Below are 50,176 nucleotides of genomic sequence, written 5' to 3' on the forward strand. Positions count from 1 at the left end.
GGTTGTCGAAAAGCCAACGGACGTAATATGCGCAATCTTCCAGCGAGACATGGACGACTGCTCCCTGCCCAAGTGGCACCCTCCAGGTCACCACGCCATCCTCGATCCTCGGTGTCATTGGCGTAAAGGTCGAGAACGCCATCTCCATGTAGGGACCGGTGGTAAAAATCGCGGCGCCCATTTTGTCGGCATTGAACCTGTTTTGCGACAGGATCCATTCGGCGACGCGGCCCTTGCCATCATAGTGGCCGGTGCGGAAGCGGGAATCGTATCCTGACTTTTTCAGGACATAGTCCAGGTTCCCGTAGACGAAGTACTTTATCCCCTCCTCGACCGCGATCTCATACGTCCTCATTGCGAGGAAGGTTTCTGTCTTCTCACCAGTATTGAACCCGTCGATGTTCACAAATGCCCCATCGCACGTGCGAAAGGCGGCTCGAAGAAGCGCCTCGTCCGCGAATGACCCCTCAAGCAGGGTTACGTTGCCCAAGGCCTGTAGCTGTTGCGCCCGTTCCGACGCCTCATCTCGCGTGAGCGCAAAGACTTTATACCTCCCATCCGCAACCAGCCCACGCACGACAGACATGCCTTGCGCTCCCGTGGCACCGATAACAAAAATTCTCTTGATGTCAGATGACATGGATAGCTCCTCCAAATGGTCGATGGAAAAAGGCGATAGACTTGCGCCGTATGCGGGTTCTGGCCGTCATGCCGAGCGCGAAAGGTTTGAAGACGCCATGAGTGCTCTTTGAAACGCCGGGCGCGCCTCCGCGCGTTCGATGTAGCGGTGAAGATTTGGGTTTTCCTCGAGCACGTCAGCCCCCCGCAGCCCCCGCAGTACCGTCACCATTAAGAGGTCGCCGGCACTGAACGCACCGTCGAGCCAATCTTTTTCACCAAGGAGCACCGACAGTTCATGGAGCCGCTGTTGCAAATACCCGATGCTGCCGGAGGAGACAGAAGGCTCAATTGTGTTCAGCGCCGCGAACATCCACATGGCCGCTCGCGACCGGCCGTTGCGATCCAACGGAAGGAGGCCGGGATATTCCTGGGCGATGTGATGAACGATTGCACCTGACTCGAACAGCACCAGATCCCCGTCCTCATAGGTCGGCATTTGTCCAAAGGGATGAAGCGCGCGATATTCAGGCCGCCGCATTTCGGAGAACGTCAGCAATCGCAATTGATAAGATTGCCCAACCTCCTCAAGTGCCCATCGCACGCGGATATCGCGATGCAAACCGCGCCCGCCGTCCGGCGGATTTTTGAAGACTGATACGATCGGTGACATGTCGCTCCTGGCATTGCCCTGGTTTGATCAATAAAAACGTTCGCCACGGCATTGCCGGGGTGGAGGCGGGCTCCTGTTCCATTGCAAAAGCCCGCGATCACTGGCCAACTCTGCGCATCACTCCGCCGCGAGATGGATGTTGGGTTCCAAGTCACTCCCCACCTGGGAGGGGGCTTGCTCCTGGTGCTTCGCGTTGTCCTCGGTCGGTTTGATCCGGAACCATGCCGCATAGAGCGCCGGCAGGAACAGCAGGATCATCAGTGTGCCGACGGCTGTACCGCCGATCAGCGTGTAGGCCATCGACCCCCAGAAGACCGAGTGGGTCAGCGGGATGAACGCGAGGACTGCGGCAAGTGCAGTCAAGATGACCGGACGCGTTCTTTGCACCGTGGCTTCGATGACCGCGTGATAGTCGTCGAGACCAGCTGCCTTGTTCTCCTTGATCTGCTCGGTCAGGATCAAAGTATTGCGCATAAGGATTCCCGCCAGCCCGATCAATCCGAGAATGGCGTTGAAGCCGAACGGCTGATGGAAGAGGAGCAGCACCGGAACCACGCCCGCAAGGCCCAGCGGTCCCGTCAGCATGACCATGGTCATGGTCGACAGGCTGCGGACCTGCAGGACAATGACGATCAGCATAGCGGCAATCATCGCCGGGAAGATCTGGACGAGGGCGACGTTAGCCTTCAAGGACTCCTCGATGTTTCCTCCCATCTCGATACGGTAGCCGGCTGGAAGCGACGCGATCAGCGGCTGAAGCGCCTTCAGAATCTGCTGCGAAACTTCCGGAGGCTGCGTTGCCTCGTTGATGTCGGAGCGGACGGTAATGACAGGCGTTCGATCGCGTCTTTTCAGGATTGGTTCTTCAAACCGAATTTCCGAGTGCCCGATCTGATCGAGCGGAACCTGCCGGCCACCGCGGCTCATCAGCGAGAAGTCTGCGAGTCTAGAAGGATCGAGGCGGCTTTCACCGGCGCTGCGGGCGATGACAGGCACGGTACGAATATTCTCGCGAACCTGCGTGATCGGAATTCCGCTCAGCAACAATTGCAACTGCTGGGCCGCCTCCGCCGACGAGAGACCGATCAGATTGAGCCGATCCTGGTCTGGGACGAAGCGCAGCACAGGTGTGCGGTTGCCCCAGTCGCGGTTTGCCTGGCGGACATCCGGTACAGTCTTCATGATTTCCAAAGCCTTTTCGGAAATCTGGTACAGTTGCTGAGGATCCGGACCCATAACACGGAATTCGACAGGAAACGGCGTGTAAGGGCCGAATACGAGCTGCGTGACGCGGACATAGGCTTCGGGAGCGAGGCCATCCGACACAGCGCTCCGGAGACGTTGCTTCAGGGCTTCGCGGGCTTCGGCATCAGGTGTCAGCACGACGATCTTGGCGAAGGAAGGATCCGGCAATTCCGGCGCCATGGCGAAGAAGAAGCGAGGAGCGCCCTGCCCCACATAGCTCGTGACAGTCTTTGCCTCCGGCTGCTTCTGCAGCCATCCCTCAAGCTTCTCAACCGTCGCCGTCGTCGTCTCAATGCTGGTGCCCTCGGGCAAGCGGACCTCGACCAGTACTTCGGGGCGGTCCGACGTCGGGAAGAACTGCTGCTTGACGGCGCCCATACCAACGACGGACACACCCATGGTGATGCCGACCACCGCACAGGTGACGAACTTGTGCCGCACGGCAAACTCGATCATTCCCCGAAGGCGGCGATAATTTGGCGTGTCGTAGATCGCGTGATGGCCACCGTCGACCGGCTTGATCGCCGGCAGCATCTTGACGCCAAGATAGGGCGTGAAGACCACGGCGACGATCCAGGAGACGATGAGGGCAAAACCCACGACCCAGAAGATGTTGCCGGCATATTCGCCGGCGGTCGAGCGCGCGAAGCCGACCGGCATCAGCCCGATGATCGTCACGAGCGTGCCGGACAGCATGGGCGCGGCCGTATGACTCCAGGCATAGGCGGCCGCCTTGATGCGATCCATCCCCTCTTCCATCTTCACAACCATCACCTCGATGGCGATGATGGCGTCGTCGACCAGAAGGCCGAGTGCGAGAATAAGGGCGCCAAGCGTGATGCGATCGAAGAACCGCCCAGTCTCCAGCATGATGAGGAAGACGACGGCAAGCGTCAGCGGAACGGCAAGGGCAACGACGATGCCGACGCGCCACCCGAGGCTGATAAGGCTCACGAACAGCACGACGCCAAGCGCCATGGCGAATTTCAGCATGAACTCGCCGACGGCTTCCTGGATGTTGACGGCCTGGTCACTGACCTTCGCGAGCGTCATGCCGAGCGGCAAGATCTGTGCGATCGCATCGGATCTTGCTTCCAGTGCCTTGCCGAGTTCCAGACCGTTCCAGCCCTGCTGCATCACCACTCCAAGCATAATGGCCGGTTCGCCATTGTGACGGATGAGATAGGTGGCCGGATCTTCATAGCCGCGGCGAATCTCTGCAAAATCCGAGAGCTTCAGCGTGCGCCCGCCTGCGACGATGGGCGTGTCGGCGATCGCCTGTATGCTGTCGTAAGCGCCATCGAAGCGGATGAAAACCTGTGGGCCGCGCGTGTCAATCGATCCCGCTGGCGTCACGGTATTCTGCCGCTGCAACGCGGCAGCTATGTCCTGCGCAGAAATGCCAAGGGTAGCCAGTTTGGCAAAGGAGAATTCAACGAAGATCTGCTCGGGGCGCTCTCCGAGAATGTTGATCTTCTTGACGCCGGGCACATGCAGAAGGTCCTGGCGGATCACCTCTGCCTGACGCACAAGGTCGCGCATCGGCATGCCCTTCGCCTTCAGCGCATAAAGACCGAAGCTGACATCGGAATACTCGTCATTGACAAAAGGACCAAGAACGCCTTGCGGCAGGTTTCGCGCCTCGTCTCCAAGCTTCTTTCGTGCCTGATAGAACTCCTCCTCCACCGCTGTGGGCGGTGTACTGTCCTTCAGCGTGACGGTCAGAAAAGCGTATCCCGGTCGCGTGGTCGTCTCGACGCGGTCATACCATGTCAGTTCCTGGAGGCGCTTCTCAAGAGGCTCGGCGACAAGATCCTGCATCTCGCGCGCTGTCGCGCCTGGCCACACGGCTGTCACGGTCAGCGTCTTGATGGTAAACGAGGGATCCTCCGCCCGTCCGAGCTTGGCGAAGGCATAGACGCCGGCGGCGGCAAGCAGAATGATGAAGAACAGCGTAACGGCTCTCTCGCGAACCGCAAGCGCGGATAGATTGAAGCTCATTGATTGGTCGCCTCTGCTTGTTCTGTCGTGGTCCGGACGCTGGCGCCGTCCTGCAGGAGATGCGCTCCGAGCGCGACGATCGGCTCGCCCGCCTTGAGGCTCGAAACCACCGCGACCTCCTCACCCATCTTCTCGATCTTTACTTGCCGGAAGTGGACAGTCGACGTTTTTTGGTCAAAGACCCACACTCCAGTTCGGCTGCCGTCGTCAAAGACAGCACCGACTGGCACCACCGCATGCGCCAGACCGGTATCGTTGGAGATTTTGATGGTGACTGTCGCGCCGAGTGGGGCCGAGGCTGCGGTGCCATCCAGAACCCAGCGTGCTTCATAGGTGCGGGTTTGCGGGTCGGCGGCATCCGAGATCTGCCGGAGCCGCGCCTTGTCTTGCCGGCTCTCGCTTCCATAGATGCTCGCCTCGGCCTCGTCCCCAATCTGCGGCCGAGTGGATTCCGGTAGCCAGACCAGTGCCTCACGAGGCCCGGCCTGGGCGAGCCGGATGACTGTCTGCCCAGCCGCGACAACTTGGCCCGGCTCCCCAAGTGTTTCGACGACAGTGCCATCGGTATCAGCCATCAGCAGTGAGTAAGTCGCCGCGTTTTCGGCGACCCTCGCATCGGCTTCCGCCGCCGCGAGTTGCGCGGTTGCCGTGTCCAACGCAGCCTTTGCTTGCTCGTAACGCTGCGGAGAAGCGGCCGCCAACCCGTTTTTCACCAAGGCGGCGTAGCGTCTCTCGTCAGCTTGCGCCTGGGTCCGGACGGCTTGAGCCGCCGCGACCGCGTTGCGTTTGGCGGCAAGCGCCAGATTAAGATCGGTCTCGTCAATGCGCATCAAGGGCTGACCCGCCTTGACCTGCTGGCCGACGTCAACGTAGCGCTCAATGATCTTGCCGGGCACCCGAAATCCCAGATTACTTTGCACGCGAGCGGCAATGGTACCGGTGAAGGTGCGCACAGTGGTATCCGGCCTCTTTGCATCCACCACACTGACGAGCGGCGGCACGACGCGGGGGTCTGCGGCTTGCGCTCTTCCTTCCGAAGATTCGGCAAGGAGAACGAATGCCGTGGCGCCAGCGGCCACCAATATGCCCACGGAGGCGAGGAGAATTTTGCGGTTCATGTCATTTGACCCTTGTTGACGGGTGCAGTGATTAATTTAGATTGCGATCTAACTCTAAATGTGTTATAGATGTCAAGTGAAATCTAAATGGAGATCGATATGAGAGTCAGTCGGGCTCAGGCAGAGGCAAATCGCGAAGCGGTGATCGACGCGGCAAGCCGGCTCTTCCGAGAGCATGGATTCGATGGGATCGGGCTGAAGGACCTAATGAAGGGCGCCGGCCTCACGCAGGGTGCGTTCTACAAGCAGTTCGCGTCGAAGGACGATCTTGCCGCGCTTGCATCAAGGCGCGCGCTGGAAAGCGCCACGAGACGATGGTCAACCGCAGCCGCAGACGCCTCCGATCCCCTGGAAGCTGTCATGGCATTCTATCTCTCCAAGGATCACAGAGGAGAGAAGGCGGAAGGTTGCCCCCTGGTGGCGCTCGGAGCGGATGCGGCTCGGCAAAGCGAAGACGTCAGGCGTCCATTTGAGGATGGTATTCGCGCTCACTTCGAGGTGCTGGATGAACTGATGGGTGACGCCAACAGCGCAAGTCCAAGCGACAAGGCGATGGCGATACTGTCTCTGATGGTGGGGTCCGTCATGCTATCCCGCATCATCGATGACGAGAGCCTGTCGCAAGGTGTGCTCGACGCAGCCAGTGGCGAAGTCAGGCGCATTGCGCATCGCGACGATGTTGCCTGAGAGCCATGTCGGGCTCCAGGCCCCCGACGCCGACATGGGCCGAGATGTGGCTGCCGCTTGATTAGGTCTTTGAGTAAGCTGCATGTTTGGAGAGCAGGCCCTGACCCATTGTCGGTCGGGACGCCGATTGCAAGCCAATTTTTAATGCGAAGACAGGTGGAAAGCAGATGCGTCGCATCGTTGTCACAGGTATGGGAGCTGTCAGCCCCCTTGGAGCAAATGTCGATATTTCCTGGTCGCGCCTTCTCGCGGGCCAAAGCGGTATTCGGCGACTGGATAACGATGTGGTCGGGGACCTGCCCGCGAAAGTAGGAGGCGTGGTCCCCTCACTGGACGAAGACCCTGAAGGAGGCTTCGATCCGGATACGATCATGCCGCCAAAGGATCAACGCAAGGTCGACCGGTTCATCATTTTCGCGCTGGCAGCCGCAGAAGAGGCGCTAACGCAAGCGAACTGGAAGCCGGCGTCGAATGAAGACAAGCTCAGAACAGCGACGATCATCGCGTCCGGCATCGGTGGCTTCCCTGCAATAACCGAGGCCGTCCGCACCGTCGATCAACGCGGGGTGCGCCGCCTCTCGCCCTTCACGATTCCGTCCTTCCTCGTCAATCTCGCAGCCGGGCAAGTCTCAATCCGCCATGGCTTCAAAGGCCCTCTCGGCGCCCCCGTGACGGCGTGCGCAGCTGGCGTTCAGGCCATCGGTGATGCGGCCCGGCTCATTCGATCCAATGAGGCCGACATTGCCATCTGCGGCGGAACCGAGGCCTGCATAAACATCGTCAGCCTTGGCGGCTTCGCCGCGGCAAGATCGCTGTCAACCGGCTTCAACGAAACGCCGAGCAAGGCGTCGCGTCCCTTCGACACCTCGCGCGACGGCTTCGTCATGGGCGAAGGAGCGGGCATACTCGTGATCGAAGCACTGAGCCACGCTCTTGCTCGCGGTGCCACCCCGATTGCCGAACTCGTCGGATACGGCACGACAGCCGACGCCCACCACATCACCTCCGGTCCCGAAGACGGAAGCGGAGCGCGCAGAGCAATGGAGCTTGCCATCGCGCAAGCCGGCGTCGCCCCTCATGACGTGCGTCATCTGAACGCGCACGCCACCTCGACACCGGTGGGAGATCTTGGAGAAATTAGAGCTATCAAGGGTCTATTTGGCGACGGAAAGTCTATCGCCGTCAGTGGAACGAAGTCGGCAACAGGACACCTGCTCGGCGCGGCCGGAGGGATGGAAGCCATCTTCACCATTTTGGCTCTCAAGGGCCAGGTGGCGCCACCGACCCTGAATTTGAGTATTCCAGACCCGGAGGCGGCCGGAATCGATTTCGTCGCAAATGAAGCACGCCGCATCGACGCCGAATACGCGATATCCAACGGCTTCGGTTTTGGCGGCGTTAACGCCAGCGCACTTTTTCGGCGCTGGCCGACGGAAGGTCGCCGGACGTCGTTCATTGGCTGATGGTTCATCACGACCTTAGCGGCATCATGAGACCATTATATTTGCCCCAAGAGCTGACCTTCCATGAAACCAACGGAGGTTACTATCCAGAACATAACGCACCTCAAGCCAAGGATCGCCATCGTTAGCGGCGGTGGCGGCGGAGGTAGTGCTGTCAACAATATGATCACACAGAATCTGGCGGGGGTCGAATTCATCGTTGCAAACACCGATGCCCAGGCTCTGTCGATGTCAAGGGCACGGCGGCTTGTCCAGCTTGGCCTGTCTCGTCTTGCCGGACAGCCGATCAACGATGACGGTGACCGTGTCGCCGGCGTAGTCGACGAACAGCTTGTCGCCGGCCGCATGATCCTGCCGCATCGTCACCGGCAGCTTCAGCGCCCAGCCGCGGTAAAGGTCACAGTATCGACTATAGCGATATCCATCGGGATGACGGCTGATGTATTCGTCCCAGAGGATCTGCAACGTCACATGCTTGCGCTTCAGCTCGCGATGGACGTGTGCCCAGTCCGGCTCAGGGGCGCGACGATGCCCCGTCTTCGTCCCGGCCGCTTTATAAAGCGCCGCCTCCAGCACTGAATCGCTGACGTCGTCACCCAGAGGCCACGACAGCCCGGCTACCGCCGCACGCCGTAGCGTCTCGCGCACCGTCGAGGGCGCAGTTCCAACCCGCACCGCAATCGACTTGTGCCCAAGTCCTTGCTCAAAGCGATATCTCAATATCTCGCGGACACGCCGCATCTCCAATCTCTCCGCAGGCATCCCGTTCGTTCCTCATCAAAGTCGAAGGAAGAAACTTCACACCAGCAGAACACCCACGCCAGATGCCGTCCAACGGGGGCGACATCATTTCGGAATCAGGGGGCGGATTACCTCGGAATTTGCAGACTGTTGCTTCGCGGCCCAGAAATCAAGGAACGCGCGTAGTTTAGGCAGGAGTGTGGCTTGCTTTGGGAAATACATGAAAAAGCCGGGAATTGTTGGCATGAACCGCTCGAGGCACGGTTCAAGCAATCCTTGCCTGACCAAGGGTTCGACGACCGAGGCGACAGTGTAGGTAAGCCCCACGCCGGAGGCTGCCGCCGACACGCATAGTAGTGCACCATTGACGGTCAGAGGCCCCTTTACAGCGATCTCAAACACTCGAGGCTTTTTATTGCGGCCGGGTTCCATGAAGGACCAGCGATAAAGCCCACCGCTGGTCTGCCGGATATTGATGCACGCATGTCCAGTCAAATCTTCCGGCCGTTGCGGTTTATTGCGGCGGGCGAAGTAGGAGGGCGCGCCGACAACAGTGAGAGCAACGGGCGGTGTTAGCCGCACGGCGACCATGTCCTGCTGGATCATCTCGCCGATGCGTATCCCGGCATCATATCTCTCTGCAACGATATCGACGAAACGATCCTCAACCGTTAGCTCCAGCTCGATCTCCGGATAAGTTTCCGCGAACTCCGCAAGGATTGGTTCCAGGAGAGGCTGGGCTACGAACGGAAGGTTCAAACGCAACAATCCCGTCGGACGTGACCCGGTGGTCTGCGCGGCTTCGAAAGCGGCGTCGACCTGCTCAACGCTGACGCGGGCATGTTCAAGAAACAGCATGCCTGCCTCCGTGAGACCGACCGCGCGGGTGGTGCGGGTAAACAAGGGGGTGCCGACACGCGCTTCGAGTTGCTTGATTGTCCATGAGATCCCAGCCGTTGTTATACCGAGCTCCTTGGCTGCTGCGGTGAAGCTTCGCCTCTCTGCCACGCGGGTAAAGGCAAGGATTCCGTCGAGAAGGTCAGCGTGCATTGTCAAGCCTGACTTGAAAGGCAGTGAAAATATGAGCGTATTGTCAATGAAACTATCGTGGTGGAAAATGAAAAACAAGATCAACGCTGGAGAGATCATTGGCACGCTTAGCAATAACCCGTCGAGACCTGGGCATTCTTGTGGGCGTTCTGGCGATGCTCTCCCCCATAGGAGTGGCTATGTCACAGACCCTGAACGCACCCAACGGCGCAAAACCCCTGACCGTGAGTTTCTCAAGCGGCGATGGCTACGTTGTCGGCCAACTATACCTCCCGGAAGGTTATGACTACACCAAGCGCTACCCCGCCGTGGCGATCGGTGGCTCGTTCAACTCCGTCAAGGAACAGATGGGTGGCATATACCGCGCAGAGATGGCCCGACGTGGCATCATGGCGCTCGCCATCGACTATCGCAACTACGGCCAGAGCAGCGGTATCATGCGCCAATATGAGGATGCCGACAGCAAGGCCGATGATCTTCTTGCCGCTCTCGCTTACCTGAAGAAACGCACCGACGTTTCGGGCACTGGTCTGCTTGGGATCTGCTCCTCGGCTGGCTCGGTACTTTATGCAGCATCCAAGGACCCGAGTGTTGGTGCGGTGGCAACGGTTGCAGGGTCCTTTTTCGAACCGTCCATCACATCGATGATCTATGGCGCCGATGACGGTGTCGCCAAGAAGAAGGAAGCTGGTCGCAAGGCCCGCGAGCGCTTCGAGAAGATCGGCGAACTCGAATTCATTCCGGCCTATCACTACACCGATCAAGCTGCCGCCAATGTTGGTCCCATGGACTATTACATGGACCCAAGCCGTGGCGGAGTGCCTGAATGGCGCAATGCGATGGCCGTAATGTCGTGGGCCAACGTTCTGGATTTCAACTCGGTCGAGAAAGCATCGAGTGTGAAGTCACCGACGCTCATCGTACACTCTGACGGTTCTGCGTTTCCGGATCAGGCGCGAAAAGTCTACGATCAACTGGCGGGACCGAAGGACTTATATTGGGCCACGGGAAATCATTTCGACTTCTACGATCAGGCTCCGCAGGTGACGGATGCGGCCGACCACGTGGCCGAGCACTTCATGGCAACCTTGAAGTAAATGCCATCTGCATTCGATGTCTGGCGCGCACGTCGCGCCGGACATTCTCTTCCTTTGGAAGGAGAGGCTTAACATGAAGGTGACGATCTTTGGCGCTACCGGATTGATCGGTCAGGGTGTTCTGCGAGAATGCCTCGGTGCCGGAGACGTCGAACAGATCCTGTCCGTAAGCCGGACGTCGACCGGAGAGATGAACCCTCGTTTGAGGGAATTGCTCTTATCCGACCTCTTCACGCTTGCCGAATATGAAGATCAACTCAGCGGGTACGATGCCTGCTTTTTCTCATTGGGGGTTTCGTCGGTCGGTATGGATGAAGCGACCTACACCCGTTTGACCTTCGACCTCACACTGTCCATCGCCACCCTGCTGGCATCCCTCAATCCGCAGATGACCTTCATCTACGTCTCCGGCGTGGGAACCGACGCCAGCGGGCGGAGCATGTGGGCGCGCGTCAAGGGGCGCACCGAAAACGCCCTTGCGAAACTGCCGTTCAAGACTATCCATCTGTTCAGACCGGCAGGCGTTCTTCCGGTCCACGGCGAGCGATCGAAGGTCGCGCATTATAACTGGCTGTATGATGCCACGGGCTGGTTCTTCCGGCCGTTGCGCGGCCTGATGAACGGCTACGTCGTGACAACTGAGGAAATCGGTACCGCGATGCTCAACGTCGCCCGCATGGGCTGGAAGACAACCGTCCTAGAACCCGCCGATATCCGCAAGTCCGCGCTGTCCTAAACTGCCTGACAGCCCATCATTCCCGGCTCATGCCGGCGTGCCGGCATCGTGTGCGGCACGGTTGGCTTCGATTTCGGGTAAATGCGCAATGACCCAGGTCGCCATCTGCATCATGGGCGCAGCGATCGAGTGCCCGAGGGGCGTCAGGCTGTATTCGACCTGCGGCGGAATCGTCGGGTAGACCTTACGGGTGATCAGACCGTCACGCTCCAGGAACCTGAGCGACCGCGTCAGCATCTGTTGGGAAATCCCGCCGATCATGCGTTTCAGCTCGTTGAAGCGGCGCGGCTTCTCCATCAGCATCGAAATCGCAAGGATCGTCCACTTGTCGCCGATGCGGCCCAGCATCTCGTTGACGCGGGCGCAGGCCGGGTGTGTTCCGGGTTTTTCGAGAGGGGGAGGCATATCCATATGACCAGGTCCTAAATTTATGCCTTCTTGCGAAGGTAGGGGTCACAATACCATACTTAGTCAGTGAAACATACCGGAAGGTACGAACTATGACTGACAAGAAAACCATTGCTATCTTTGGCGCTGGAAGTGGCCTCGGCGCTTCTCTGGCGGAAAAATTCGGTCGGGAAGGATACAAGGTCGCGCTCGTTGCAAGAAACGCGGCGACACTGGACGACCGGGTCGCTCAACTCGCGAAGTCCGGCATCGAGGCCGTGAGTTTCCCGGCGGACCTCACATCCATCGAAGCGCTTGCACCGCTGGTTCGATCCATCGAGCAGCGAATGGGATCTATCGACGTAGCCGTCTATGCACCCTTCTCGAGAGAGTCGAACTTTGTCCCGGCGGCGGATGTCGATGCCGCCAAGCTGCAGTCGCTGGTGACGCTGTTCACCTTCGCGCCGGTCGAACTGGTTCATGCCGTTCTGCCGAACATGGTGGCGCGCGGAGATGGCGCTGTGGTCGTCGTCGGAGGCCTGTCTGCCGTCGTCCCGATCCCGAACATGAGTGGTATGGGGCCGTTGATGGCGGCCACGCGGAACTACATGATGACCCTCAACGCGGAGGTTGCCGACAAGGGTGTCTATGCCGGAACCATGCATGTCGGCGCGCTGATCAATAACTCGACCGGAAAGCGGGCGATGGACGATGCGGGTATTCCGATTAGCGATAGCTATCCCATGATCGAACCCGAGGAACTCGCACAGGTCGTCTGGGACCTGATCACCAAGCGTGATCAGGTGGACATCGTGGTGCCGCCGCTTCAGCAGGCCTGACAGCCGCCACCCGGCAAACGCGCTGTTGCCAGAACCGCGTGGCAGCAGCGCCTCTCTTTTAAACCTCCGCTTCCATTGGACCCTATCATGACTCAAGACGATGTGACCGGTTACGCGGCCGCTCCTGCGCATCAGCCTCGGCATCATGTATCTCGCCCACGGCGTTCTCCTGAAGCTGCTGACCTTCGGGCTTCCTGGCGTCGTCGGATTTTTCGAAAGCCTCGGTCTCCCCGGCTGGCCGTTCAATGCGCCGAATGGTGGTTGGGAATACCCCGCCTACCTGATCGTCCTTTCGATCGCGCAATTCTTGCTTGGTGATGGTCGCTTCGCAATGCGTCCGTCTTCACTGACCATCGCGCATCGCTAGGTAGAAGGTAGCGCCCTTACTGGCGCGCCCAGGCAATACCATCACGCCGGGCTTGCCGGCAGTTGTCGCGGGAGCGCCTCTTTTGAAGACTGGCCAGCTCGTCGACGGTCCATGGCCTGGCTTTCAAAGCGGCTCCCTGCCCGCATGACCTCCATTTGGGATGGGGTGGTTACATACCGAAAACGACCTATTTCCAGACGACAAAAAAGTCAGACACATACTACCTAATCCGGGCGGCTCCTGTCTGGAGAAAATGTGCGAAAATCAAATGTCCGGAACTCGCTGTGACTTCGTGGCGGTTCTCGCCTTGATGTTCACCTTCGCGCCGGTCGAACTGGTTCATGCCGTTCTGCCGAACATGGTGGCGCGCGGAGATGGCGCTGTGGTCGTCGTCGGAGGCCTGTCTGCCGTCGTCCCGATCCCGAACATGAGTGGTATGGGGCCGTTGATGGCGGCCACGCGGAACTACATGATGACCCTCAACGCGGAGGTTGCCGACAAGGGTGTCTATGCCGGAACCATGCATGTCGGCGCGCTGATCAATAACTCGACCGGAAAGCGGGCGATGGACGATGCGGGTATTCCGATTAGCGATAGCTATCCCATGATCGAACCCGAGGAACTCGCACAGGTCGTCTGGGACCTGATCACCAAGCGTGATCAGGTGGACATCGTGGTGCCGCCGCTTCAGCAGGCCTGACAGCCGCCACCCGGCAAACGCGCTGTTGCCAGAACCGCGTGGCAGCAGCGCCTCTCTTTTAAACCTCCGCTTCCATTGGACCCTATCATGACTCAAGACGATGTGACCGGTTACGCGGCCGCTCCTGCGCATCAGCCTCGGCATCATGTATCTCGCCCACGGCGTTCTCCTGAAGCTGCTGACCTTCGGGCTTCCTGGCGTCGTCGGATTTTTCGAAAGCCTCGGTCTCCCCGGCTGGCCGTTCAATGCGCCGAATGGTGGTTGGGAATACCCCGCCTACCTGATCGTCCTTTCGATCGCGCAATTCTTGCTTGGTGATGGTCGCTTCGCAATGCGTCCGTCTTCACTGACCATCGCGCATCGCTAGGTAGAAGGTAGCGCCCTTACTGGCGCGCCCAGGCAATACCATCACGCCGGGCTTGCCGGCAGTTGTCGCGGGAGCGCCTCTTTTGAAGACTGGCCAGCTCGTCGACGGTCCATGGCCTGGCTTTCAAAGCGGCTCCCTGCCCGCATGACCTCCATTTGGGATGGGGTGGTTACATACCGAAAACGACCTATTTCCAGACGACAAAAAAGTCAGACACATACTACCTAATCCGGGCGGCTCCTGTCTGGAGAAAATGTGCGAAAATCAAATGTCCGGAACTCGCTGTGACTTCGTGGCGGTTCTCGCCTTGATGTTGGAGTGGACGGCCCCTGAACGGCATCGAAATGTGCCAGAATGAGCTGTTAAGATCTCAATCGAAGGGGCCGCCCATGGACAAGATTATTCGTATTGGCATGGATACGTCAAAACATGTTTTTCAGTTGCATGGCGTGAATGCTGGAGAGAAGCCGGTCTTGCGTAAGAAAATGCGACGAAAGGAGATGATCGATTTCTTCACGACCTGCCCGCCAACTTTGGTCGCGATCGAAGCCTGTGGTGGTTCGCATCATTGGGCACGGCTGCTCACCTCATTCGGGCATGAGGTAAAAATGATCGCGCCACAACTTGCTAAGCCCTACGTCAAACGGAACAAGAACGACGCGGCCGATGCCGAAGGGCTCTGCGAGGCACTGAGCCGCCCAACGATGCGGTTTGTTCCGGTTAAGACAGCTGATGAACAAGCGGCACTCATGCTGATCAGCGTCCGTACCCGCCTCATAGCCAACCGCACCCAACTCGCCAACGCAATCCGGGGCTACGCCAATGAGTTTGGTGTCTCCGCAGCCAAGGGGTTGGCACATATCCCTCTGCTGCTTGAAAGAATACAAGCCGACGGGACTGTGCCAGAGCTTGCACAGGAATTGTTCATGAGCCAGGCTGAGGAATATGCTCAACTGGAAATGAAGATTGCGGATGTGGAGGCCAAGGTAAAGGCATGGCAGCGTAACGACGAACGCAGCATACGTCTCAACACCATTCCCGGCATTGGCCCAATCGGTTCGGCTCTTTTGATAATGAAGACACCTGCTCCGGAACTCTTCAAATCTGGTCGCCAGTTCGCAGCCTGGATAGGGTTGACGCCAAAGGATCATTCGACCGGCGGCAAGCTGCGGCTCGGCGGTATCACGCGAGCCGGCGATGAAGCTCTGCGGGCTGTCTTGGTGGCTGGAGCAACCGCTGTCATTCATCACGCCCGGCGATCTGGCAAGGCTTCTCGATGGTTGGCGGAACTGCTCAGGCGCAAACCGCCTAAACTGGCAGCTGTCGCACTAGCTAACAAGATGGCGCGCATGGCCTGGAAGCTCATGGTCTCCGGAGAGACATACAGCGCACAATCAGGACCAGCCTTGACGGGATGCGCCGCATGAAGATTGGGAAGCAAGAACTCGAAACAACCTGATCTTCACCACGCGTTGGTGATATACAACTTGCAAGATAATAGCAGATGGTGTGATCGATCGATCCGGGACACAGGATACCCCGGGAATCCCATTGGCCTCTCAAGGCCGCCTTGATGTTTGGGACCTGTGTTGCGGAAACCATCTTGGCCAGCGTTCATGTGCGAACGCACCAACAGGCCGGACATATGGACGCAAGCGATCAGATCAAATTATCTCAAATATCTTGCGAGTCGGGGGCCGTCCACATATGGGATGCGAACCGTCGGCCCAGTAATTCAAACAACCCGTAAACTCGCTAAGCCTTCGAGAATATTACGCTTTAGATCAGGCTAGGTGATGGAACTCGGGCTGATCCGAGCACAGGAGCGATCGGATTTCAAAATCATGACGTTCGACAGCCTTGCCGAAGACCTCGAGCACAAGGACGAGTTGATGCTGGGCATTCGGCGAAACGAATACATCGACCTGATCAATGAGGTCTGCGACGACTTAGCGTTCCGGTGGCTGGAGTCCACTAAAATCCGCGTGACCGAGGCGCACCGCGAGAAGATAAGGGGCGTGACGCCTGCGTTCGCCAATAAGAACACGGGCTTTGCCGATCGTGTTCTGATCCGGAACGAATCCGAGAAAATCGAGTTGGCGGAGTAGTCTGTCGCAATACCCGACCCCGGGGCCTCCAATGTCGAACATTCTGCCGATGCCAGTGGCATTACTCATGGGGAACAGACGGCCAAAGGCTGCTGTCGGCCGATGCGGACCTCTATGGTCCACAAAAGTCAGGCGATGGGCAAATACATTCGGGGCTCGCTCGTCTTAAACCACGCTTTTGCGATCTTGCGGTCTTCGATCTCGTAGATGCAAACCACGTCGATCTCCCCCTTTCCTTGGGGAAAGGTTCGCGTGACCGTTTCGTGGTCGATCACTACATTTCCAACAACGATGCGTGTGAGCAAGTTACCGTACAAATCAGGCTCTTTAAACCGCTCAACGTGACGCGCCCTGATGTCCGCAGCGCCTCCCGCCAGCAGGGTGGATGGGAAAGCGTAATACTGGCAATCGTCTGCCCACCAAGGCATGAACGCATCAATGTCGCGTGCATTGTAAGCCTCAAGCTGTTTTTGAACCGGCAGGACAACGTCATCCAAAATTGTGATCCTCTACAAGGTTGCGAAATTCGCTCATCATGGCGATCTGTCGACAATTCCCCATTTACAGCTGTAGTGCCCCCCGAATATTGCGAATAGCCGATAGGCGTCCCGACATCTTAACTGTTTTCCGCTTTGTGCACCCCAAGAGCGCCAGACAAGCGCGCCGTGATGCTTTTCATTACGTTAGGGTGTGTTCTATCAACCCCGTAGACGAAGCCCGGAAAATCGAGAGGCTGCTGGAGTGACCAGATAGCTTCGTGCTGATCGGGTGGCAGAATTTGTGCTGGCTCGCCGACCGCAATCCAGCCGATTGGCACGGTCGAGCCCGGTTCGAGGCGCGTGCGTAAGTGAACGGTTCCATTAATGCGGACTTCCGAGCCCCGTCCGATTTCAGCACCGTGAAACACCGCAGCCCCCGTGGCGATGAAAACTTCATCACGGATCTGCGCGCCGACCACATGGCTATTGGGGCCAATTACGCAGTGATCGCCTAGCGTGCAGTCATGGCGTCCTGTCGCCCGGATTACCGCATTTTCGAGCACAATGCAGTACCGGCCGATGCGGATGGAAGCACCACCCTCAGCTACTAGGCGAGCCCCATGCATGATTCTGCTGCCCGCGCCGATGGCGACGTCACCGCACACCGTCGCGTCCTGTGCGATCCAGGCATCGGGATCGATCGATGGTGAATGGTCGTCGTAGGAGGTAATCATGGCGTGTTCTTTCCTGCCTCGATTGCGGCTGCTCGGCAGCCAATTGGACAAATTTCGGGACCACAAAGATTGTGTTCACAAAGACGGCATGTCGTTCGCGCAAAGGCGCGCGATGTCGTGGCGCCCGACAGCACCACATCCAACAGTGATGTGAAGGCCTGCCGCTCGTCCGGTTGCAATGAGCCCAGCAACCCGTCGAGCGCAGCAAGCCTACGCGCTTGCAGGGCTTTCGCTTCGGCCTGGCCTTCTTCCGTCAGTCTCAAGGGCGTGACCCGCCCCTCAGGCAAGCCACGCTCGATAAGCGCCTGTCGTTCCAATCCATCGATTAGTCGCACGGCGGTAGGCTGGCTGATGCCGATGATTGCGGCAAGCTTGCTTGTCGTCAGCCCCGGCTTGAAATGCAGCATCGACAGGACGGACGCAGCGCTGGGCGAGAACTCGCCGAGCGCTGCGTCCGTCCTGTCGCGGATTAGGGTGCCCAGCGCACCAAGCTTATTTGCGTTCAACAATTGCATAGGCTATGCATGTATCGAATCCGGCATCGGATTGTCAATACCGAATGAGGATCTCTGCAATCGACCTGCAGCCCGGAGCAACGATCCTTGCCGACAAGGCATATGATACAGATGCAATTCGTAGCTTTGCCAAACAACGCAAGTGCTGGGCGAACATCCCTGCAGAGGCCAACCGCAAAAAGACCTTCAGTTTCAGTCCGTGGGTCTACCGTCAGCGAAATCAGGTGGAGCGCTTCTTCAATCGCATCAAACAGATGCGGGGATTACCCGCCCGCATCGACGTTGCCGCGGTGCGCGGCTATGAACATGCCGACGGCTGAGCGGCAGTAGGATTCTATCTCGCTATCGTCCGATCCTTTAGCCTCATCGAAGCGTGCGATAATCGCGAGATCTGAGCCCTTGAACAGTGCTGCAAATAAGCGGGCGGACTGAAAAGGATCAGGCACGTTCAGGAGCGCCTTCGAATGCAACTGGCGCAACAATCCCTCGATTTGCGCAGTGATATGGGCGGGCCCTGCTTCGTAGTGGAGCTTGCTCAATGACTTCTGGTTTGGAGTGTCGGCCATGACCATGGCCTCAACATTGCGGACTTCCGGGCGCAGAAGCGTGCGAAGCAGTGACGATCCCGCCGCCATGAGCTGATCGTCGGCTGAGCCGGCGACGCCTTCAAAAAGTTTCTGCGGAATTAACTGCTGGCAGCGTGCTGCAAAGGCCGCGCCAAACAGCGCTTCCTTGTTTTCAAAGTGCTTGTAGATGCTAAGCTTGGATATCTTCGCGCGCTGGGCGACCATATCCAATGTCGCCGCATGAAATCCCAGCTCCTCAAACAGTTCGCACGCTGCATTGACGATTGTTTGGCCAAGCGCCTCGTTGGCGGGCCGACCGCGTCGGTTTTGGACATTTTCACTCATGGCAATTGCGATCCTTGACAGTATCGTTATTTGGCCTTACGATACCATTCAGTATCTAAAATATGCAAGTCAAAACGCTGACCCAAGCCACGAGGGCACGGTCCAACGAAGAACATCGCTCAAGTTGGCTGCGCTATCCGCCATCGGGGTCCCTAGTTCTCAGGCAGCGGTCGCGCCCAACTCAACGCTTTCGATCCGCAACTCGGAGTATATCACCATGAATGACGCCATCATCATCGGCGGCAGCTTTGCTGGCCTCGCCGCCGCCCTGCAGCTCGGCCGTGCGCGTCGCAAAGTCATCGTTCTCGACACCGGCCTTCAGCGCAACCGCTTCGCTGGGCGCTCGCACGGTGTGCTCGGCCACGATGACAAGCCACCGTCCGAAATCCTGGCTGCGGCGCGGCAGCAACTCACGCGCTATCCTGCGATCAAAATGGTCAATACCCGCGCCGACAGCATCTCCGGCACCATCGACAATTTCTCCGTCCTCACTGGCGACGGTGAAACCCTTAGCGCGCGCCGGCTGATCCTGAGCTATGGCGTTGTCGACCAAATGCCTGATGTTCCGGGTTTTGCCGAGAACTGGGGCACATCCGTCATCCCGTGCCCCTATTGCGACGGCTTCGAGGTTGCTGATCAGCATTGGGGCCTCGCCTGGTTCCGCCCGCAGTCGCACATTCAGGTCAAACTGTTTCAGCATTGGACCGACAGGTTGACTGTCTTCGCAGATGGTCACGACATTGCCCCCGATGTCCGGGCCGATCTCGCGCATCGCAATATACCGATCGTTGAGGGCCGGATCACCGGGATCGCACGCCATGGCGACCATGGCGCCACCGTCAAGCTCGATGCTGGCCCCGATGTCGCGGTCGACATCCTGTTCGCGCATCCGCCGATCAATCCGTCCGCACCCCTGCATGACGCACTGGGACTTGCCACGGTCCAAACGCCCCTCGGCAGCGTTCTCAAGGTCGACGAGCGCCGCGAGACCAGCATGCCCGGCATCTACGCCGCCGGCGATCTAGCCACCCCCGGGATGCCCTCGGTCACCAATGCTATATGGCAAGGCGCGACCGCGGGTATCTCCGCCCAGCAATCAATGCTGATTTGAGAGCAACTAGCATCGATCCCGCCGCTTCAATTTCACAATAGACAGGACCGCCACCATGGCCGCCGCAAAGCCATTCGAACCTTTGGACGAGAGATTTCCGTTTGGCCGCCAACTCGGTATCGAGGCCGCGCCCCTCGTGCTCATCAACCTCTTCACAGTCGTCGATCCCGCCGACGAAGCGGGCTTTCTGGACGCTTTCAAGGCGGCTGCCGAGGTCATAACGAAGGCGCCGGGCTTCATTTCCATGCAACTGCATCGAGCGATCGGCGATAGCCCGACTTATCTGAACTATGTGGTGTGGGAATCCACCGAGGCGGTCCGCACCGCCTTTACTGATCCCGAGTTCCTCGCGAAACTCCCAGCATATCCTTCATCCGTCGTCGCCAAGCCCCACCTTTTCCAAAAGGTCGCCGTTCCCGGCTTCTGCGTTGCCTGACTTGGGAGATACGGTAAGGCGCGGCGGCGGGTATGTCCGCCCAGCACAGTCGACGCTGGTTTGAGAGCGAAGATTGGAGGATAAGCATGGCCGTCGAGCCGGACAGCGTGGGTGTGCGCTTCCCTCCGCCCTTCGTCTACTCGGGAGCGCTGCTGTTGGGGCTGGTGGCGGAGCGGTTCGTCACCCTGCGCTCTTTCGGCATCGACTGGCGGTTGTTAGTCGCAACGGGTGCGCTGCTGTTCGTTGCCGGCGCGGCAATGATGCTTGCGGCGGCGGGGCTGTTCCGCCAGCTTGGCATCAACGCGCCACCCTCGCGGCCAACGACCCAGATCGCAACGACCGGTCCCTATCGGTGGAGCCGCAATCCCATGTATCTCGCCATGGCGCTTATCTATGCCGGCCTTGCGATCAGCCTCGACGGGCCAATTGCCCTCGCCATGCTACCTTTGGTGCTGATCACGATCCAGACGCAGGTGATCGCCCGCGAGGAACGCTATCTCGAAGCGAAATTCGGCGAAGAGTACCGAAGCTATAAGGCCAGGGTTCGCCGCTGGTTCTGACTATTCCCTGCTACGGCACCGAAGCCAGTGTTGGCATCCTCCATGCGGCCGCTCTTCGGGATGCATGGCATACATGAACTTGGCTAACGTCGGATTGACTTGCCAGACAGCGCCTTCACTCGCCGCAGGGCGGTGATCCCACCCGCGACACGCAACAAATCGTGGACAAGTTGGACTGTTTCCATGGATGGCATCGACGCCGTGATCGCTATTGGCGCGAAGCCGTCGAAGCCTTCGCCTTGATGTTGGAGTGGACGGCCCCTGAACGGCATCGAAATGTGCCAGAATGAGCTGTTAAGATCTCAATCGAAGGGGCCGCCCATGGACAAGATTATTCGTATTGGCATGGATACGTCAAAACATGTTTTTCAGTTGCATGGCGTGAATGCTGGAGAGAAGCCGGTCTTGCGTAAGAAAATGCGACGAAAGGAGATGATCGATTTCTTCACGACCTGCCCGCCAACTTTGGTCGCGATCGAAGCCTGTGGTGGTTCGCATCATTGGGCACGGCTGCTCACCTCATTCGGGCATGAGGTAAAAATGATCGCGCCACAACTTGCTAAGCCCTACGTCAAACGGAACAAGAACGACGCGGCCGATGCCGAAGGGCTCTGCGAGGCACTGAGCCGCCCAACGATGCGGTTTGTTCCGGTTAAGACAGCTGATGAACAAGCGGCACTCATGCTGATCAGCGTCCGTACCCGCCTCATAGCCAACCGCACCCAACTCGCCAACGCAATCCGGGGCTACGCCAATGAGTTTGGTGTCTCCGCAGCCAAGGGGTTGGCACATATCCCTCTGCTGCTTGAAAGAATACAAGCCGACGGGACTGTGCCAGAGCTTGCACAGGAATTGTTCATGAGCCAGGCTGAGGAATATGCTCAACTGGAAATGAAGATTGCGGATGTGGAGGCCAAGGTAAAGGCATGGCAGCGTAACGACGAACGCAGCATACGTCTCAACACCATTCCCGGCATTGGCCCAATCGGTTCGGCTCTTTTGATAATGAAGACACCTGCTCCGGAACTCTTCAAATCTGGTCGCCAGTTCGCAGCCTGGATAGGGTTGACGCCAAAGGATCATTCGACCGGCGGCAAGCTGCGGCTCGGCGGTATCACGCGAGCCGGCGATGAAGCTCTGCGGGCTGTCTTGGTGGCTGGAGCAACCGCTGTCATTCATCACGCCCGGCGATCTGGCAAGGCTTCTCGATGGTTGGCGGAACTGCTCAGGCGCAAACCGCCTAAACTGGCAGCTGTCGCACTAGCTAACAAGATGGCGCGCATGGCCTGGAAGCTCATGGTCTCCGGAGAGACATACAGCGCACAATCAGGACCAGCCTTGACGGGATGCGCCGCATGAAGATTGGGAAGCAAGAACTCGAAACAACCTGATCTTCACCACGCGTTGGTGATATACAACTTGCAAGATAATAGCAGATGGTGTGATCGATCGATCCGGGACACAGGATACCCCGGGAATCCCATTGGCCTCTCAAGGCCGCCTTGATGTTTGGGACCTGTGTTGCGGAAACCATCTTGGCCAGCGTTCATGTGCGAACGCACCAACAGGCCGGACATATGGACGCAAGCGATCAGATCAAATTATCTCAAATATCTTGCGAGTCGGGGGCCGTCCACATATGGGATATGAACCTATGGCCGGTGCTACAGAAAGCTAAGCGACTGAAAAATTGGATTTTGACCGAAAACGACAGTTCAAAATTCAGCGGCCGCGCACGGGCGTCTATTTCGTTCCATCAACGTCGCAAAATCATCCAGCTGGAGCAATAACTTGCATGGCATGTGCCATCTGTCGGATATAGATTCCATCTCAACGAACCCGATCATGCAGGCATTCAGTGGATCAGATACTCGCCATTCGAACGTTTGTCCGCGTCGCCGAAGCCGGCTCTTTCGCCAAGGCAGCGGATACGCTGAACCTGCCCCGATCCTCCGTCAGCAAACTCGTGCAGGATCTTGAGGCGCATCTCGGGACGAAGCTCGTGGAGCGCACCACGCGGTCGGTCACGATGACCAGCGAGGGTGTGGCCTATCACGAGCGCGCGCTGAAGCTGCTCGCCGATCTCGACGACATGGACGGCACTGTCGCCGGTTCCCGCAGTGCGCCCAAGGGAAAGCTGCGCGTCGACATTGGCTCGGTGCTGGCAAACCGGATCCTTATCCCGGCGCTCGCCGATTTTCAGCGTCAGTACCCTCATATCGACCTGCTGCTCGGCGTCAGCGATCGGCCCGCCGACGTCGTCAGTGAGGGGATCGATTGCGTCATTCGCGGCGGAGCGCTCAGTGACTCCTCGATGAAGGCGCGAAAGCTGTGCGAACTGGACTACGTCATTTGCGCGTCGCCCGCCTATCTGGATAACCTGAAGTTGCCCGAGCGGCCGGAGGATATCGAGGCGCATCGGATCGTCAGCTACTTCTCTGCATCGTCGGGAAAGAGGTTTCCGCTGAGGTTCCAGCGCGGCGATGAGCGCAGCGAATATCTCCCGACCTCTAGCGGCATCTCGGTCAACGAGAGCACCGCGCATTTGAACGCGCTGCTCGCTGGGCTCGGGATCGGCCAGAGCTTCGGCTTCCTGGCGCGACCTCATTTTGAGAGCGGCGCGCTTGTCGAACTCCTACCCGACTGGAAGCCGGACAATCATCCGCTGCACCTCGTCTACCCGGCCGATCGATTTCCAAACCCGCGGCTGCGCGCCTTCACGGAGTGGGCGGCGAAGATATTCGAAACCGTCGATGCCAGACGCGATGTGACGACGCAGACCATCCATCCACATGGATGATGTCTCCACCTTGAGCGGCTTCTCGCCGCCAAGCTGACGAACTAACTTCTCCCCATCGGACGGCGACGAGGCCAACAGCCAACGCCACCTCCCGAACAGTTTGAGAATTTCAACAGGCCGCGCGCATTCGGGCTGAACCCTTTCATGCGCCCAGCAACAGGAGAGTAAAATGACCAACAGACTCGAAAACAAGGTTGCCGTCGTCACCGGGGCAACCAGCGGGATCGGCCTTGCAACGGCCAAGCTTTTCGCCGCGGAAGGTGCACGTGTCTACATCACAGGCCGCCGCAAGGACGTCCTCGACAAGGCTATCGCCGAGATCGGTCACGGCGCGATCGGCGTGCAGGCGGACTCCGCGAAGAATGAAGATCTCGACAAGTTGTTCGCCCAGGTAACGGAAGAACAGGGCCGCCTCGACGCCCTCGTTGTCAATGCTGGTGGCGGTAGCATGCTTCCACTCGGCCAGATCACTCAGGAACAGGTCGAAGACACCTTCGGTCGCAACGTGAAGGCCGTCATCTTCACCGTCCAGAAAGCGCTTCCGCTGCTGGGCAAAGGCTCGTCGGTGGTGCTAACGGGCTCGACCGCCGGTACCGAAGGTACGGCTGCCTTCTCCGTTTACTCCGCTTCGAAGGCGGCGGTCCGCAATCTGGCCCGCTCCTGGGCGCTCGACCTGAAGGGCACCGGCATCCGCGTCAACGTCGTCTCGCCCGGCGCCACACGCACCCCTGGCCTAGTCGAACTCGCCGGTGACGACAAGGAACAGCAGCAGGGCCTGCTTGACTATCTCGCCTCTCGCATCCCGCTCGGCCGCGTCGGCGAATCCGAGGAAATCGCCAAGGCAACCCTATTCCTCGCTTCTGACGACGCAAGCTTCGTCAACGGCGCCGAGCTCTTCGCCGACGGCGGCCAGGCCCAGGTCTAACCCAATAACAGGAGCGGCTGACGGCCGCTCCGCTTCTCATTCTCAAGGAGAGCCCGCGATGCGTGCCGCAGTCTATTTCAAGCATGGGAAGCCTGAGGACGTTCTTCAGGCAGTCGAAGTCGAAGATCTGAAGCGTCCGGCACACAACGAAGTGCTGATCCGGGTGCTTCTCCGGCCAGTCCACCACGGCGACCTTCTCGGCATAGCCGGACGCTACCAGCCGGGAGCCGTGGTTCCGAAGGAGGGCGTGCGCGTCGGCTTCGAGGGCTACGGCATCGTCGAGGAAGCAGGCGATGGAGCCGCCTTGAGGCCAGGCACCCGCGTCGCCTTCTTCCCCGGCCGAGGCGCGTGGAGCGAAAAGGCCATCGTCTCGGCCGAATACGTCACCGAGATCCCTGATGACGTCTCGGACGTGGCCGCTGCTCAGCTACATGTCAATCCGCTGACGACGGCGCTTCTCTTGCGGGCCGTCGAGACATCCGGCGCGAAACCGGGCCGCGACGTCGTCGTTCTCACCGCCGCCGGATCTGCCGTTGCCAGACTGGTGATCGGACTGCTTCTCGATCGCGGCTTCGATGTCGTCGGCGTCGTCCGGCGGGAAGCCGGCGTGAACGAACTCAACGTCGTGTATCCGGATCTGCCGGTGGTTTCCACAGACAAGTCAGGCTGGCAGGACAAGGTCGTTACGGCCGCCGACGGCCATCCCATCGGCGTGGTGCTCGACCCTGTTGGCGGCGAGACGGCCAGTGCGGCAGTCGGGCTGCTCGCCCAAGGCGGCAGCCTTGTGTCTTACGGCGATCTTTCCGGGCAGCCGATCTCGGTCCCCGCGCTTTACTTTTCGACACGCGACATCCGGCTGTCAGGCGTGACGGTCGGGCGGTGGGCTGGCTTGCCTGTCGAAGTCCGCAAGGCCGATCTCAAGTTGGCGCTTGAGCTTGCAGCCGGCAAACCGGAGCTCTTTCGGGTCGAGCAGACGTTCGATCTCGCGGATGTCGGCAAGGCCGCCGCCCTTGTCGAAAAACCCGGCAAATCCGGCACGGTTCTGATTGCGTCGCGCTAGGCGCCGGGTACCCGAAAGACACTGTCAGCCAGCCAAAGGAGAAAACGGTAATGGCCGACCACGACAAGACACTGCCGACGAATGTGCTCGTCAGCGCCTATTTTCGTGTCCATCCAGATGATCGGCAGACCTTCATCGATGCGGTGATCCCGGACATGAAGGCGGCGGCCGAGATCGAAGGATGCATTTTCTACGCCTTCGCGCAGGATCTGACGGACCCGAACACCTTCCACCTTGTCGAGGGTTGGAGAGACGAGGCCGCCTATGAAGCGCACGAGAACTCTCCGATCTTTCTGGAGGCTCTGAGCAGGGTGGTAAAGAATGTCCGGATCCTCGACCGACAGGGTATCCGCTACGATGTCGCAAAGCAGCACATCGACGACCCGCGCGGTCGCGTCTCCTGACACCATAGGGATTGCAGCATCATATCGGCGGCGCGCGGCTAGCGAAAGCTGTTGTCGCGCCGCCAGACTGCCGGCGTCAGGCCGGACCGCTTCTTGAATGTGCGGATCAGGTGCATGGCGTCACCGAACCCGGTTGCTTCGGCGATGACGTCAAGCGGAGCCTCCGAGTTGAGGAGAAGCCCCTGGACCATCTTGATCCTCTCGTCGAGTTGCCACTGGTATGGCGAGGTTCCGGTCGACGCCTTGAACGCACGACAAAAGTGCCATTGTGAGTGGCCAAGCAGCGCGGCGAGTTCTCCAAGTTCGATCGGGCGAGGAAGCCTGCTGCGCATATAGTCCGTTACGCGGCGGACCTGCCACGGGGCCAGCTTCTTGGGCTGACGTTCGATGGACGGAATAGCGCTCAACAAGGCGAGCACGCCGGCGACGAGGCTGTCACCAAACAGCGAGGAAGAAGCGCCGACGTCGGAAATATCTATCAGCATCTTTACCAAGGACAGGATGCGTGGATCGCTGAATCGCAACCGTGGCTCTTCGAAAACAGCCGGCCTGAAATCGCCCTGCAGCCGCTCTTCCAAGCGAGGGACGTCGAACACGATCATTGCATATCGGGCATATCGGAGCCGGCCTGCATAACCCCACCACGGCATCCCGCGAGATATCACCGCCATATGGTTGATGCTGTGCTCGATGGGGTTGGCCTGGTCTCGTTTAAGCCTGCATTCCGTCGCGCTTCCGACCTCAGCAAGACTGACGGTGAACCGCGTTTCGTTGGCATGCGGCATCGGATGGATGACGCGGCCCTCGGCATGCTCGTGGATGTCTTCGACGGTGGCACCGTTCCACGTCCAACTTCTTCTCTCGATACTGAGGACGTTTTCTGGAAGATCGCTCTCAAATACCGTTGCCATTTCGATAGCCTGAACCGTGAAGCCGGGAATGCCCTTTCAGGGGCATGTTTCATGACAAGCAAATTTACTCAGCTTTGGATCTGCGACAACACCCGTTCATCGACGTTTCGGCGATTTCAGCAAGAACGTACATGTCCGCAAAAAGTTACAGTTCTTCGCCTCGCAGCTGGATCATGCCCTATGCGTGCGCCGCCACGCCGCCGGCGGCATCCACGTCTTTCTTCGGAATTGCCGGCTCAGGTGCATCTGGTCCGAGAAACCGGTCGCGACGGCTATATCCTCGATGGTTTGGTCAGTCTTGAGAAGCAGGTGGCGTGCCTGCTTCAAGCGGGCATCCAACTGCCATTGGTAAGGCGACAATCCAGTCGATGCCTTGAATGCACGCGCAAAATGCCATTGTGAAAGGCCAACCAGGGACGCGAGTTCCTGGAGTTCGACCTGTTTCGGAAGGCGAAGCCTCATGTAGTCCGTCACCCGATTCAGCTGCCAGCTTGCCAGCGTTCCGGATCGGGCATGCGTTTCCCGCGATTCGAAGGCGATCGCAAAGATAGCGGCGATAAGGCTGTCGCCGTAGAGCTGGTACGAGCTGTCGTCATGGGGGATGGCGACGAGCATGTTCACAAGGGTCCATATCCGCGGTTCCGCGAACCGCAACCGCGGCGCCTCCCCCGTCGTAGGCGCCACCTGATGCTCCAGGCGCTCGGTCAGAGCATCGAGGTCGAACATGACCGTCGCGTCGTAGCAATAGCCGAGTTTGGAAGAGTAGCCCCAAAGCGGCGTCCCGGCCGGCGCGAAAGCCATATAGCGTGCCTTGTGTTCGACGGCACATGGTACATTCTTGCTCAAGCGTGGTTCGGTGATGCCGCCCACCTCGTCGAGATTGATCGACAGTCGCGTCTGGTTCTCGTAGCCAAGCGGATGCAGGATCTCACCCTCTGTATAATGTGCTTTGGTGATATCGATGCGTACGCCGTTCCAGCTTTGCGTGCGCGTGGCGATGCTACTGATGTTGTAGGGCAAGCCGAGAAGTTCTGCTTCGCGTGTATTCATCGCCGAGTGCGTCTCCACGCATGAGGGGTTTCGCCTGTTCGTCTCTTGAATGCGCGGCTGAGATGCGCGGCATCGCAGAAGCCGACGCTTTTAGCAACGGAATCAAGGGGAGCGTCAGTTTGGAGTAGCAGACCCTGTGCGATCTCCAATCTTTTCTCGAGCTGCCATTGATAGGGGGACAGGCCGGTCGAAGACTTGAAGGCACGGCAGAAATGCCATTGCGACATCCCCGCAAGTTCCGATAGCTCCCGAAGCCCGATCTTTTCCGGTAACTGATCTTGCAGATAAGAGGCGACCAGCGAGAACGTTTGGTCGGTGAGCTTGGCCCTTGCCGCGGGCGGCTCTTCGTCTGACGACAACAGCGCGAACACCGCCGACGTCAGGCTGTCGCCCAGCAACGTCATTGACGCATCGTCCTTCGGGATGGCGATGAGCATCCGCACGAGTGCATGAATCCGATCGTCCGTGAAACGCATACGAAGGCGCGCGAAACTTTGGGCGTCGAAATCCTCCTGGAATTTCGCCTCCAGCTTCTCCAGATCAAACAACAGCAGCGCGTACCGGCTATAGTGCAGTCCCTGCGTCGCGTGACCCCAAAGCTGCATTCCCCGTGGTACCAATGTCATATGGTTGGGCTTGTGGTCTAGAGTACAGGCTTGCTGCGGTTTCAGGCGGGGCTCCGTAATACCTCCAACTTCGTCGATTGCCATGGCGATGCCGGTTTCCTCTTCGTTCAGCAGCGAATGCAGAACTTCCCCCTTGGTGTACTCGTGTACGTCGACGATGGTCACGCCATTCCAGGACTGAGCGCTGCGATCGATCCGAACAACGTTTTCATGAAGATCCCTCGCCCTTTCGCCACTCATCTCCCTGCCGATCTCCCTTGATCTCGCGGCAAACACACCGGTCAGAGCGAAACCTACCCATTCGGCTGGTCGGGTAAACCGTTGAAATCGTCCGAGCCGAAGTTTGGCGCAAGAATGTGCAGCTTGCGCAAGAACGCGCATCGTCTGCCCTGCGTTGGCGGATTAGTTTCTGCACGTTCCTTTTAGAGACCTCGAACGGAAACCTCCGACAGTGACCTTGAATGACAAGACCCTGCCTCTCGCCCGGCGCGATGCGCTGCTGACGGGCACCGCGCTGGCCGCGACGATATCGCTCTCAGCAGCGCCGAGCTTCGCCCAGACAAAATCATCGGACCTTCCCAAGGACGGAAACCAAGCCATGACCGAAAGCTTCATCAAGACCAAAGACGGCGTCGACATCTTTTTCAAGGACTGGGGCCGCAAGGATGCGCAACCGATCGTGTTCCACCACGGGTGGCCCCTGTCGTCGGACGATTGGGACGCGCAGATGCTGTTCTTCCTTCAGCATGGATATCGCGTCGTCGCCCATGACCGCCGTGGCCACGGCCGCTCGGCCCAGGTTTCCGAGGGGCATGACATGGATCACTACGCCGCCGATGCCTTTGCCGTCGTCGAGCATCTCAACCTGAAGAACGCGATTCATATCGGCCACTCCACCGGCGGCGGCGAAGTTGCCCGCTATTTCGCCAAGCACGGCCAGCCCGCCGGCCGCGTCGCCAAGGCGGTCCTCGTGTCCGCCGTACCGCCACTAATGGTCAAGACTGCAAGCAACCCGGAAGGCTTGCCGATCGAGGTCTTCGACGGTTTCCGCGCAGCTCTTGCCGCCAGCCGTGCGCAGTTCTTCCGTGACGTACCGGCCGGCCCCTTCTACGGCTTCAACCGCGATGGCGCCAAGGTCATGGAAGGCGTCATCCAAAATTGGTGGCGCCAGGGTATGATGGGAAGCGCAAAGGCCCACTACGAAGGCATCAAGGCTTTCTCCGAAACCGACCAGACGGAAGACCTGAAAGCAATCACGGTCCCAACGCTCGTGCTTCACGGCGAGGATGACCAGATCGTACCGATCGCTGACGCGGCCCTAAAGTCGATCAAGCTCCTGAAAAATGGGACCCTCAAGACCTATCCTGGGTTCTCGCATGGCATGCTGACGGTCAATGCGGACACGCTCAACGCCGATCTGCTTGCCTTCGTGAAGGCATAAAGACAACGGGCCGCGCAGGCGACGACATCATCCATCCCCGTGGATGATGTCTCCATGCCGGCATGCTTCTCGGCCGGGGGTTGCGCCTCTACTTTGACCGACAAAGACATCGATCGTTTGAGCTCGTTCCGGCGCCAGCCAACATATTGGTTGCGGCGGTAGGGACTTTCTGCGGCTAGCAATCTGAAGGATCCAACATGACGGCATTCAGCGCGCCTGCAGGCTCCCGATGGGATGCGGTTTTTTCAATCGCAGTTGGCACCTTCATGCTGGTGACGAGCGAGTTTCTTCCAATCGGCTTGCTGTCGCATATCGCAGAGCAGTTCGACATCGACCCGGGCCAGGCAGGCCTGTTGGTCACCACACCTGGCATCGTGGCGGCTATCGCCGCGCCCGTCTGTACAATCGCTGCGCGGGATCTGGATCGCAGGCTCTTGTTGATCGGCTTCACCATCCTTGTCCTGATTTCGAACCTCGTCGTCGCAATCGCCTCCAGCATCGAGCTCGCAATTATCGGCCGAGCCTTGCTTGGCGTCAGCGTCGGGGGCTTCTGGACCTTCGCCGCAGCTGTTGGGCGGAAGCTCGTTTCCGGCAAGGAGGGCAATCGCGCGACATCGATCATCATGGCGGGAATATCGATTGGGACAGTCATCGGCGTACCACTCGGATCCGCACTCGGGAGCGTCATGGGTTGGCGGTTGTCGCTTATTGCCGTTGCCGCACTTTGCCTGATCGTCGCGGTGGCGCAGGCAATCCTCCTGCCGAAAATTCTCATCGAGACCGGACAGTCGTTGGCAGGGCTGCTTGACGCAGCGCGCAGTCGCAGCCTGACGCTCGCCTTTGCCGCGACGGGCTTAGCCGCGGGCGGTCACTTTGCCGCCTACACGTACCTTGAGCCTCACCTGAATACAAATGCGCGACTTGATCCGACAGCACTTGGCCTTTTCCTAGCGATATACGGCGCTTTCGGTATTGTCGGCACGTTCATTGGCGAGCATCTGAGCCGCCAGAAGCCCGCCCATGGTTTCATGCTGGTTGCCTTCGCGATGGCGATCTCTATTATCCTGACCGCGTTTTTCTCTTGGAATCTTCTTGCCGAAGGCATCGCCGTTGCCTTTTGGGGAACAGCGTTCGGCGCCGTTCCGGTCTGCGTGCAAATCTGGACCTTTGTTTCAGATCCCGCGAGGTTCGAGAGCAGCTCTGCCATCACCGTCAGCGTCTTTCAGATCGCGCTTGCAGCCGGTTCATTTTTTGGCGGGATGATCGCCGATGCACAAGGCTTTACTGCCGCTTTCGTGGCCGGTGCGTTTTTCAACCTCATGGCGGCGCTGCTAGTGGCGACGACCATGTTCCTTCCCAAATTCAGAACCAAGGAGATCTGAAGTGATCTTACGCCCTTTGACGTTTGCCACCGCCGCATTTGCCGTATTCATAGCCACGACTGATTTGGGTGTCGCTCAATCCGCAGACGTGGGCACGCCTCCCCAAGCCACAAGCGACGCAGAGCTTGTTGCCTCCCTTCCAGGCTTTCGCAACGCCGATGTTACCGTGAACGGGATAACCCTTCACTACGTCATCGGCGGACAGGGTTCGCCTGTGGTTCTACTGCCGGGTTGGCCGGAAACCTGGTGGTCCTGGCATAAGATCATGCCTGGGCTTGCGAAGTCCCATACGGTTATCTCGCTCGACATCCGCGGCATGGGACAATCTGACAAACCGACAGAAGGCTACGAGAAGAAGGTTCTCGCAAGCGACGTCCACGAACTCGTCAAAGCGCTCGGCTATAAAAAAGCGGACGTGGTTGGCCACGATATCGGCTCGATGGTCGCATTCGCCTACGCCGCCAACTTTCCGGACGCCACCGGCAAGGTAGTGATGCTGGACGTTCCGCACCCGGACGCAGAGCTCGCCAAATGGCCGCTTCTTCCGACGGTCGGAACTTTCGGCGACAGAATAGATGAAAATCACGCCTATCCCTGGTGGTTCGCCTTCCACCAGGTCAAGGGCCTGCCTGAAGACATCCTGGAGGGTCGCCAGGAGATCGAGCAAAAGTGGTTCTTCCGGTACCTGATGAAGGACGAGAGCAAGATCGACGCGCGCGACCGTGCCGTCTATGCGGCCGCCTACGCGAGCCGGGATGCGATCCGGGCCGGAAACGCCTGGTACCAGGCCTTCCCACAAGACATCCTCGATGATGGCATCTACGCCAAACTCGAAATGCCTGTTCTGGCGCTCGGCGGCCCCGGCTACGTCTGGTTGAAGACAACGCTTGAACGGAAGGCGACCGATCTGAAGGCATTCAAGATCGCCGACAGCGGTCACTTCATTGCTGAGGAGCAGCCGGAAGAGACCCTGAAATACATCACCGACTTCCTCAAATAAGACCTCGATCTCAGGAAAAAATCCATGTCAGTTCAATCGACCGACACGTCTCGCCGGCGAGTATTGCAGCTTGTCCTTGCCTTACCCGCCGCAACTGCCTTCGTTTCCCAGGCAGCGGCTCAAACGTCCTCTCCAAGTGTTCCTCCGGCCACGAAAGACATCGAGCCATTCAAGGTGTCCGTACCACAGTCCGTGCTCGACGACCTGAAGCGCCGCCTCAAGAATGCCCGGTGGCCGGATCAGGAAACCGTCTCGGACTGGTCCCAAGGCGTACCTCTTCAAAAGGCGAAGAAGCTCATCGCCTATTGGGAGGGAAAATACGATTGGCGCAAGTTCGAGAAGCGCATCAACGCCTACCCACAGTTCCGCACCGAGATCGACGGTCTCGGTATCCATTTCATCCACGTGAAGTCGAAGCATGAGAACGCCCTGCCGATCATCCTGACCCATGGATGGCCGGGATCCGTCGTGGAGTTCCTCAAGGTCATTGGTCCCCTCACCGACCCGACCGCGCACGGCGGCACGGCTGAGGACGCCTTCCACGTCGTCATTCCATCGCAGCCCGGCTTCGGCTTTTCCGACAAGCCCGCCTCAGAAGGATGGACCGTCGTACGGACCGCCAACGCCTGGGCCACGCTGATGAAGCGCCTCGGATACGACAGGTGGGTCGCGCAAGGCGGAGACTGGGGGTCGGGCGTTACCCATGCGCTCGGCCATATCCGCCCCGAAGGCCTGGTGGCAGCCCATGTGAACTGGCCGCTCGTCTTTCCGGAAAAATTCCCCGAAAACCCGACACCAGACGAAAAGGCCGCAATGGACGCGGCGATGAAGTTCGCAAACGATCAGTTCGGCTACTTCAAGGAGCAGGCGACGCGGCCCCAGACGATTGGATATGCACTCGCGGATTCACCCGTCGGCCAGGCGGCCTGGATCTACGAGAAGTTCCAGGCCTGGACGGACAATCACGGCGACCCGGAAGACGCCCTGACGGTCGACGAGATGCTCGATGACATCTCGCTCTACTGGTTTACGGACGCAGCCGCCTCGTCCGCCCGCATCTACTGGGAGAACGCCCGCAACGGCGGCGGCTTCGACGCCGGCCGGATAGAACTGCCGATGGCCGCCACGATCTTTCCGAAGGAGATCTACCGGGCGCCGAAGGCATGGGCCGAAGCCCACTGGCCGAACCTCTTTTACTGGAACGAGGTCGACAAGGGCGGTCACTTCGCCGCTTTCGAACAGCCCGACCTCTTCGCGCAGGAAATGCGCAAGGCCTTCAAGTCCATCCGCTGATCCAGCTCTAGCAAAAACAAGGAAACAACATGCCTACCAATGAAGAAATCATCCGCGAACTCTACCGGACCGCAGAAGTGAAGGACGTCGCGGCATTCGTCGCCCTCTTCGCCGAGGGCGGCTATTTCTGGGACGTGTCGGCCGGTGCGAAATATTACGGCGCCGACATTGGCAAGACGGTCGAGATCTACGCCACCGCCTTCCACGACATGCATCGCGAACTCGGAAACTTCTACGTGACCGACGACGTGGTCATCGTGGAACTGACCCTCAACGGCACGCATACAGGTCCGCTCGCCCTGCCTGCCGGAACGATACCGGCGACCGGAAAGGAAATGCACGCGCCCTGCTGCGACGTCTTCCACCTCAAGGACGGCAAGGTGACATCCTTCCATTGCTACACCGCCGCGACCATCATCATGGGTCAACTCGGTGTCTTGGGAAATCTCGGCGCGGCCATGCAGCGCGCGTGAAGATTGCTGCGATCCTGGCGGCCATGCATCCGGCTACTGCCGGTTTCTAACAGCAGCGGCGCATTCTGATCATCCATCCTCATGGATTGTATCTCCATGCGTCGCCGCTTCTGCACAGGTCGCCTGCCGCTTAGATCAAGGCAAGTCCTCGAACAAGCAGAATGGAAACACCAATGAACAATGTGAGACCCGACCGACTGAGCGATGTTGACCCGAGCCGCCGGATTTTCCTCGCAGCCGCGGCGGCTGTTTCGACCTTCTTGGCGGTTGGCGGGACGGCAGCTGCAACGCCTTCGACCGGTGGCCTGGAACTGCCGACCGCAACGTATGCCGTCGATCCATTCAGGGTGAAGATCCCGGCTGCGGCAATCGACGACCTTCGTGCTCGGCTGCGTGCGGCACGCCTGCCGGAGAAGGAAACTGTCTCCGACTGGTCGCAGGGCGCTCCCCTGAATTCGGTCGAGCCACTCTTGAGATACTGGCGCGACAGCTACGACATGCGTCGGCTGGAAAAACGCCTGAACGCCTACCCGCAATACCGTACGGAGATCGACGGCCTGGGCATTCACTTCATCCATGTGAAGTCGAAACATGCGAACGCACGCCCGTTGATCCTGACGCATGGATGGCCTGGCTCCGTCGTCGAGTTTCTCAACGTCATCGGCCCGCTGACCGATCCGATGGCCCATGGTGGCAAGGCCGAAGATGCATTCCACGTCGTCATCCCCTCGCTGCCCGGCTACGGCTTCTCCGACAAGCCGAAGGAGACCGGTTGGGGGCTGCCGCGGATCGCGCGGGCGTGGGCGCAGCTCATGGAGCGCTTGGGCTACACCGAATACTATGCGCAAGGTGGAGACTGGGGTGCGGGTGTCACGACATGGATGGCAAAGCAACATGTCGCCGGCCTGAAGGGTGTTCACCTCAATCTGCCGCTGCTGTTTCCACCGCCGATCGAAGGCACTCCTGATTCCGAGGAGCAAGCCTCGATCGCCCAGCTTGTCTCCTTCGCCACCCATCGATCCGGCTATGCCAAGATCCAGTCCACGCGACCGCAGACGATCGGATATGCGCTTGCGGACTCGCCCGTCGGTCAAGCCGGCTGGATCTACGAGAAGTTCGGCGATTGGACCGATTCGAACCATCACCCGGAAAAGGAGCTTGGCTACGACCAGATGCTGGATGACATCATGCTGTACTGGCTGACGGACACGGCGGCCTCGTCCGCACGGCTCTATGCCGAGAGCTTCGATACCGATTTCAGCCCGCAGAAGCTCGATATCCCGGTTGCGGTCAGTGTCTTTCCCGCCGAACTTTACCGTCCGCTCAGAAAATGGGGCGAGCGCATGTACTCGAGGCTGACCTACTGGAACGAGGTGGCGCGTGGTGGACACTTCGCGGCGTTCGAACAGCCTGAAATCTTTACCGAGGAACTCCGCAAGGCTTTCGCAACCATGTGAAACCTTTGCGCCGGGCGACGTCCGACGCCACCGCGACGCAACAGAAGGAAAAAGCCGATGAACCCCTGGTTCTCCCGAAAGTCGATAGTCCTTGCAGCCACCGTTCTCGCAACGGCAGGTGCCTGCGTCGCCTCTGCCCATGATCCTTCACAGCACGATCACGCGGCGGTGCAGACCGATGGTGCCGGGCCCGAGGCCGCCTATCTCGCGGAAAACGACGCAGCCATGAACAAGATGATGGCCGACATGGAGGTCAAACCATCGGGTGACGTCGATCGCGACTTCGTGGCGATGATGACGCCCCATCACCAAGGCGCCATCGAGATGGCGCTCGCGGTTCTCAAATACGGTAAGAACGAACAACTCAAGCGCATCGCGCAGGAGATCATCGTGGATCAGCAGCAGGAGATCGCAGCCATGAAGCTTGCGATCGGCGATCCGCTTCCCCCATCCGACGCAGCCCCGACACAGGTCGCACCGGAGGGCACCCCCGCCCGCCCCATGCCCGGCCAGACCACGCCGGGCATGGATTCAAACATGAAGATGTAAGTCAAAGGCCATTCACCATGAACATCCGGACATCTTTCGCCGCCAGCTTGCTGGCGGGCAGTATGCTATTGCCTTTTTCCGCCTTCGCGGGCCAGGCGCCCTTCGCCGCCGCCGAGGCCGATATCCCGGTCAGCAGCAAGGACCGTGTCTATGCCGCCGAGCAATTTTCCAATACCGTCTCGGTAACGGATCCGGCGACCAACAAACTTCTCGGTGTCATCAAGCTCGGCGACCCGCAGCCCGGCAACCTGAGCCCGCTCTACAAGGGCCAGGTTCTCGTTCACGGCATGGGTTTCTCGCCGGACAAGAAAACGATCGCCGTCGTCTCGATCGGCTCCAATTCCGTCACCTTCATCGATACCGCGACGAACGCGGTGAAGCACACGACCTATGTCGGTCGCTCCCCGCACGAGGCATTCTACACCCCGGATGACAAGGAAGTCTGGGTGACGGTTCGTGGCGAGGATTACATCTCGGTTATCGACGCCGCAACATTCGCGGAAAAGGCGCAAATCAAGGTGCCGGCAGGTCCCGGCATGCAGATCTTCTCGCCGGACGGTAAGTACGGATACATCTGCTCGTCCTTCAATCCCGAGACCGTTGTCGTCACCGTCGCCGATCACCAGATCGTAGGCCATGTGAAACAGGCAAGCCCGTTCTGCCCGAACATCGCCGCGTCTCCCGATGGAAGCCAGGTCTGGTTTACCCTCAAGGACACCGGCAAGGTGCAGGTCTTCAACGCAAAACCGCCCTTCGATGTCATCAAGACGATCGATACCGGTCCGATCACCAACCACGTCAATCTCGTCACCAACAAGAACGGCAGCTTTGCCTATGTCACGGTCGGCGGCCTCAACGAGGTGAAGGTCTTCCGCGCCGACAATTTCGAACAGGTCGCGACCATACTGGTCGGCAACCTGCCGCACGGAGTCTGGCCCTCGGGTGACGGCACACGCGTCTATGTCGGCCTTGAGAATGCCGATGCCATGGCGGTTATCGATACGCTGACCAACAAGGTCATTGCGACGATCCCGATCGGCCAGGCCGCGCAGGCCGTCAACTATGTGCCCAACGCGGTTCCTGAAGGTGACGGCATGCAGAACCTGCAGCCGCTCGGCACCGCAGGCGTCGCGGCGCATCTGACGCTGTCGGCAAAGGGCGACAAGGATAAGACGGCACCTACGAGCGTTACGCTCTTCGATCAGGGGCTGACGCAGGTGTTGCAGGCATCGGTGACAGGGCTGGAACCGAAGACGATGTATGTGCTGGCGCTGTCAGACAAGGCAGATGGCAGCGGCCCCCTTCAGGGCCTGTCGAACTTCATGACGAACCCGGCCGGCTCGGCGATCGTCAACGCGGTCGGTCCGATCCGGCAGATCGTCGAATCCAACCACAAGGATGAGCGCAGGTATATCGTCGTTGCCGCATCGGTTGACGGCAAGCCCGGCAAGGTCCTGCAGGTGCAGGCAGATTGATGTGAACCGATAGCCTGCAAGATTCTTGCAGGCTATCGGCGCCTGAGGATTTGAGAAGTGGATGATGCGCGGCGCGGGACTTCTCTTCATTTCGACTATTTGACGTTGGCGCAATCGCAATGTCAAAGTAACTCTCACGCCGTTGCAGGTCGGGCTATCGCAGACTACCGTCGGGGCTGGCCTCCCGAGCGCGCCTCGTGGCGTGTCTCACCTGTGACCTGTCGCTGTGACGACCAGCCAGGGGTAATGCGCTAAGCGAATATCTGCGTGCCGGTCGCAATTGGACGCTTGAACCGGGGCCGCTGAATGTCTTAAAGCGATGATGGTCAGTCGGTCGATGCCGTGGCTGACGCGATGGGTTCGGCAGCTCGAGGGCTAATCATCCGCGTCCTCAGGAAGAAGGTCAATATGACGCCGGTGGCGTTGCGCAGCAGTTTCGAACTCCATGACCTCCCTGCGTCAACGCTATTCCCGGACCTGCAATGACCGCCAATGACGACGAAGCCGACTTTCTCACCAAGATCGTCAAACTTGATAGCTGGACGGGATCTTGGAACGGCGTGACGATCGACGAGCGGCGTGAACGGCTGCAGGGGAAAGTTCTTCACGAGCTGGTCCGGGAAGATGAAACCGGCTTGACCATAAATCTCGATGAAGTCGGCGGCTTTACCGAGCCCCGTCTAAAGAGGGACCAGGCATGTCCGATCGACCACCGTCCAAACCATATGGCGCTTATCCCGAAGGGTATGCGGTTGTGGGGCTACGGAGACCTAGACTACTGCCACTATGCGGTGTTGAGATTTGATATTCCGACACTTGATCGAACCTTTGGTGAGGAGTTCACCGCGCGGGCATTCGAGAGTCCCCGCATCAGATTTATGGACAACCGAATTCTTACGCTCGTCCGTATGCTGCTCGATGTTCCCCGGGTGGACCAATCCTCTAACTTGCTCGGTGAGAGCCTGACCGCGGCGATTTTCGCGATCCTGTCGGCAGGGGATACAGAGGTACGCGAAGCGGGCAAGCTCGCTCGATGGCAGGTGAAGCGCGTAACAGAGTATATGCGTGAACAGTTGCCTCGTCAGATCGAACTCAGCGAGTTGGCGGGTATTCTCAACCAGTCCCAGTGGCATTTTTGCCGAGCGTTTAAGGCGTCAACCGGCCTGTCACCCTACCAGTGGCAGCTCGAGCAAAGAATCAAACTCGCAAAAGAACTGCTCCTCGACACGGAAATCGCGTTGGATGCGGTCGCGGAGGCGACGGGATTCGCCGACGCGATGCATCTCAACCGGGCATTCAAGCGCCGGGCAGGCAAAACACCCGGTGCATGGCGCCGCTCACAGAGGTGAGATGATCGCGCTCATCAGGATATCTCCCAAGCGATTTCATTCGAGGCCATACCGAATATGTCCTCAAACCTTACCGCGGCGGAATGACAGCTCTTGAAGGGATAAGAACTGACGACCCTGTTATTTCAAAAAGTCCTCCACCTCAATTTTTTCCATGGCATACATCAGCTTGACCTCACTGAAATGACCCATTTGCGATCAGAAGGAGTGTGCCGACATTTGATTGCCGCGCCTTGGAGCCAAGGCTTACAATCCACAAAGGGGTAATGGGGGTAACTTGATCCGCTAGTGTGAAAAATACGAGCGCTTAGGTAACTGCTGAAGGGCCTGTGACTGTTGTTGACCGGTCCGCGTTTTTCCTTGGCTGGAGCAACAAATTGCTGATTTCAGCAATAACGCCATCTACAATCCGGCCAGCGATTGAGCTTGCCCAGCCCTCCGATTGCACGATTGCGGAAGCAATCTCGAGCTCCGCAGTCGCCTGATCTTTCCGGCCCGCGTGGAAATGCGCAAGCCCTCGAAATGCGGCGTTCAAACAGCGGTTCATACTATTGCTGTTGTCGGCTTCAGCAAGCATCGCCAGCGCCTCCTCATGACGACCCAGGCGCGCCAAAACAGCGCCGCGAGTGCCTTTCAACGTGCCAAGCTCTGGTGCGAGCAAGAGTGCCTTCTGTGTCGATCGGTCGAGATACGCGTTATCGCGCAGGCCTTCATTTGCAAGGACATGCATGGCAATGCTCTCCATGATGAGGAGTTGCTCACTGCGCGAGGGGGTGATCGACAGCTCGTGCTCTAGTGCCGCGATTTGTTGCTCGGGCTGATTCTGGCGCAAGTTGTTGAGTTCGAGGAGGAGATAGGCGATCCGATCCGATTGGCGGCCAAGCACAGGCTCTTCGATATCCGCATATGGTCGCAATGCGTCCAGATAAAGCTGCCGGTGAGTCGCAAGACAATCGACCTTCGCCCGCATGGTTTGCCACAAGGCCAGCACGTCATTTGCCGTACGCTCGCCGTAGAGCCTACCGTAATGGGGCATCAAATTCGAGTAGATCATAAAAAGTTGAAATGCCAGAGCGGGAAGGAGTGTCACCTTGACGGCAACGGCATCGCTCGAAAATCGGAGGATAGTGATTAAGGTGGAGAACCAGACCAGATCCAGTAGAGGTCCGCCGGCAATGAACAGCACCCGCGCCGCTTTGGCGTAACGCAATTTTGGAATGCCCGTTACTCGGCCGCCCAGCGGGACGAGCCCGATGATAATTTCGGCTCCAGACCATCGCGCGCGAAAGATCGTCGGCCCTCGACCGAGACGAATTTCCACTATCTGCATCTTAACACTGCGGCCGGCCAGCACGTGGCCCATCTCATGTAGCATGAGACCTATCCAGGGGCTCGCGAACAAAGAGAAAATGAACAAAAATAACATGATAGAAACTGCCGCGTTCCTTCAATTTGGCGCCAGATGGCGGCTTCCCATTTCCGAAGTGGTGGCCTTACCAGCTTGTAACGAGGAAGTGAGAACGGGTTCTTATAGATCATTGATGCAACAAGGGAAGGTTGCGCTGCTCCGATAGCGCGCCGAGCTTGTCTTTTTCCGCGGCGAAGATGGCGTTGAGTTTCACGACGCTTTGATCGGGATTTTCATTTGAGGGTGATCCGTTCAGTAACGGGGAACCAATTGATGGATCTGCTATGTCGATTTTAAAGCAGGGTAACGACGAAATAAAAACTTGGGTGAACGCTTGACGCAAATAAACAATCACGACCCACAGTCAACGAAATCGGATCCGTATGATGTGAACAGATTCGAACCAGCGACCCCTCCCACGCGATTGTTCACGAGTAAGATAACCTATTGATCTTTTTTAAATCTTTTACCGGCTACGAGGAACTGCATTTGCAACCGCCAAAGTCTGACATTCATGCCCGCACTCGCTCCGCCCTACCGGGTTCATACGGTTCGAAATAGCGCGCCGAGGCGAGACTTGATGTACGTAATAGAGGATGCAACGTCTTTGGCGACACCGTCGGGAACGCCGTTGAGTCCGCGCGATAAGTCCTGCATTTGCTGGCCGATGAAGCTGCTCGCTTCAAGCGCGGCCCCCTGTTACGCCATTTTGCATATTTGCTGCAAACTCGAGTAGCGCGGACTGCATTCCGTTTGGCGGCGCTATCCGCGCTCGAACAAACCGCCTGTAAGTTCCAGAATTCTGCTTATCTGATATTTAGCCTGTAGCCTATTATCCGATCGAGCATCGTCCGAGTCCTCATTTCAGCTCTTAGCAATGTTCTCATTCGATTTGGCGGCCCGGACGTTCCATAGCCCCAGCCCCGACGCGGTTAGAACCACCATCGTTCCGGAAATGGCAAAAAGAGTTGCTTCCTTGGTCTGATCAAAAAGGATTGGCATTAGGAAGGTCAGCATGCCGATAACGGCAGTGAGCAAAGTGGTGAATGCCTGCACGCGACCGATTATTTTCACATCGACAACCTCCAGCAAATGACCATCCGCTCCGGAGCGGAGAACACTCCAAACCATCCCGGCAAGTCCGTATATGATGATTGCCGACATGCTGCTCGTTGTAACCGAGAGCGCCATGAAGAGCAGGCCAGCGCTGATAAGGAGCGCGACGAAGTTCCGCTTAAGTTTTTCCGCGATTTTTCGAGTGCTGCTGACGGCTATTGCGGCGATACCGCCTCCGGTCGCCACCATCTCCATGAGTCCGTACAAATCACTGTCTCCGTCGAGCGTATGGTAGACAAAGCCTGGGAGCAACAGATTGGCGATTTGCACTAAAGCGAATGCTAGGCCGACGCCGCAGGAGGCCGACAGGGCTTGATGGTTTCTGGCGAGATAGTGAAGCGCTTCCAGTGATGATTTTAAAAGCGTTTCTGTGGTCCGTTGGCGTAGTATATCTACGCAAACCGCCAATACCAGCGGTGTCGATAGTAGAATGAGCAAGATCGCTCCCAATGCGGACCATGCAGCGCCATAGGCTTGTATGAGTAGCCCACATGCCCCCGTTCCAATCGCGATTCCAGATTGTTTGGCGATGGAAAGCCGAAAAACAAACGCGACGCGCTCCTTTGGCGGAACAAGAGCCTGCAAAACACCACCTAGCGCGCCCGAAAGTAGGATGAATCCGAACACGCTGACGATTGAGGAAGCGATGAGGAATGTCGTGGCAACCAATCCTGTTGTCTTCGTGGCGATCGCCAAAAGGAGGAGCCCCAATATTCTCAGGAGCTGACCGAACGCGGAGACGCTGGTCCTTGAAAAACTATCGACAACATGTCCCGCGATTGGAGCAGCTACAATGCCGGCCGCGCTTCCCGCGAAAAACAAGATTCCGATAAGCTGGGAGCCTCCCAGATGAAACGCGGCCCACGCAGGAAGCACAATCCCCATCCCGACAACCGTGAACGACAGAAACGAAAATCCTGCGAATGCAATCGCCTTCCAACGAAGATTCATGCTCATCCCCAATGTATCTATTCGGTTACTTGACTACCGGAACTCGCCTCTCCTCGCAAGGTAAAATGTACCTTAAGATTGTGTTTGTCGAAAAACAACCCTGGATTAGCGGCCTTCTGAAGTACGAGGGGCTGGTGTTCATTTGCATCACGATTTCGCCCAGTTTTGCAGCCGAATGTGATCCTGCTTCGATGGCGATGTCGCAAAGCTATCAATGAGTTCTCGTCGATTGAATGGCTCAACATCAGATGAAAATGTGGATCAGAGCGACACGCAACCGAACACGTCGTCATCGAGCGACAATTTGGCTTCGGCCGACAGCAGCAGGATTGCAAATGCCGTGAATTGTTTGGAGACGGATGCCGAATGAAAGACAGTCGCCGGTCCGATCGCAATGCCATGGGCCAGATTGGCCATGCCGAAGCCGCGCTTATAGACAACATCTCCATCGCGCATGACCGCAACCGCGCAACCGGGCGAATCTTGATCGTTCCAGACCTGGAACAGTTGATCGATGCGTTCGGCTTCCGTTATTCGCGCCTCCCAAATCATCTTCAATCTTCAATTGCAGGGAAGCTGAGAGCTGAGGAAATGAGGATTGCATCAACGAGATGCTTGCTGCGAAAGTCGCCTGATCCGACAGGGATGTGCATCGGCGTAGATGTGCCTGGAGTCGACTGCCGTAGATGTCCCAGGCAGCAAATTATTCGTTTCGCCGGCTCTTATGGATTATAGAAATATCCCACGGCCGCTAGATATTCCGGATGGTCTCGCAATTCTGAGGCTTTCAACAGGAGCAGAGCCTTGCCATTGGTCGAGTAGTAGTTGCCCGCCACCTGCGCGTTAGCACGCCATTCCTTTTCCCAACCGCCGTGGCCGCAGTTTAGGCCAACGGGAGAATCGGTAGAGTTGAAGACGTAACGTTCGAACATGTCTTTTGGTAGTGGGGTATTTCCCCATCTCCCATACTTCAATCCATCGGGGCCTATCAAATCCGAGGGAAGCGCTGCGGCGCCGTTCCGCCGGATTTCCTCAGTTTGCGCCTCAGATAGCTGGTAGATTACCGCTCCGCATACGCCTGTTCCGTTTGGCAGTTGCGTTGAACCGCGGGCGAGGCGTTGGTTTATCACGAATTGCGACGGCAGCAGGTAATTCCATCCATCTCTCGTGTTTCTGGGCAGAGTAGAGAAAGTGGCGAGCGCAAAAATGGAAACAACGAAGCAGGAGATCAGGATATAGGGCCGCACGCAACACCGCTCCCATTTAAGCTCGAACACTGCGCGTAAAACATTGATGAATCTGCCCTGAACTCAATCCGCGATTTGATATCTAGCGTATGAAACCTCTAGGTGGATCGCAATACACCCTGGGAAGGTGCTCGTCGGCCGACGACGCGCCACGCAGGAAGGAAAAATGGGTGGTGACCTGCAGCTCGGCGTAGCTCATGCAAAAATTCCATGCAGGAACCAGCGATGCGAACCGGTTAAGGGATCAACACCATCGCCGGAGCGAAAGATCCACAAGCGCTCGCCGGCCTCGTCCTCGATCACGAAATAATCCCTGACCGCATCGAATTCGGAGCTTCTCGTCCACCACTCGCCAAAAATCCGCTCCGGCCCGTCGGCGCGCTTCACGCGCCGGCGCCTGCCGCGCCAAGTGACGGAAACCGGCGGGTGGTCGGGCAAAAGCGCGATGACCTCGATTAGCTCGGGTCGCGCCAGAAGCCGTATGGGCCGCGGCCAATGATGCACCCAAGTCTCGGCGATATCGCCGGCTGCCGCCGAAACCCGACGAATGCTGCGTTCGGGAACATCGGATGCGACGGGGGCGATGCGATAGACACGCTGTCCCCGGTTGCCGAAGGTGTCGATCAAAGGCGTGATATCCTCAGTTCCGTCATCGACCAGGGACGATCGCTGCTCCTCGCCAAGCTGTTCGGTCATGACGGCCACGAGCGTCAGTTTCTCGATACCGAAGCCGGGCTCGATCGTTTCGGTGCGATCGCGGAACAGTTTTGTCAGCCAGGCGACATCGCGCGCTGGCTTCGCCGTTCCTGCGCGGATCGCCTGCCTGGTGCCGTCAACCTTCTCGACGATGAGGTCGGTCCGCCGCACGCCGAGCCCCCTGCGCTGTAGCTCGGCAACCAGTTTGACGATGAGGCGGCCAACATATTTGTTGATTGTCTCGGCAGCGCCGATCGGTTCGGCAAAAGAGCGGCTGACTTCGATCCATTCCGGCGCCCGGATCGGATCGATCGGCTCGGACACACGACCAAACATCTGGTCGAGGCGCCTGCCGATCTCCGGGCCGAAACGCAGCGCCAATGGCGCCCGCGGCGTCGCGGACAACTCGCCGATGGTTTTGAAACCGAGCGTGTGCAAGATGCTGACGATCTCCGCCGGCAGCCGCAGGTGCGCGATCGGCAGCCGTTCGACGGTACGAGCGATCTCTCCGGCGGGAATGACGACGGCCTCGCGATGGGTGGCGCGGGCGCAGGCATGCGCGGCACCCCAGCTATCGGCGATCGCCGCGTGGACGGTCAGCCCCCGCGCCCGGAAACGGTTGGCGATCCCGGTCAGCATCGGAAGCTCGCCGCCCCGCAGGTGATCGGCGCCTTCTGTATCCATGACGATCCCGTCGGTGCCGTCGACGGCGACGATCGGGGAATATTGCGTCAAAGCCCAAAGGGCGATGCGCTTGAGCGCCTCGGCATCGGCTGCCGGATCCGCATCGGCAAATTGCAGACCATGCACCATCGCCTGCGCCTTGGCGGCCGGCATGTCCACACGGATACCCGCCTCGCGCGCCTTGGCGTCGGCCGCAGAGACCAGACGCTTGGAACCACTCCTGGAAATCAGGACAAGCGGCCTGTCAGGCGATAATTCTGCTCTGTGATCCATCCGCCTGATCCGCTCGATCGGCAGATCCGGCAGATAGATGGATACGACCCGTGGCATCGCACGCCCTCACGACAAACTCAGCGCACTCACCCGCCTTCACTCTCATCAGCTCCAGAAGCCATCTTGGCCGCCCGACGCCTGGAACCGGCAGTTCTTCCGATGGCAACACGCTCACCCGCCACCTGGTGGTCGACGCCGTCGGCTGCCCGAAGTCCGATGCCTCCGTCTGCCGGCGCCAGCGCCTGACGACCAGTCCCATCGTGCCCGTTTTTTCCGCGGCAAGCTGCAGGCGACGCGAGGCAACCATCGGCAATCGGACGATCTCGCCGACGACGGCGCCAAGCCCGCCAAAGGCCAGAGCCTCTTCCATCGACGCGAGGACGTCCTCCTCGCGATCGGCCTCAACGAAGACAGCCCGATCCGGATGAAGGCCAGCCTGCGCCAGAGCCGGAAAAAACAGATCCGGTCGCGTCAGACACCAGACAATCTTTCCCTTCGTCCGTGCGGCAATTCCGGCAGCAAAGAGCGCCGAGGCAGCACCATCGACGACCCCTGCTCCACCGCCGGCAAATTCGTGCACGGCGCCATAGGCAAGGCCTCCTCCCGGCAGCGTCGCATCGATCTCGGCGACACCAAAGGCAAGACATCCGAGTGTTCTGGCGGCATTGCCTTCCAGTAAGGCAATGCGGTCTTTCAGGTCGGATATCACCCTATCACGGGCAGCAGTCATCATTCACGGGTCCTTGTGGAAGTCGTTTGGGTATCGACGTCATGTCGGTCAAGTCATATGTTCACTAAATGTTCCGTTTCGATTTGCAAGTCAAGCAACCCGGAATAGGAATATTATCCCTCTATTTTAGTGAACTTTAAGATTCACATTCAGAATCATGGGCATGACTTCGAGCCGTCAGAACGGACACCGTGCAAATATTTCCGAAACTTCAGATCGACCGCAGCCAATTGGCATTCCGGCGTTTCGTCGGCTACCATGTTGCCGGCTTCAGGGAGATGGAGCGCCGATGTGCAATTTGTACCGCATGGAAGATAAGGACTGGGTGAACAAGTGGGCTCAGGATGCCGAGAGCCTGATCAACCTGATGCCGGCCTATCAGATGAACCCGGACCAGATGGGGCCGATCGTGCGAAACACCAAGGACGGCAAGAAACAGCTCGTCCATGCGCGCTGGGGTCTTCCCTCGCCGCGGTTTGTTCTTGAAAAGGCCGCACAGGCTAAGGCCGAGAAGCTGCGGGCGAAGGGCAAGGAATTTGAATTCGAGCAGCTGGTGGGCGAGCAGGCCGATCGCGGCGTCACCAATATCCGCAATCTCAAGCTTCCGCATTGGAGGCGCTGGTTCGGCGTCGAAAACCGCTGTCTCGTGCCGGTCACCAGCTTTGCCGAACCGGATCCGGCAAGCCAAGAGGCAGGCGGCAATGTACCGAACGCCTGGTTCGCGCGCGACGAAGCTAAGCCGCTGATGTTCTTTGCCGGCATCCATGTTCCGCAATGGACCTCCGTCCGCAAGGTCAAGGACGGGTTCACGACCGACGATCTCTACGGGTTTCTGACGACCGATCCGAATAATCTAGTCAAACCCATTCATGGCAAGGCCATGCCGGTCCTGCTGCTGACCAAGGAGGAGACCGATGTCTGGATGGCGGCGCCATGGGATGAGGCGAAGGATCTTGCGCGACCACTCGCCGACGGTGCACTGATCGTCACGGCCCGCGAGCCCTATGGGTCGACGATCGTCACCAAGGACGGTGAGGTGCTCAGTCCATCATACTTGCTGTAGCGAGCGTCGTTTTTGGCGGCTCAATGAATGGACAGGAGCAGTTCGTGCACCGCCGCATCCACGATTTCTCCGAGGCTACGCGCCATCCGTAAAGGTTGCGCTCGGCGGCGGCCTGACCGAGTGGAGGGTGTCCCAATAGATGATCGCTATGCGCAAGCAACTTGAGGTCAACATTGACTCTTTCCAAATTCTATAGCAGGTTGCCAAAACAGAGATCCATTGCAGCTACGTCTTCCCGGCCGGTTTCAACCAGCAATTCGCGAGGAATCACAAATGGCTCAGACAACTCTCTTCGTAAATAGTGTTGCATATGAAATTCCACCCGATGGAACTGCCTATTTTGTACTAGGTCCTGCCAATTTTAAGGGCGCTGTCACAGTCACAGCGCATCCGAGTGTTGGGATATTAGAGCCTCCACAATATATGGAAGTTATTCAGATGGCGGTCAGGACGGTGGGACTCGAGCATCCTGGAGAACCGATGCATATGCTGGATATTGTGTTTAGAAATAACTCACACGGCTCCTATGGGACGACAATTACCAATTTCGATATTTTTACTTCTGTTGTCGCTTGACGCCGTGTCACATATTTTCAAGGAAATAGGGGAGTACGCGGATGCGATTGATTATCGTTTGTGACGCCGATGGAGCAATCGTCAGCACGGCAACGATGCCAGCGGGCGGGCTGCGTCTTTCAATGCCAACTCTGCCCGTAGGTCAGCGGGAAGTTGAGCTGGATGCGCCAGACATTTTGGAGAATATGGATCATCACGAGATCCATCGCCAGCTTAGCGATCTCACAAAGCGATTTTGCGTAGATTTGTCGCAGGATAAGCTTGTTCTACGCAACAGTGCTTGAGATTGCCGCTTGAGCCGGATCACGACGACGATAAAGGGGCTCGACGGTATCTACGCTCTGAATGTTGAGTTGCGCGAGATTTTGATCCGCATTTTCATTTTGCGCTGACCCAGCTTGGAATATTCAACCATTTGAAATAATTGATTATTCTAAGCTCTTACTGGACCTTGGCCAAACGCAAAAGCGGATTAAATCATCACGGAAATCAACAATAGCTCCAAGGGAGCTAATCTCGCTGTTCACAGCATTTTACAGTGGCCGTCGTTTTTATAGCTACTTTTCTATGCTTGACTAAAACGTGTTTGAGCCTTCAATCTGCGCGCATTAGGCGTGGGGGAGAACATGCGCTTTTTCTTTGTCGCTGGAATACTGATGCTGACTGCGGGGACCGCGCTTGCGGGCCTTTCCGAAGATATAACGACCTGCAAAACCGAGCCGGATTCGCTGAAGCGTCTGACTTGCTTCGACGCTATCAAAGTGGGCGAAGCTCAATCCTCAAGACCGACCGACCAACCAAAAGCCGCAGCGCCGATTACCTTGGTGAATGCAAGATTGTTGCTACAGGAAAAAGATCTTAGGAAGCGAATTTACAGCCCAAGGGTTGAATTAATCCCCAGTTTCCGGAATGGCACGAAAAAGACAGTCGTTGCCATCGAGCATACCATGGCAATTACCGATGCTTTCGGCGACGAGATCATCGAAGGGAAATCGAAGCTCGACATCAAAATACCTCCCGGCAAAACCATCGAAAGCGAGCTTTTCTATTCTTGGGAGGACAACCAATTCATTCAAGATGAACCGTTCGATAAACTCTTGGGGCCGGTTAAGACCGGCGTAGCGAGGGCCACCCTCATTGTAACCAAGGCGGTATTTTCCGACGGAACGACCGAGACTTATCAGGAGCTGTAGCTTCATTGGTCGCTGAGCGCATTTTCAAGACGGTGAGATGCCGGAAGCTTACCTGTCGTGCGAATATTTCCGCTTGTTCGTCTTATCGATCGAATCGGCTACCCTCTCGTCGTCAGTCCTCACGCTCGGAGGTAAAAGATGCCGTTTAAGGAAATCATTGGAGACAAGATCTTCCATACTTGTGATGTCTGCGGGACCAAATTCCAGTTTGGGAGAAGCGTTTACCAAGGACGTTACGTTCCGGAAATAGACCGTACGCTTTGCAACGGGTGTGCTCCGCACCGCTGGGAAGCCAGTGGAGAAACTGTCGCCCTATTGAAGCGTCGCTTCAGCAAATCTGAAACTTAGCCTGTCATGCGAACCGCGCTACAACGCGGGGGTTGATTGGGCAGCATTTGAAGCCAGCGGGAGACCAGAGTTGAGCGATCATGATCCATCGAAATGGCGCTTTCGCAGCGTAGGCGAAATTAAGGTCGATACTTTGTATGACTGGGGCGTAACAACTATTGCTCCACATAATGTCGCCATCCGCATAGGCTATGCGAAGTCACAGGCTGAATTAGATAAAGCCCATCGCACCGGCCGTTCACCAAACCAAATTCAGCTATCAATGAGCCCAGCGGCTGCAAAACAGTTTGCAGAACAGCTACTTCGATACGCTACGGCTCTGGAGGGTTCCGTGCCACCAAAAGACCGTCAGAATTGACCATTGATTTCCGCTTCGAATCCCTTCGGAGGTGAGCCGAGCAGCCCCTACGACCAACGCTGTTCTCCAGGTTACGTTGGTCAAGACTCGCGCTGCCAACGCCGCCGCAGGTTGGACAGATCAAGAGGAAGAGCTTTCCTTCTCAGCTTTCCACGAGGGTATTGTCGGTATCGCTGGCTCGAAGTTTGTCGAGACATGGCAAAGATAGTCATTACGGGGGCGGATACTGATCGAGTTACGGTGATCAAGCGAACGACACCTTAGAGGCTGCCTCAAAAAGAGGTGGGTGATTTCAACAGGTTATGATTCCTTCGGATTTGCGAGATTCGATGGAGACCACGATGGCCTGGACCAAAATCACCCGTCGGCAATATGCCCGGCGAACGGCACGCTAC

Annotated in this window: 51 protein-coding genes and 3 pseudogenes (1 of these 54 running past the window's edge); 34 read left to right on the forward strand and 20 right to left on the reverse strand. The window is 58.2% G+C overall.

Annotation, left to right across the window (positions count from 1 at the left end):
• From HGP16_RS29770 to HGP16_RS29785, 4 genes are all read right to left on the reverse strand, one after another.
• Positions 1-640, reverse strand: partial view of an NmrA/HSCARG family protein gene (locus tag HGP16_RS29770; RefSeq protein WP_168843552.1) — the 5' portion only. 461 nt of this gene lie to the left of the window's left edge; the window shows 640 of its 1,101 coding nt (coding positions 1-640); its start codon is at positions 638-640; its stop codon lies beyond the left edge, outside the window.
• 66 nt (positions 641-706) lie between these two features.
• A complete protein-coding gene (locus HGP16_RS29775; protein ID WP_168843553.1) occupies positions 707-1,291 on the reverse strand; it encodes a glutathione S-transferase family protein in 585 nt (194 codons plus the stop codon).
• A 117-nt stretch (positions 1,292-1,408) separates the two neighbouring features.
• On the reverse strand, positions 1,409-4,537 hold the full coding sequence (locus tag HGP16_RS29780; protein ID WP_168843554.1) for an efflux RND transporter permease subunit: 3,129 nt from the start codon (positions 4,535-4,537) through the stop codon (positions 1,409-1,411).
• Positions 4,534-5,655: an efflux RND transporter periplasmic adaptor subunit gene (locus tag HGP16_RS29785; protein WP_168843555.1), complete on the reverse strand. Its 1,122-nt coding sequence runs from the start codon at positions 5,653-5,655 to the stop codon at positions 4,534-4,536. Before HGP16_RS29785 ends, HGP16_RS29780 begins: the two co-directional genes overlap by 4 nt.
• Positions 5,656-5,754: 99 nt before the next feature.
• Between HGP16_RS29785 and HGP16_RS29790 the strand changes: the two genes are divergently transcribed.
• Both HGP16_RS29790 and fabF read left to right on the forward strand, forming a co-directional pair.
• Positions 5,755-6,342 (forward strand): TetR/AcrR family transcriptional regulator, encoded by a 588-nt coding sequence (locus tag HGP16_RS29790; RefSeq protein ID WP_168843556.1) that lies wholly within the window; start codon positions 5,755-5,757, stop codon positions 6,340-6,342.
• Positions 6,343-6,509: 167 nt separating this feature from the next.
• Positions 6,510-7,805, forward strand: coding sequence for a beta-ketoacyl-ACP synthase II (fabF, locus tag HGP16_RS29795; protein ID WP_168843557.1), 1,296 nt, complete (start codon positions 6,510-6,512; stop codon positions 7,803-7,805).
• 252 nt (positions 7,806-8,057) lie between these two features.
• On the opposite strand, the pseudogene HGP16_RS29800 reads toward fabF, so the two are convergent.
• Positions 8,058-8,546 (reverse strand): annotated as a pseudogene (locus HGP16_RS29800) (sigma factor-like helix-turn-helix DNA-binding protein); the annotation flags it as partial.
• Between the two features lie 105 nt (positions 8,547-8,651).
• Complete coding sequence (locus HGP16_RS29805) at positions 8,652-9,695, reverse strand: LysR family transcriptional regulator (protein ID WP_246703587.1); 1,044 nt, start codon at positions 9,693-9,695, stop codon at positions 8,652-8,654.
• An 80-nt stretch (positions 9,696-9,775) separates the two neighbouring features.
• Between HGP16_RS29805 and HGP16_RS29810 the strand changes: the two genes are divergently transcribed.
• Positions 9,776-10,693 carry an alpha/beta hydrolase gene (locus HGP16_RS29810; protein ID WP_246705636.1) on the forward strand — a complete coding sequence of 306 codons (918 nt, stop codon included), beginning with the start codon at positions 9,776-9,778 and terminating at the stop codon, positions 10,691-10,693.
• A gap of 73 nt (positions 10,694-10,766) precedes the next feature.
• The gene (locus HGP16_RS29815) at positions 10,767-11,429 is read left to right on the forward strand and encodes an epimerase (protein ID WP_168843558.1); all 663 of its coding nucleotides are present in this window, start codon (positions 10,767-10,769) and stop codon (positions 11,427-11,429) included.
• Between the two features lie 27 nt (positions 11,430-11,456).
• Here the strand turns inward: HGP16_RS29815 and HGP16_RS29820 are convergent, their stop codons facing one another.
• Positions 11,457-11,840, reverse strand: coding sequence for a helix-turn-helix domain-containing protein (locus HGP16_RS29820; protein WP_168843559.1), 384 nt, complete (start codon positions 11,838-11,840; stop codon positions 11,457-11,459).
• Between the two features lie 89 nt (positions 11,841-11,929).
• Here HGP16_RS29820 and HGP16_RS29825 point away from each other — a divergent pair, with 89 nt between their 5' ends.
• From HGP16_RS29825 to HGP16_RS29850, 6 genes are all read left to right on the forward strand, one after another.
• Positions 11,930-12,655, forward strand: a complete 726-nt coding sequence (locus HGP16_RS29825) for an SDR family NAD(P)-dependent oxidoreductase (RefSeq protein WP_168843560.1) — start codon at positions 11,930-11,932, stop codon at positions 12,653-12,655.
• Between the two features lie 145 nt (positions 12,656-12,800).
• Positions 12,801-13,022, forward strand: a complete 222-nt coding sequence (locus HGP16_RS29830; protein ID WP_168843561.1) for a hypothetical protein — start codon at positions 12,801-12,803, stop codon at positions 13,020-13,022.
• 268 nt (positions 13,023-13,290) lie between these two features.
• Positions 13,291-13,722 (forward strand): hypothetical protein, encoded by a 432-nt coding sequence (locus HGP16_RS29835; RefSeq protein WP_168843562.1) that lies wholly within the window; start codon positions 13,291-13,293, stop codon positions 13,720-13,722.
• Between the two features lie 145 nt (positions 13,723-13,867).
• Positions 13,868-14,089, forward strand: a complete 222-nt coding sequence (locus tag HGP16_RS29840; RefSeq protein ID WP_168843561.1) for a hypothetical protein — start codon at positions 13,868-13,870, stop codon at positions 14,087-14,089.
• Positions 14,090-14,478: 389 nt separating this feature from the next.
• Positions 14,479-15,516 (forward strand): IS110 family transposase, encoded by a 1,038-nt coding sequence (locus tag HGP16_RS29845; protein ID WP_168843563.1) that lies wholly within the window; start codon positions 14,479-14,481, stop codon positions 15,514-15,516.
• 417 nt (positions 15,517-15,933) lie between these two features.
• Positions 15,934-16,197 carry a hypothetical protein gene (locus HGP16_RS29850; RefSeq protein WP_168843564.1) on the forward strand — a complete coding sequence of 88 codons (264 nt, stop codon included), beginning with the start codon at positions 15,934-15,936 and terminating at the stop codon, positions 16,195-16,197.
• Positions 16,198-16,325: 128 nt separating this feature from the next.
• On the opposite strand, the gene HGP16_RS29855 is transcribed toward HGP16_RS29850, so the two are convergent.
• The 3 genes from HGP16_RS29855 to HGP16_RS29865 all read right to left on the reverse strand — a co-directional run bounded on the left by HGP16_RS29855 (position 16,326) and on the right by HGP16_RS29865 (position 17,925).
• Entirely contained in the window at positions 16,326-16,694 is a 369-nt protein-coding gene (locus HGP16_RS29855; protein WP_205927589.1) for a nuclear transport factor 2 family protein, read from the reverse strand.
• A gap of 119 nt (positions 16,695-16,813) precedes the next feature.
• Positions 16,814-17,410 (reverse strand): gamma carbonic anhydrase family protein, encoded by a 597-nt coding sequence (locus HGP16_RS29860; RefSeq protein ID WP_168843565.1) that lies wholly within the window; start codon positions 17,408-17,410, stop codon positions 16,814-16,816.
• Complete coding sequence (locus HGP16_RS29865) at positions 17,407-17,925, reverse strand: MarR family winged helix-turn-helix transcriptional regulator (RefSeq protein ID WP_168843566.1); 519 nt, start codon at positions 17,923-17,925, stop codon at positions 17,407-17,409. Before HGP16_RS29865 ends, HGP16_RS29860 begins: the two co-directional genes overlap by 4 nt.
• Before the next feature lie 80 nt (positions 17,926-18,005).
• Here HGP16_RS29865 and HGP16_RS29870 point away from each other — a divergent pair.
• Positions 18,006-18,206, forward strand: a pseudogene (locus tag HGP16_RS29870) (transposase); the annotation flags it as partial.
• Here HGP16_RS29870 and HGP16_RS29875 read toward each other — a convergent pair.
• Entirely contained in the window at positions 18,189-18,836 is a 648-nt protein-coding gene (locus HGP16_RS29875; protein WP_168843567.1) for a TetR/AcrR family transcriptional regulator, read from the reverse strand. The pseudogene HGP16_RS29870 and the gene HGP16_RS29875 overlap by 18 nt on opposite strands.
• Before the next feature lie 217 nt (positions 18,837-19,053).
• On the opposite strand from HGP16_RS29875, the gene HGP16_RS29880 reads away from it, so the two are divergent.
• The 8 genes from HGP16_RS29880 to HGP16_RS29915 all read left to right on the forward strand — a co-directional run bounded on the left by HGP16_RS29880 (position 19,054) and on the right by HGP16_RS29915 (position 26,132).
• Positions 19,054-19,947 carry an NAD(P)/FAD-dependent oxidoreductase gene (locus tag HGP16_RS29880; RefSeq protein ID WP_168843568.1) on the forward strand — a complete coding sequence of 298 codons (894 nt, stop codon included), beginning with the start codon at positions 19,054-19,056 and terminating at the stop codon, positions 19,945-19,947.
• 55 nt (positions 19,948-20,002) lie between these two features.
• A complete protein-coding gene (locus HGP16_RS29885; RefSeq protein ID WP_168843569.1) occupies positions 20,003-20,383 on the forward strand; it encodes an antibiotic biosynthesis monooxygenase in 381 nt (126 codons plus the stop codon).
• A gap of 86 nt (positions 20,384-20,469) precedes the next feature.
• A complete protein-coding gene (locus tag HGP16_RS29890; RefSeq protein ID WP_168843570.1) occupies positions 20,470-20,943 on the forward strand; it encodes an isoprenylcysteine carboxylmethyltransferase family protein in 474 nt (157 codons plus the stop codon).
• 321 nt (positions 20,944-21,264) lie between these two features.
• Positions 21,265-22,302, forward strand: coding sequence for an IS110 family transposase (locus HGP16_RS29895; RefSeq protein WP_168843563.1), 1,038 nt, complete (start codon positions 21,265-21,267; stop codon positions 22,300-22,302).
• Between the two features lie 499 nt (positions 22,303-22,801).
• A complete protein-coding gene (locus tag HGP16_RS29900) occupies positions 22,802-23,743 on the forward strand; it encodes a LysR family transcriptional regulator (RefSeq protein WP_168843571.1) in 942 nt (313 codons plus the stop codon).
• Between the two features lie 169 nt (positions 23,744-23,912).
• Positions 23,913-24,668, forward strand: a complete 756-nt coding sequence (locus HGP16_RS29905) for an SDR family NAD(P)-dependent oxidoreductase (protein WP_168843572.1) — start codon at positions 23,913-23,915, stop codon at positions 24,666-24,668.
• A 58-nt stretch (positions 24,669-24,726) separates the two neighbouring features.
• The gene (locus HGP16_RS29910) at positions 24,727-25,728 is read left to right on the forward strand and encodes a zinc-binding dehydrogenase (protein WP_168843573.1); all 1,002 of its coding nucleotides are present in this window, start codon (positions 24,727-24,729) and stop codon (positions 25,726-25,728) included.
• A 50-nt stretch (positions 25,729-25,778) separates the two neighbouring features.
• Positions 25,779-26,132, forward strand: coding sequence for a putative quinol monooxygenase (locus HGP16_RS29915; RefSeq protein WP_168843574.1), 354 nt, complete (start codon positions 25,779-25,781; stop codon positions 26,130-26,132).
• 38 nt (positions 26,133-26,170) lie between these two features.
• Here the strand turns inward: HGP16_RS29915 and HGP16_RS29920 are convergent, their stop codons facing one another.
• The 3 genes from HGP16_RS29920 to HGP16_RS29930 form a co-directional block, all read right to left on the reverse strand.
• Positions 26,171-27,043 (reverse strand): AraC family transcriptional regulator, encoded by an 873-nt coding sequence (locus HGP16_RS29920; RefSeq protein ID WP_168843575.1) that lies wholly within the window; start codon positions 27,041-27,043, stop codon positions 26,171-26,173.
• 171 nt (positions 27,044-27,214) lie between these two features.
• Positions 27,215-28,093, reverse strand: a complete 879-nt coding sequence (locus tag HGP16_RS29925) for a helix-turn-helix domain-containing protein (protein WP_168843576.1) — start codon at positions 28,091-28,093, stop codon at positions 27,215-27,217.
• Positions 28,090-28,959 carry an AraC family transcriptional regulator gene (locus tag HGP16_RS29930; protein WP_168843577.1) on the reverse strand — a complete coding sequence of 290 codons (870 nt, stop codon included), beginning with the start codon at positions 28,957-28,959 and terminating at the stop codon, positions 28,090-28,092. The genes HGP16_RS29925 and HGP16_RS29930 overlap by 4 nt, the downstream gene beginning before the upstream one ends.
• A 358-nt stretch (positions 28,960-29,317) precedes the next feature.
• On the opposite strand from HGP16_RS29930, the gene HGP16_RS29935 reads away from it, so the two are divergent.
• The 9 genes from HGP16_RS29935 (at position 29,318) to HGP16_RS29975 (ending at position 39,138) form a co-directional block, all read left to right on the forward strand.
• Positions 29,318-30,160: an alpha/beta fold hydrolase gene (locus HGP16_RS29935; RefSeq protein ID WP_246705640.1), complete on the forward strand. Its 843-nt coding sequence runs from the start codon at positions 29,318-29,320 to the stop codon at positions 30,158-30,160.
• A 197-nt stretch (positions 30,161-30,357) separates the two neighbouring features.
• Complete coding sequence (locus HGP16_RS29940) at positions 30,358-31,542, forward strand: MFS transporter (RefSeq protein ID WP_168843579.1); 1,185 nt, start codon at positions 30,358-30,360, stop codon at positions 31,540-31,542.
• A gap of 166 nt (positions 31,543-31,708) precedes the next feature.
• Complete coding sequence (locus tag HGP16_RS29945) at positions 31,709-32,542, forward strand: alpha/beta fold hydrolase (protein WP_205927590.1); 834 nt, start codon at positions 31,709-31,711, stop codon at positions 32,540-32,542.
• 24 nt (positions 32,543-32,566) lie between these two features.
• Positions 32,567-33,835 (forward strand): epoxide hydrolase family protein, encoded by a 1,269-nt coding sequence (locus tag HGP16_RS29950; protein ID WP_168843580.1) that lies wholly within the window; start codon positions 32,567-32,569, stop codon positions 33,833-33,835.
• A gap of 29 nt (positions 33,836-33,864) precedes the next feature.
• Positions 33,865-34,308, forward strand: a complete 444-nt coding sequence (locus tag HGP16_RS29955; RefSeq protein ID WP_168843581.1) for a nuclear transport factor 2 family protein — start codon at positions 33,865-33,867, stop codon at positions 34,306-34,308.
• A 173-nt stretch (positions 34,309-34,481) separates the two neighbouring features.
• Entirely contained in the window at positions 34,482-35,765 is a 1,284-nt protein-coding gene (locus HGP16_RS29960; RefSeq protein ID WP_246705637.1) for an epoxide hydrolase family protein, read from the forward strand.
• Positions 35,766-35,822: 57 nt separating this feature from the next.
• Complete coding sequence (locus tag HGP16_RS29965) at positions 35,823-36,314, forward strand: DUF305 domain-containing protein (RefSeq protein ID WP_168843583.1); 492 nt, start codon at positions 35,823-35,825, stop codon at positions 36,312-36,314.
• Between the two features lie 17 nt (positions 36,315-36,331).
• Positions 36,332-37,789: a YncE family protein gene (locus tag HGP16_RS29970; protein ID WP_168843584.1), complete on the forward strand. Its 1,458-nt coding sequence runs from the start codon at positions 36,332-36,334 to the stop codon at positions 37,787-37,789.
• A 482-nt stretch (positions 37,790-38,271) separates the two neighbouring features.
• Positions 38,272-39,138, forward strand: coding sequence for a helix-turn-helix domain-containing protein (locus HGP16_RS29975; protein WP_168843585.1), 867 nt, complete (start codon positions 38,272-38,274; stop codon positions 39,136-39,138).
• 307 nt (positions 39,139-39,445) lie between these two features.
• Here HGP16_RS29975 and HGP16_RS29980 read toward each other — a convergent pair whose 3' ends face one another.
• The 6 genes from HGP16_RS29980 to HGP16_RS30005 form a co-directional block, all read right to left on the reverse strand.
• Positions 39,446-40,513 carry a site-2 protease family protein gene (locus HGP16_RS29980; protein ID WP_168843586.1) on the reverse strand — a complete coding sequence of 356 codons (1,068 nt, stop codon included), beginning with the start codon at positions 40,511-40,513 and terminating at the stop codon, positions 39,446-39,448.
• Between the two features lie 897 nt (positions 40,514-41,410).
• On the reverse strand, positions 41,411-42,613 hold the full coding sequence (locus HGP16_RS29985) for an MFS transporter (RefSeq protein WP_168843587.1): 1,203 nt from the start codon (positions 42,611-42,613) through the stop codon (positions 41,411-41,413).
• Positions 42,614-42,874: 261 nt separating this feature from the next.
• The gene (locus HGP16_RS29990) at positions 42,875-43,165 is read right to left on the reverse strand and encodes a serine hydrolase (protein ID WP_168843588.1); all 291 of its coding nucleotides are present in this window, start codon (positions 43,163-43,165) and stop codon (positions 42,875-42,877) included.
• A gap of 170 nt (positions 43,166-43,335) precedes the next feature.
• Positions 43,336-43,860, reverse strand: coding sequence for a hypothetical protein (locus tag HGP16_RS29995; RefSeq protein ID WP_168843589.1), 525 nt, complete (start codon positions 43,858-43,860; stop codon positions 43,336-43,338).
• 195 nt (positions 43,861-44,055) lie between these two features.
• The gene (locus tag HGP16_RS30000) at positions 44,056-45,570 is read right to left on the reverse strand and encodes a DNA polymerase Y family protein (protein ID WP_168843590.1); all 1,515 of its coding nucleotides are present in this window, start codon (positions 45,568-45,570) and stop codon (positions 44,056-44,058) included.
• Positions 45,485-46,243, reverse strand: a complete 759-nt coding sequence (locus HGP16_RS30005; protein ID WP_168843601.1) for an ImuA family protein — start codon at positions 46,241-46,243, stop codon at positions 45,485-45,487. Before HGP16_RS30005 ends, HGP16_RS30000 begins: the two co-directional genes overlap by 86 nt.
• Before the next feature lie 289 nt (positions 46,244-46,532).
• On the opposite strand from HGP16_RS30005, the gene HGP16_RS30010 reads away from it, so the two are divergent.
• The 6 genes and pseudogenes from HGP16_RS30010 to HGP16_RS30035 form a co-directional block, all read left to right on the forward strand.
• The gene (locus HGP16_RS30010) at positions 46,533-47,306 is read left to right on the forward strand and encodes an SOS response-associated peptidase family protein (protein ID WP_168843591.1); all 774 of its coding nucleotides are present in this window, start codon (positions 46,533-46,535) and stop codon (positions 47,304-47,306) included.
• A gap of 273 nt (positions 47,307-47,579) precedes the next feature.
• Positions 47,580-47,882 (forward strand): hypothetical protein, encoded by a 303-nt coding sequence (locus HGP16_RS30015; RefSeq protein WP_168843592.1) that lies wholly within the window; start codon positions 47,580-47,582, stop codon positions 47,880-47,882.
• A gap of 41 nt (positions 47,883-47,923) precedes the next feature.
• Positions 47,924-48,166, forward strand: a complete 243-nt coding sequence (locus tag HGP16_RS30020; RefSeq protein ID WP_168843593.1) for a hypothetical protein — start codon at positions 47,924-47,926, stop codon at positions 48,164-48,166.
• Between the two features lie 342 nt (positions 48,167-48,508).
• Positions 48,509-49,075, forward strand: coding sequence for a hypothetical protein (locus HGP16_RS30025; RefSeq protein ID WP_168843594.1), 567 nt, complete (start codon positions 48,509-48,511; stop codon positions 49,073-49,075).
• A 418-nt stretch (positions 49,076-49,493) separates the two neighbouring features.
• The gene (locus HGP16_RS30030; protein WP_168843595.1) at positions 49,494-49,781 is read left to right on the forward strand and encodes a hypothetical protein; all 288 of its coding nucleotides are present in this window, start codon (positions 49,494-49,496) and stop codon (positions 49,779-49,781) included.
• Between the two features lie 302 nt (positions 49,782-50,083).
• A pseudogene (locus tag HGP16_RS30035) lies at positions 50,084-50,176 on the forward strand (IS5/IS1182 family transposase); the annotation flags it as partial.

Source organism: Rhizobium sp. P40RR-XXII, from assembly GCF_012641405.1.
Lineage (GTDB): Bacteria > Pseudomonadota > Alphaproteobacteria > Rhizobiales > Rhizobiaceae > Rhizobium.

Bases quoted from the DNA above. Each gene is read 5' to 3' on its own strand.
- HGP16_RS29775 (WP_168843553.1), bottom strand. From the start codon at position 1,291: ATGTCACCGATCGTATCAGTCTTCAAAAATCCGCCGGACGGCGGGCGC.
- HGP16_RS29780 (WP_168843554.1), bottom strand. From the start codon at position 4,537: ATGAGCTTCAATCTATCCGCGCTTGCGGTTCGCGAGAGAGCCGTTACG.
- HGP16_RS29785 (WP_168843555.1), bottom strand. From the start codon at position 5,655: ATGAACCGCAAAATTCTCCTCGCCTCCGTGGGCATATTGGTGGCCGCT.
- HGP16_RS29790 (WP_168843556.1), top strand. From the start codon at position 5,755: ATGAGAGTCAGTCGGGCTCAGGCAGAGGCAAATCGCGAAGCGGTGATC.
- fabF (WP_168843557.1), top strand. From the start codon at position 6,510: ATGCGTCGCATCGTTGTCACAGGTATGGGAGCTGTCAGCCCCCTTGGA.
- HGP16_RS29805 (WP_246703587.1), bottom strand. From the start codon at position 9,695: ATGATCTCTCCAGCGTTGATCTTGTTTTTCATTTTCCACCACGATAGT.
- HGP16_RS29810 (WP_246705636.1), top strand. From the start codon at position 9,776: ATGTCACAGACCCTGAACGCACCCAACGGCGCAAAACCCCTGACCGTG.
- HGP16_RS29815 (WP_168843558.1), top strand. From the start codon at position 10,767: ATGAAGGTGACGATCTTTGGCGCTACCGGATTGATCGGTCAGGGTGTT.
- HGP16_RS29820 (WP_168843559.1), bottom strand. From the start codon at position 11,840: ATGGATATGCCTCCCCCTCTCGAAAAACCCGGAACACACCCGGCCTGC.
- HGP16_RS29825 (WP_168843560.1), top strand. From the start codon at position 11,930: ATGACTGACAAGAAAACCATTGCTATCTTTGGCGCTGGAAGTGGCCTC.
- HGP16_RS29830 (WP_168843561.1), top strand. From the start codon at position 12,801: ATGTATCTCGCCCACGGCGTTCTCCTGAAGCTGCTGACCTTCGGGCTT.
- HGP16_RS29835 (WP_168843562.1), top strand. From the start codon at position 13,291: ATGTCCGGAACTCGCTGTGACTTCGTGGCGGTTCTCGCCTTGATGTTC.
- HGP16_RS29840 (WP_168843561.1), top strand. From the start codon at position 13,868: ATGTATCTCGCCCACGGCGTTCTCCTGAAGCTGCTGACCTTCGGGCTT.
- HGP16_RS29845 (WP_168843563.1), top strand. From the start codon at position 14,479: ATGGACAAGATTATTCGTATTGGCATGGATACGTCAAAACATGTTTTT.
- HGP16_RS29850 (WP_168843564.1), top strand. From the start codon at position 15,934: ATGACGTTCGACAGCCTTGCCGAAGACCTCGAGCACAAGGACGAGTTG.
- HGP16_RS29860 (WP_168843565.1), bottom strand. From the start codon at position 17,410: ATGATTACCTCCTACGACGACCATTCACCATCGATCGATCCCGATGCC.
- HGP16_RS29865 (WP_168843566.1), bottom strand. From the start codon at position 17,925: ATGCAATTGTTGAACGCAAATAAGCTTGGTGCGCTGGGCACCCTAATC.
- HGP16_RS29875 (WP_168843567.1), bottom strand. From the start codon at position 18,836: ATGAGTGAAAATGTCCAAAACCGACGCGGTCGGCCCGCCAACGAGGCG.
- HGP16_RS29880 (WP_168843568.1), top strand. From the start codon at position 19,054: ATGAATGACGCCATCATCATCGGCGGCAGCTTTGCTGGCCTCGCCGCC.
- HGP16_RS29885 (WP_168843569.1), top strand. From the start codon at position 20,003: ATGGCCGCCGCAAAGCCATTCGAACCTTTGGACGAGAGATTTCCGTTT.
- HGP16_RS29890 (WP_168843570.1), top strand. From the start codon at position 20,470: ATGGCCGTCGAGCCGGACAGCGTGGGTGTGCGCTTCCCTCCGCCCTTC.
- HGP16_RS29895 (WP_168843563.1), top strand. From the start codon at position 21,265: ATGGACAAGATTATTCGTATTGGCATGGATACGTCAAAACATGTTTTT.
- HGP16_RS29905 (WP_168843572.1), top strand. From the start codon at position 23,913: ATGACCAACAGACTCGAAAACAAGGTTGCCGTCGTCACCGGGGCAACC.
- HGP16_RS29910 (WP_168843573.1), top strand. From the start codon at position 24,727: ATGCGTGCCGCAGTCTATTTCAAGCATGGGAAGCCTGAGGACGTTCTT.
- HGP16_RS29915 (WP_168843574.1), top strand. From the start codon at position 25,779: ATGGCCGACCACGACAAGACACTGCCGACGAATGTGCTCGTCAGCGCC.
- HGP16_RS29920 (WP_168843575.1), bottom strand. From the start codon at position 27,043: ATGGCAACGGTATTTGAGAGCGATCTTCCAGAAAACGTCCTCAGTATC.
- HGP16_RS29925 (WP_168843576.1), bottom strand. From the start codon at position 28,093: ATGAATACACGCGAAGCAGAACTTCTCGGCTTGCCCTACAACATCAGT.
- HGP16_RS29930 (WP_168843577.1), bottom strand. From the start codon at position 28,959: ATGAGTGGCGAAAGGGCGAGGGATCTTCATGAAAACGTTGTTCGGATC.
- HGP16_RS29935 (WP_246705640.1), top strand. From the start codon at position 29,318: ATGACCGAAAGCTTCATCAAGACCAAAGACGGCGTCGACATCTTTTTC.
- HGP16_RS29940 (WP_168843579.1), top strand. From the start codon at position 30,358: ATGACGGCATTCAGCGCGCCTGCAGGCTCCCGATGGGATGCGGTTTTT.
- HGP16_RS29950 (WP_168843580.1), top strand. From the start codon at position 32,567: ATGTCAGTTCAATCGACCGACACGTCTCGCCGGCGAGTATTGCAGCTT.
- HGP16_RS29955 (WP_168843581.1), top strand. From the start codon at position 33,865: ATGCCTACCAATGAAGAAATCATCCGCGAACTCTACCGGACCGCAGAA.
- HGP16_RS29960 (WP_246705637.1), top strand. From the start codon at position 34,482: ATGAACAATGTGAGACCCGACCGACTGAGCGATGTTGACCCGAGCCGC.
- HGP16_RS29965 (WP_168843583.1), top strand. From the start codon at position 35,823: ATGAACCCCTGGTTCTCCCGAAAGTCGATAGTCCTTGCAGCCACCGTT.
- HGP16_RS29970 (WP_168843584.1), top strand. From the start codon at position 36,332: ATGAACATCCGGACATCTTTCGCCGCCAGCTTGCTGGCGGGCAGTATG.
- HGP16_RS29975 (WP_168843585.1), top strand. From the start codon at position 38,272: ATGACCGCCAATGACGACGAAGCCGACTTTCTCACCAAGATCGTCAAA.
- HGP16_RS29980 (WP_168843586.1), bottom strand. From the start codon at position 40,513: ATGCTACATGAGATGGGCCACGTGCTGGCCGGCCGCAGTGTTAAGATG.
- HGP16_RS29985 (WP_168843587.1), bottom strand. From the start codon at position 42,613: ATGAATCTTCGTTGGAAGGCGATTGCATTCGCAGGATTTTCGTTTCTG.
- HGP16_RS29990 (WP_168843588.1), bottom strand. From the start codon at position 43,165: ATGATTTGGGAGGCGCGAATAACGGAAGCCGAACGCATCGATCAACTG.
- HGP16_RS30000 (WP_168843590.1), bottom strand. From the start codon at position 45,570: ATGCCACGGGTCGTATCCATCTATCTGCCGGATCTGCCGATCGAGCGG.
- HGP16_RS30005 (WP_168843601.1), bottom strand. From the start codon at position 46,243: ATGACTGCTGCCCGTGATAGGGTGATATCCGACCTGAAAGACCGCATT.
- HGP16_RS30010 (WP_168843591.1), top strand. From the start codon at position 46,533: ATGTGCAATTTGTACCGCATGGAAGATAAGGACTGGGTGAACAAGTGG.
- HGP16_RS30015 (WP_168843592.1), top strand. From the start codon at position 47,580: ATGGCTCAGACAACTCTCTTCGTAAATAGTGTTGCATATGAAATTCCA.
- HGP16_RS30020 (WP_168843593.1), top strand. From the start codon at position 47,924: ATGCGATTGATTATCGTTTGTGACGCCGATGGAGCAATCGTCAGCACG.
- HGP16_RS30025 (WP_168843594.1), top strand. From the start codon at position 48,509: ATGCGCTTTTTCTTTGTCGCTGGAATACTGATGCTGACTGCGGGGACC.